Raw genomic sequence first — 47,580 nt, forward strand, 5'->3', positions numbered from 1 at the left:
TGAACTGTTTAAGGAAATCATCATCAAATAGATCTTCTTTTTTCATAAAGTGCAAAAAATTAAAATTAAACAAAAAAATAACGGGGGCCGGCCCCCGTTATTTTTTTGTTTACACACTTTATGAGATAGTCCCTTTAAAATAACAGGGGTTGGACTTTTATCTAAAGTCTGACTCTTTTTTCATAGATCGTCAGGAACTGATTTAGGATGATTCCCCTGTTACAATATCAATCATAAAATAGATCCAGTTTAAATTTAAAATCACCTATTGACAATTGCTGACTTGGAATCTGCGTTTTTTTCTTTCTTTTTTCTGAATTTAATTTTTCTAATTGTTAATAACTATGAATTCTTGGGCTAAACCGGTATTTTTCTATAATTAAATCTACCGTTATTTGATATCTCATAATTTCAAATAAATTTTGGATCATTATTCTTGATACCATTTGACTACATTTAACACAAACAACTCATTATTAGATATTTGTGAACAACTTGTAATAATAAATTTCGCTTTAAAGCATCCATTTCCTTACTTTTATTTTAACAAACCTATAAAAGGTAAACAAAAGCGCTTTTGTTCATTTCTTAATCTTAAAAGAGAAACAAATGGACACTATTTTAATTTTTGATCGCTTAGATCGTTTGGAAAAACTGTTAACCGCCCATAAAGAGGTGTTAACTTTTGAGGAAACCTGTGACTACACCGGAATATCGAGAAGCTATCTTTACAAACTGACTTCCTCCAGGGCTATCCCCCACTCCAAGCCCAACGGAAAAATGATATTCTTTGAAAAGAAGAAACTAAACAGTTGGCTACTCCAAAATAGCCGAAAATCCAAGGCCGATATTGAGAACGAGGCGCTGAGACACACCCTAAAAAAAAGACGGCCATGATAGTCGGCGACCATCGGGGTCAACCCTACAAGGTAGAGGATGCCAGGAAAAAGACGATCTACGATTATACCATTGAATACTTGGAAGAAAAGTATGATATAATGTACAATGAAATATCCCTCCGAACCTATCTGGGGCTAAAGTACTTACCAACAACCTCTATCAAAGATTGAAGTATAGCTATTGCGTACCCTGAAATACTCGATTTCTTCATGCTATGTATAGCTTCTTCTGAATTGGACAAAAATCCAAGTTCCAAAAGAACAGCTGGGCATGTAAATTGGGTATCCCTGAGAACTTGAAAATTGGCATACTTCCTACCCCTGATTTTAAAGCCCAAGGAGTTGTCGAACTCCAATAAAATTGTTCTCGCCAAGTTTTCCGATTGTAATAGATGCTTCGTATCCATTTTAATGTGGGGATGCTGTATAAAAACTTCAATACCTTGTGCCTTTTTCCTTGGTGCCTGGTTACAATGGATAGATACAAAAAGGTTTGCCCGTAAAGCTTTTGCTAATTTGGCCCGATGGCCTAACGAAATTAAGGTGTCAGAATACCTAGTTAAATATATATTCAGTTGATTGCCATATAGCTCCTTGTTCAAGCGTAGAACTTCCTTCCCTACTGCAAGGACAACATCCTTTTCCCTTATCCCATTCACCCCTACCGCCCCAGAATCTACTCCCCCATGTCCAAGGTCCAAGATTATTATTGGAGCCTTTTTTTCTTGTCCCATAGCAAAGCTCAAACCAAGGAATAATCCAAAACAAATCGTCAAAAATCGCTTCATAACTCAGTGATTATTTAATGCGTGTTGCACAATATTCATCGATTTCCTCAATTCACTTCCAATACATTAATTTTTAACACTTTAGAATGTTAAAATTTATTCTATTCCCATCATTCTTGCCAATCCTTTAGAAATTCAATAAACAATAATCCATAAGTCGTCCTTCCCCCTACTATCGGGACGGCTTCAAAAACCACATCGTCATGAAAAAAATTTGTAAATCACTTGTACTGTCGCTTTTGGCAACGGCACCGTCTTTTGCTCAGATTGGGGGCATAGAAGATTCTGTAAACGATGTTTCCGATACCATCAGGACCATCTTTCCAATTATCCTTGGAGTCATTTTCCTTATAGGGTTTTTGTTTAACGCCGGGCATTTCTTTGGAGAAAATGCAGATTTAAAAAAGGGTATTACCCGAGTATTGGTCTTTGTTCTTATTGCAGGCGCAGTTGTTGGCATCTTTAGCTACTTAATAGGAATCGTAGTCTAAGAAATTTTGATTACTACCGAGATGTCTAAAGCCAATTGCATTTGGACCATAAAAAACAACTAAACACTTAGGGATGAAAAAATTTGAGGTATACAGGCACATTAGAAAAAGAGCGCTGATCTTCGGGCTGCCTATATCCTTTTTTGCCCTACAGATACTATTCATTGTTGGTTCATTAATGGTTGTCATTTTCTCCTTCAGCCTCACTATAATCCTAAGTTTATGCGCTCTCAATACAATCCTTTATATAGCCTTGACCAGGATTACAAATACCCCACTACCCTTCCTATTTAAGAGTCTATTTCCTAAAATCATCAGTAATAAAAAATCAACATCCCTTACCTATGGAAAAGATTGAACTATTTGCCTGCCATCCCATTGTGGACATCCAATCTAATATTGTTTTTGCCAACAATGGCAATGTGGTGCTTTGTTATGAGGGAATATTGCCAGAAATCTATTCCCTTTCCGAAAAGGATTTTGAGGACATCCATGGAATCTGGTTTCAGGCCTTAAAATCATTGCCCACAGGAACGGTTATCCATAAACAGGACATTTATACTAAAAGAATATACTCCTCTGAAAAGTTGCCAAAAACTACCTTTTTAGAAAAAGCTACTCATCAACATTTCAAAGGCCGTGAGTATATGGAACACCGCTGCCTGCTATTCTTCATCCTTACCAAAAACAAAACGCTGAACAATCCAAAATATGTAAACCCTTTTCGAAAGGCCACAAAAGAAATCCATATCGAAGCGGATAACCAGATCATAGGCTTTAAAGCTTCTGTAAACGATGCAGTTTCCTTTCTCAACAATAGCCGTAAATTGATGTTTACACCATTGGATTCCAACGATGTCTTAAAGGTGACCGATAATTACTTCAATGGTTTCAATGTGGGTTTAGATACCGACATCCTTTTAGAAAAATCAAAGGTTAGTATCGGGGAGAACTACTTTGATGTATTGGCTGTCAATAGCGAGCTATGTTTTGGGGATAGTGTCCAAAGCAGTAAGACCAACGCACAGTTTACCTCGGACGATTTTGTATTCCATCAGGGATTTATAGATGGCATAGGTCTTACCCTGAAAGAAAACCATATCGTAAATCAGATCATTTATCTAGATGACAAACATAAATGGCGGAAAATTCTAGATAAAAAAATCGAGGAACTGAGCAAAAGCTCAAATTTTGGTTCCCAAAACAAAGTAACTCTTGCCAAGGTCCAGGATATCCTACAGCGGATCAATAATGATGACAGTTCTCGAATTATCAGGGGACATTTAAATATTATCTACTGGGATCGAGATAAAAAACAATTGGAAAAAATAGGTTCAAAAATAAGGACTGAATTTAAGGAGCTCGATATTACCCCTTACTACCCTAGAGGCGAGGAACGTAAAAATTATATTCTAAACAGTTATTTCTGCTTTTCCTCCAATTTTTCCAACCAAGACCTTTACGTGACCGACCTGAAGCATGCCTTATGCCTCACCATTAATAACAGTAACTACAAATCTGATCGTACTGGTATTATTTTCAATGACAGGGTCCACAATATCCCCGTCATAAAGGATGTCTGGGATGAAAAGAAAAAGCGTATCAAGGCCCGTAACTTTGCCATTTTCGCCCCAACCGGTGAAGGCAAGTCTTTTCTGGCCAATAATATACTTCGTCAATATTTTGAAAGCGGGGTGCGCCTGGTCATTATCGACCTTGGCGGATCCTACACCAAATTTGCACGGTTATATCCTGGGCAATATACCGTACTGAGGTATGAAAACGGTAAAAGTTTGGGCATCAACCCTTTTTATATTAATTCTCAAGAAGACCTGAGTCCAGAACGCTTAGAAGACCTTGCTGTATTCCTTTTCGAACTTTTAGCTTCATACCAAAAGGCCAGTAAAGAACAGTCCGTGTCCATTAAAAAAATACTTCGGCACTACTATCAAAATGTGGATAATGAGCATTCCTTGGACAGCTTTTACCATTTTATAGAACTGCACCAAAACACACTATTAACCAAACTTAAAATACAAGCAGAATATTTCAACATACCTGCCTTTCTGCACATCATGTCCGAATATGTAGGGAATGGACTCTACAGTTTTCTATTCGAGGTCAGTGAGGACCAAACCTATAAAATTGAGGACAAAAGATTGATTGTTTTTGAATTGGATGAAGTACGGGATAAAAAGGAAATCCTCTCGGTGATGTTGAAGCTTATAAAATCTGCCATCCAACGCACCATTTGGAAAAATCGTGCAGAAAAAGGTATTATTCTTTTCGATGAGTTTGCCAAACAGCTGAAGTTTGACAATGTCCTTGAGAGTGTGGAATTCTACTATCAAGCGATCCGAAAACAGAACGGGTCCATAGGGATCATCCTTCAATCTATTAATCAATTGCCGGATAATGCTACCTCGGCAAGCATATTAGAAAATACCCAGGTCATCTATAGTTTAAATAATGAAAAAGGATACCAGGAATTAAAAAACCGATTAAACCTGTCCTCCCATGACTTGAACCAGTTAAAATCTATAAGAAACAATCTCATGGGTTCCCGAAAGTACACCGAGATGTTCATCAAGATCGGAAAGGAAAGCAACATTTTCAGGTTGGAAGTGCCAAAAGAAGTTTATGCTGCTTTTTTAACCGATGGCGCTGAAAACGAATCCATCATGGCGCTATACCAAGAACATAAAGACATGGAAAAAGCCATAAAACTTTTTACGCAAGAGTCTTAGTCCGAATTAATTAATAACAATTTAAACTAGTTTAAAATGAAACATAAAATCGAGAAACTCATTTTATTCGCCGTCTTGTTCCTACTGGTACATGTGAATTCTAGCGCACAGGGCCTTCCTGTTTATGACAATACCAATTTTATCTCATTTGCAAAATCTTTGTTGGAATCGGGAAAGCAGACCTCACAATTATTAAAGACCGTAAAATTTCTACAACAACAGAAAGAGAACGTGGATAAGGTCAATAATGTTATCAAACAACTAAGGGCTGTAAAAGAACTAGCGATCAGCCATCAACGTCTGTTCGATATAGTTCAGGTTGATCTAAGGGACATTTTTCAATCAACCTATATACAACCTGATGAAGTCATCCGGATTTCAGATTCATTCAATGACATATTAGAAAACTCTTTATCGGGAATGGAATATATCGAAGAAGTGTTATCCAGTGACAATCTTAGGATGACCGATGCTGAACGCGCATCAATCCTTAAGAAAAAAGAACTTGAAACCAAAGAAATGGTAGCGGAGATAGAGGCCAAGACACGACGATACCGAGAAATCATCGCTTTTAGGGAGATGCAGGACAAGATGAACAATAGAGAAACCAAATACTAATGTCGTATACTGTTTTAGCAATAGGGCTCGAATATGTGGATACTGTTTTTCAAATGATAAAAAACAGTGAATTCTCGCAATATACTATTACGGGAATGAAGACTTTAGCTTTGCTATTTTTTCTCATCAATATCCTAAAAAAATACAATGAAGGGGTTGCGAACAAAGACGGTTATACTTGGGGACTGACCCCTACTGAACTTGCTAAGAATTTTACCGTTGTGATTTTGGTCATTTTTTCCACACAGGTATTAGGAGTGTTCGACAACATTTTGGTGGCCATTGAGGCCCAATATAGGGACACGGCTCCGGCACTCCTCCCGTTACAGTTGCAGGATATCGACATTGAACAGGATGTGGGTGCTTTGGTAGCCGCCAAAAAAGCCATGGCGCTTTTATATGAGTCCTTAGCGACTCCCTTATACGTATTAAGGTTCGTGTCCTTCATCCTTGGGTTGTTCCTATGGCTATTGGATCTTTTTATTTATCCGCTGTTTTTGGCAGAACGATTTTTTCTATTGGGCATTATGCAGGCCTTTTTCCCATTGGTTATCAGCTTGGCCGTTTTTGAAAAGTTTAGGTCATTGGCCTACAACTTTTTTAAACTCTATGCAGGAGTCTATATGTTGGTGCCGGCCTTTTTCTTGGTAAATGTTTTTATAAATAATCTCTATACGGAAGTGAACACCAATTTCTGGTCGAGCTTGTTCGGTCCGGATTGGGGAACTCGCTATTATGCACCAATGGTACAATTGGCATCGATTGGGTTTATCGTACTCCTTAAGTTCAAATTATACCGCAGGGCTATCTCTTTTACATTTAGACTTTTTATCGGAGGCTAGATCCTTCTACAGGAAAACATCACTGATAAGCAGGTAGGTTAAAATAAATATGGTTGCAGATAATTATCAAAAAAAACGAACAGATGAAAACACCTTATAAAAACATTTATAGTCTCCTGAACCAAAACCGATTTATTGTATGGTCTCTGGTTATTGGTTCTACTGTAACCTGTATCGTTGCCATTTTATCTGTTGTAAAACTGCACCGGGAAACTCTTAATAATGTACTTATGGTCAATACCGACGGAAGTGTAATTCCCTTAAAATTAGTTTCACAAAAAGAAAACTTAGCGGTGGAATCATTATCGCATTTAGACCTGTTCCATACCTATTTCTACAACATAGATGCGAGCAATTATAAAAAGAATTTGGAAAAGGCCTTGTGGCTTGGAAACAGCTCTGTAGATGGACTGTACAGACAAAAGAAATTCGACGGAGTCTATAACAGGCTATTGCAATACTCGTTGGTCCAGAAGGTCCTCAAAGTCCATTCCGAAATAAATCTATCAAAAGAGCCTTATCCTTTTAAAACCGTTACCAGATTTGAGATTAATAGGGGGACCGTCGTGGACACCTATGAATTAGTAACTACGGGGAATATGATCCATGTAGACCGCAACTTCCCAAAAAACACACACGGTCTTTTGATCACGAACTTTTTTGAGAAGTCCTTAAAAAAATTGAACCATGAGAATTGAGAAAAACAAAATTGTCTTTAGCTCTGTATTGCTGATCATTTTACTGTTCATATTTGGTTATGCGCTCTTAATCATGGAAAACGGGAATACTGATAATGAATCATTGGAAGATACCGAGGTACCGAAATTGGAACAGCAACAAAAAGAGTATAATACCAAATTGGAAGCTATCGATAACATCCAGGAAGAACAAGTACAAAACGCACCTAGTGTATATGATGACAAGTTATTGGATGCCACAGGCGTATATGATCCCAATTTCTTGGATAAGGATAAGCAACGTATAGTAGACAGCATTTACAACCAGGGCCGGATCAATTATTCAGAAAGTAGCTACCGATATTCGGATCCTCCTAAAGAACCACTATTGAAGGCTATTCCTCCTATTCCCCAGGAAAAGGAAGTTCAAGAACCCATTACTGCAAAAGAATTGGCCTTAGAGCATCAGCTATTTTTTGCCTCTGCCCCACAATCGGCCCCTTTATCCTTCTCACTTCAAGTTCCGGATGTTTTTGTGGAAGTAGATGGTGACCAAGTGGTGAAGGCCAACAGCCGATTGCGGATGAGATTACTTAATAAAATAACATTGGGAACAATGACAATTCCGAAAAACACCTTAATCTATGGGGTTATCAGTTTTCAACCGAACCGTACTAATATAAAAATCGATAATATCAACCATCAACCTGTAAAATTAAGAGCCTTTGACCTACAGGATGGATTGGAGGGAATTTATGTAGAAAATAGTTTCCGTGGTGAAGTAACGAACGAAGTGACAGGTGATTTATTGAATGACATCAATATTGCCGGTGTTCCTCAATTAAGCGGAATCAAAAAGGTGTTCCAGCGCAATAACAGAAACGTAAAAGTGGCTGTAACCAATAAATACAAGCTTATTCTAAAAGCCAATTAACGCTCATTAAATCTATTAAACATGAAAAACTCAATAGCCTTGATCAGTTTTCTTTGTGTTCTGGCATTTGCAGAAGCACAAAACAGCCATGTCACTGACACTATTTTGGCCAGTGATAAAAAAGTCGTTTCCTTGTTCTTCCCAAACCCTATTCGCCAAGGAATCACAGGTTCCCCAAAGTACGCCTTTAGTTTCAACCGAGATAAAGAACAGTCCTTTGGATTGCTACAGGCCACCCCTGGAGAAGAAAGCAATCTGTTGGTGGTTACTTCCGACGGCAAAGTGTATTCCTATTTGTTACACTATTCCCAAGAACTTGACAAGCTTAGTTATTTTATTGCCGCCTCCGAAAGTATCGGAAATGAAAAATCTGGTAGTGCCCATAAACACAAACCAAAAAAAGTTCTGGTATCCCACAAAACTTTACAGGATACTATTAAAACCACGGACTATTCCAAACTCAGCTCCCAATTACTCAAAAACCCTTTACCCTTTAACCAATTAAAAAACAAGAAAGGGATTTCTATCCGCATGACCAAAAGCTTCTATTATGACCATGAGGTCTTTATCCTTTTCGAAATAGCCAATAACTCTTCTATTGATTTTGAAATTAACAGCTTAAATCTCTTTAAGGTAACAGGAAACAAAAGACGAAAGGCTTCCTATCAAGAACTACTCCTCTCCCCTGTCTACCTATTTAAAATACCACGAGTAGTTTTAAAAGGCCAAAAAGTCCAATTTATTTGTGTATACCCAAAATTTACTTTGGGTACCAATGAAAAACTTATTGTAAAACTGGATGAGTTGAATGGCTCTAGGGATGTGGTTTGGAGGTTGAGACTTTAATAGAAGATTACGGTAGTTGATGCTACTATAATAGCCCCATATCTATTAATACTCCTCAAAATGACACTAATTTTCGATCAAAATAATATCATTCTCCCCCAATTCGCCAGTTCCATATACAGTTCCCTGCCCTATTTTGCTAGGCTCTTTTCCTGGTAATCTTCATTATGGAACAGGGTTTTAAAATCACTTTCTTTGGAGTGAAGATTGTATTCCTAAGTCGAGTACTTAAAGGGAAAGCCTAGATTTACATCTCGGCTGTTGTATTTCAGGTACAACAATAAATAAATATTCTTAGAGGGTATTACTTGTACTTTATGATTTGGTACAGGATACTAGATTACAGTAAACTGAGTTTAACCGACTAAATTATATCTTGTAAATATTTTTACATGAGTTCTCAACAGCCACGGTCGTTTTATGGGACTAAGATATTCCTCCTTTTGCAATACAGTTGCACTCATTAATCCGTAAATTTGTCAAACTTTATGAAAATATTCTTTTCCATATCAATGTCATTTTTATTCTTTTTTCAGGGAATTAGCATTGATATGGACTTTTGTGGCCCAATTAAAGAAATTTCAAGCATTATTACCCATTATCAAGACCATAAAGTTTATGGAGACTCTTTCCTTGAATATGTAGTTGAAGATTACATTGACAATGATGCAAAAAATGAAGGGCATCATAATAACCCAGATAAGGAGAATACACCAGTCCATTCCCATCATCAATGTTGTCACCCTTTAGTATTAATTATTGCGAACAACAATTCGGCTTTAACCAATCGACTAAAGTTTGAAGAGAAAAAACAGTTTAACTTACATAAAGTAAACTTCACTTCCAGATATCTGGAATCGCTTTTCCAACCCCCTAAAGTATAATTCAGTTTTTTTAGGATAGCTATATCCTACCGTGATGCTTTTAAAAGTAAGTATCGCATCATAAACGCATTGCATCTCTTTGCATTGCGATGTTTAAACTGAATTAATACATTTTCTATGATTAATAAAATCATTTCATTTTCCATTAATAATAAATTTATTATTGGGCTATTTATAGTGGCACTTGTAGGTACGGGCATTTGGTCTATGGCCACTATAAATTTGGGTTCTGTACCCGATATTACCAACAACCAAGTACAGGTTATAACCGTTGCCCCAAATTTGGGCACTGAAGATATTGAGCAATTTGTAACCTATCCCGTAGAGTTAGCAATGGCAAACCTTCCTGACGTTATCGAGCTGCGTTCCGTATCTCGTTTTGGGCTGTCTGTGGTTACCATTGTCTTTAAGGACGAGGCAGGTACTTATCTTCCCCGGCAATTAGTGCAGGAGAAATTAACGGAAGTTGCTGGCGAAATCCCCGAAGGCTTCGGCACACCATTTATGGCACCAATAACTACGGGTCTGGGCGAAATCTACCAATACACCCTAAAAGTAAAAGAAGGCTACGAAGATAAATACGATGCTATGGAGCTTCGTACCATACAGGATTGGATTGTAAAACGACAAATGGCATTAGTCCCAGGAGTTGTCGAGGTCAATGCTTTTGGAGGCTATGTGAAACAATATGAAGTTGCCATAAATCCTGATAAACTAAAAAGTTTTGGCATTACAATGAATCAGGTTTTTGAAGCCCTTAAAGTGAACAATGCCAATACTGGTGGTGCTTATATTGAAAAAAACCATCAGGCCAATTTTATCCGTGGCGAAGGTTTGGCGCGTAGCATTGAAGATTTGGAAAACACAGTTGTAACCACACAAAACGGAAGCCCTGTTTTAGTGCGGGATGTCGCTGAAAAAGTGGGCTATGGGAATCAGGTGCGATATGGTGCATTTACCCAAGATGGCCACGAATCTGTTGGTGGACAAATACTGATGCTGAAAGGCGAAAGTCCAAGTATCGTTATAGAAAATGTTGAAAAGCGTATAACCGAAATCCAAAAATCTTTACCTGAAGGCGTTTATATCGATACCTTTTTAAGTAGAAGTGAACTTATTGAGGCAACCACAAGTACCGTTAAAACAAATCTAATAGAAGGTGCCCTTATTGTCATATTTGTTTTGGTCTTGCTTTTAGGAAGCTTCCGTGGTGGCTTGATAGCAGCGTCGATAATCCCTTTATGCCTATTATTTGCATTTATTTTGATGAAACAATTTGGCATTTGGGCAAATTTAATGTCCTTGGGTGCGATCGATTTTGGGATTATTGTAGATGGTGCGGTGATTATCGTGGAAGGAGCGGTTTTCCACATTCATCAACGGATGAAAAAATCCACAACCGCTATTATCCAAGCTGAAATGGATGAAATCGTCTATGACTCTTCAAGTAAAATGATGAATTCTGCCTTCTTCGGTCAACTAATTGTTCTTATAGTTTTTACACCTATTCTGTTTTTGACCGGTGTGGAAGGGAAAATGTTCCGGCCAATGGCATTTACCTTCGGATTTGCAGTTTTAGGAGCGATTATACTTTGTCTTACCTATGTCCCAATGATGTCATCATTATTTTTAAAACCTGCTAAAAATCAAAATAGTTGGTTTGCCAAATTTGAAAACAAGATGGATAGGTTCAGTGATAAAATTATGGGGGTTCTGAATCGTATCTATCTGCCTATATTAAATTTTGCACTTCGCTTTCGGGCAGGTGTGGTTATAGGCGCGGTTGCCTTGCTTTTGATTGCAGGATTTGTATTTAGCAATATGGGAGCAGAATTTGTCCCTAAATTTGATGAAGGCGATATTGCATTTCAAGCATTGATAAAACCAGGGAGCAGTCTTACAGAATCCATTGAGGCTTCAAAAAAACTTCAGAATTTAATCAATGAATTTCCAGAAGTAACAACGGTAGTTTCAAGGATTGGTGTGGCCGAAATACCTACAGACCCAATGCCTATGGATATTGCGGATAGTTACATTATTCTTGAAAAGGACAAGAGTAAATGGACATCCGCAGATAGTAAAGAAGAACTCATAGAAAAGATTCAAGAAAAAATTTCAGTAGTTCCCGGCGTAAATTTTGTGTTTACACAACCTGTAGAACTTCGTTTTAATGAATTGCTTACAGGTGTCCGTGAAGACGTGGCCATCAAATTGTACGGAGAAGATTTGGACGTTTTGGCAGACAAGATACAGGAAATCGCGGCAGTAATTAGGACCGTTCCCGGAGCGGCTGACATTAATGTGGAGGCTACAAGTGGTTTACCACAAATGACGGTGGTATATAACCGTGCGAAAATGGCACAATATGGTGTAACCGTTGACAAGCTGAATGATTATGTGAGTGCATCGTTTTCAGGAGAAGCCGCAGGTGTGATTTTTGAGGGCGAAAAACGCTTTGATGTGGTCATTCGTTTGGCGGAGGACTTTAGACAAGACATAAACAGTCTTAAAAACCTTTATATCGATTTACCAAGTGGTGCTCAAGTGCCTTTAAAGGAAGTTGCAGATATCAGTTACAAACCCGGACCGATGCAGATTTCAAGGGATAATACCTCGCGTCGCATTTCGGTAGGGGTCAATGTTCGTATGCGTGATGTAAAATCGATGGTTGAGGAAATTCAGCAAAAACTGGAAACGGAAGTAAAACTGCCACCAGGTTATTTTGTAACCTACGGAGGTTCGTTCGAAAACTTGCAACGTGCATCAGAACGATTGACGATTGTAGTGCCAATCGTTCTAATCACAATATTTGTTCTGCTTTATTTTGCTTTGAATTCATTTTCACAGGCCTTAATGATCTATATGGCGGTTCCTTTGGCAGCCATTGGCGGGGTTTTCGTTTTGTTGATTCGTGGAATGCCTTTCAGTATTTCGGCTGGAGTCGGGTTTATCGTTCTCTTTGGAGTTGCGGTATTGAACGGACTCATACTCATAAACAAATTCAATGAACTAAAAGACAGTGGAATGGCAGATTTAAAAAAGCGTATATACGAAGCTACGCACGAACGTTTACGTCCAATTTTATTAACAGCCATTACAACAATTATGGGCTTTATCCCAATGGCGATTTCTACCTCTGGTGGTGCAGAAGTACAGCGGCCTTTGGCGACAGTAGTCATTGGAGGAATGCTTACGGCAACATTTCTGACCTTGGTGGTTATTCCTATTCTTTATTATTGGCTTGAATCGAGAAAGGAACGAAACAATAACGATGGAGGTGTAAGCTATGTCAACAAATCAACGAACATTGTAACCGTATTGTTGATGGTTGGCGGTTTGATGGCTTCTGGAACCGCGGTGGCCCAAGATATCAATCAAGATGGAACAATTCCAAAAACCTTGACTGTAGATGAGGCCATTGCTATGGCAAAACAGAATTATCCATCACTTAAGGAAAGTCAGGCATTTATTGAACGGGAAAAGGCACTAAAGGGAACGAGTTTTGACCTTGGTAGCACACAAGTTTTCACGGGCAAAGAAGAATATGGCAATAATCTTCCTGGAGTGCAGACAACAGTTGGCGTGCAACAGGGCAATATTGACTTCCTTTCCGGATTTTCGAAATCCAAGTTTTACAAAGAGCGCATTGCCTTGGGAGAAAAGTTTTATGTGGCCAGTGAACAACAATTGGTGCGCAATGTGATGCAAGCCTATGACCTAATTAATTACTACAAGGCACAGTTGCGTTTTGCAGACCAATTGGACAGTATTTATGCCAATTTTAAGTCCGCTGCCCAACTTCGGTATGACACGGGAGAAACAGGCAAGTTGGAATTTATTTCAGCCTCTTCCGAGTTTCAACAGATTCAGGTCTTAAGACAACAAGCTTTTGATGATATTGAAATTGCCAAACGTGCTTTAAAACAATATTTGGGAACTGATGAAACCATCGAAACAGTTGATGGTTTTTACGAGCCATTGGATTTTATAGCAACGTTGGATTCAACTTCGGTAGCAAATAACCCAATGTTGCAATATGCCTTGCAAAATGCTGAAGTAAGTAAAGCAAATGTGGGCGTTGAAAAATCGCAATTCCTACCGAAATTCAGTTTATCGTTTGGCAGGCAGGTTGTGGATGATGTTTCAGGCTTTAATACCTATCAGGCAGGTATTAGTATTCCGTTATGGTTTTTTCCACAGAAGTCGAGAGTCAAGGCAGCCAAGGCAGATGCAATGGTAGCAGAGAATCAATATTTGGAGCAAAAAGCGGTTACCGAGAGCAAGGTTTCCCAATTGTTAAAATCATTGGAAAAAACAAAAAAAATCCTTGCATACTATGAAGAAGGCGCATTGCTTTTGGCGGAAGAACAAATAACAACCGCAGAACTGGCATCAAAAGAGGGCGAAATAGATTACGTCAATTACATCACGATTCTCAACAGTGCCATCCGCATTAAACAGACCCATTTACAATACATCAATCAGTATAACCAGCAAACCATTGATATGCAATATCAATTGGGCAATTTATAACCTTAAAAAAAGAGAAATGAAAAATATACTATTAGTAAGTACCGTATTATTTACACTTATGTTTATGAGTTGTAACGATGGCCAAAAATCTGAATTTGGGCATAACGAAGCTGAAGGCGTATCAAAAACCGAGGCTGGGGGCGAAGATACACACGGAGAAGAAGGCCACGATGAAGGAGAAGAAGAAGGTGGTCACAGCGAGGAAGAAGGCGTCGTCGAACTTACAAAGCAACAGGCTGAAACCATCGGTTTGGAAACGAAGCCTCTGGAGGAACGGAATTTAGGGAACAACATTAAGGTAACAGGTATGCTGGAACTTTTCCCACAGGATAAGGCGAACATCAGTCCGTTTGTTGGTGGAAATGTGAGTTCCATAAAAGTAATACCTGGAGATAACGTAAGCAAAGGACAGGTGTTGGCATATATAGAACACCCAGATATCATTGCAATGCAACAGGAATATCAGGAAAAAAATGATGAACTGGTCTTTTTGAAACAGGATTTTGAGCGCAAGCAGACCCTTTATGATAAAGGTGTTTCTTCTGGAAAGGAATTTCAGATGGCGCAGTCAAAATTTCGTTCCACAACATCCAGCGTCAATGGTTTGCGGTCCCAATTGAGACTGTTGGGCATCAATCCTGACAAAGTGGCTGAAGGCCAGATATATTCCGCTGTTCCCATTACCACACCCATAAGTGGCTATGTGGATGAAGTAATGATTAGCCTTGGCGATTACGTGGCGCAACAATCCAAAATGTTCTCAATAAGCGATAATTCAAAGATTTATGTCAACTTCAAAGTATATGAGAAGGACATAAAGCAAATCAAGAAAGGGCAACAGATATATTTTTCAACAGCTTCTCGTCCAGATGAACTGCTTAAAGCAACCGTTAGGTCTGTGGGCAAAACCTTCAATACTGACCCAAAAGCTTTGGAAGTTCTGGTAGATATAGAAAACAAGGATAAAAACCTATTGCCGGGTATGTACGTGGAAGGACGCATAGTTCAGGGCGAGAAAAAAGGTTTTGCCGTACCTGAAACTGCCATTATAAAAGAAGGCGAGCAATCCTTTATTTTTATTTTGGATGAAGATAAAGAAATGAAAGCGAACAAAATGAAATTTAAAATGATACCCGTAACGGTTGGTATTACTGATTTGGGCTTTGTTGAAGTCAATCTACCTGCCGAAGTTTCAAAGGATGCCAAAGTCGTGATAAACGGAGCTTATAACCTCTCTTCGGAAATGGTTAAAGGCGAACTGGAACACGGACATTAATTCAATAATAATCAAAGATTTTGATTCCGAGTTTGTTTATCGTCTTAATTAGTTAGTTAAAAATTAGAAAACAGGCTCGGTTCAAAATCGATTAACATTTTAAAGATTCATAATTATGAAAGAAATAAAAGCATTTGTAAAACCAAACAGGATACAAAAAATTATTGAGGCCCTAACAGATAATGGGTTTAAAAGTATGACCCTTTCACAAGCAGAAGGCACTGGGGCTTTTAAGGCTAAAGGAGCAAGACCATCCTTAGATTTTTATATTACCAATAGTCCAGTAATAAAAATTGAGTTGGTATGTCAAAATGAAGAAGCCCAATCGGCAATTGATATTATTGTAACAAATGGCAATACCGAAGAACCTGCTGACGGCATTATTTATTTGTCGGATATTGAAGACGCCTTTCAGATTAAAACGGGAGATTCTTTAAAACGCTTTGATTTATAACAAAATGTCTGATTTAGAGCAAATACTGGAGAATAATAACGTAAGACCCACTGCAATGCGTTTGTTGGTCCTACAATATCTCCTAAGCAAAAAAGTAACGGTCAGTTTGATCGATATTGAAGCGAACTTTCATAATTCGGATAGGACAACATTGTACCGCACCCTAAAAACCTTTGTTGAAAATGGTGTCGCCCATCAAATAGATGATGGTACCGGTAGTACCAAATATGCTATTTGTGAAGAGAATTGCAATTGTGAAGTGGATACTGATCTACACCTGCATTTTCATTGTGCAAATTGTAATGAAACAGTTTGTTTAACAGAGCATAAAATACCACATATCAATTTGCCCGAAGGTTTTAAGGCAGAGAATGTGAATTTGGTGGTAAAGGGCATTTGCGATAAATGCAATGGACGATAAATGCACTTCCATTGCACTAACTATTAAACTATTTTCTCCAAAATTAATGGATATGAAGTTTTATATAAAAACACCTAAACATCTTAAACAGGCATATAGTAAAGAATTGGGGCACTACCGCTATTATTTAAGTAAAAAGCAGTATAGCGATGCTTGGTATCATTTAGAAAGAAGCCATATTATAGGTCAATCTTACCCAATCAAGCACACCTGTTCGCATTGGTTAATGCTAAAGTTTGGTTTAATGCAAAAAGACAACAAAGAGGTATTTGGACTAATAATAAGGTTAGTTGATGGTGGTTGGAAATCTTTTATAAATCACATCCCGCTTGGCAATACTGGAGGTGCAAATGTACCACCATTAAAAGCGATACCTATTCCAATTGATATTAAAAATTTATTCAAGTAAAATGAAAAAAAAGAAAGTCAATTTAAGGGATCTAAAACCAAATTCCAAAGAGCAACAGAGTCAGGATGGTGCTCAAGATCATAGTGCCAATTCAAGTCAAATCAAAGCCTATATTCCAGCAATCATAAGTTTTACAATGCTAATTATTGGTATTGGGTTAGACTATTTTGATGTTACCTTTTTCAAGGATTGGATTCGCATTACTTGGTATGGAATTGCTTATTTGCCAGTTGGTCTTCCAGTAGTAAAAGCAGGATGGGAAAGCATCAAAAAAGGAGATGTGTTTACTGAGTTTTTATTGATGTCCATTGCCACCTTAGGTGCATTCGCCATTGGCGAATATCCTGAAGGTGTGGCAGTAATGCTTTTTTATGCGGTTGGCGAGCTCTTCCAAAATGCCGCGGTCAATCGTGCCAAAGGCAATATAAAAGCATTGCTCGATGTACGACCCAATGAAGCTCGGGTATATCGGAATAACGACTATATTTCAGTAAGTCCGGAGACCGTTGCTATTGGCGAAAAAGTACAGGTACGCGTTGGCGAAAAAATCCCTTTGGACGGTATTTTACTATCTGAAAAAGGTTCATTTAATACTGCAGCATTAACAGGGGAAAGCAAACCCGATACGATTGTGAAGGGCGAAAAAGTATTTTCAGGAACCATCAACCTGGATGGCGTAATTGAAATCGAGACCACCAAAGAATTTAAGGATAGTTCGATTGCCCGAATTCTGGATATGGTCCAAAACGCCACCGCGCGTAAATCAAAAACCGAATTGTTTATCAGAAAGTTTGCAAGGATCTATACCCCCATCGTAGTATTCTTGGCAATTGCATTGACTATTTTGCCCTACTTTTTTGTATCCGATTATGTTTTTCGCGAATGGTTGTACAGAGCATTGATCTTCTTGGTCATTTCCTGTCCCTGTGCTCTAGTAATCTCAATCCCGTTGGGCTATTTTGGCGGTTTGGGGGCAGCTTCAAAAAATGGGATCCTTTTTAAAGGGGCGTCCTTTTTAGATGAAATGACAAGGGTAACCACCGTAGTGATGGACAAGACCGGCACCGTGACCAAAGGTGTTTTTAAAATTAAAAATGTCGTTATAAGCAGTGGGTCATTGAGCGAACCCGAAATGATGAAATACTTAATGGCTATGGAAGAACAATCCACCCATCCCATTGCCAGGGCCATTATGGAATATAAAGCCGATGGCGACAGTTTTCAAGCTTCCGAAGTAAGTGAAATAGCAGGAAAAGGATTGAAAGGAACAGTAAACGGCAAAACAGTTTTGGTCGGGAATAAGGCATTGATGACCTCAAACAATTTGGAAGTGCCAGTTGAGACCGACAACATCGTAGAGTCGATCGTAATGATTTCCATTGAAGGGAAATTGGCCGGATATGTAACCATTGCGGACGAGTTGAAGGACGATGCGCAACAGGCCATTAAGCAAATTAGAGAGTCGGGAATTTCAAAAATCATAATGCTTTCAGGGGACAAGGATCCCATTACCCAACAAGTTGCCAAAGAATTGGGCATGGATTGGGCGAAAGGTGGTCTGCTTCCGGAAGATAAATTGAACGAAGTCGAAAAATTGATGTCTGCAAAAAACAATAAGTTGGCCTTTATGGGTGATGGTATAAATGATGCGCCGGTGTTAGCTGTAAGTGATGTAGGTGTTGCAATGGGCGGATTGGGCAGCGATGTAGCTATTGAAACAGCAGACGTTATTATTCAAACGGACCAACCCAGTAAATTTGCAAAAGCTGTTAAAATTGGCCGTTCCACACGGCGCATCGTTTGGCAAAACATTGGTTTGGCATTTGGGGTGAAAGCAGTAGTTCTGATTTTGGGTGCTGGCGGTGTTGCAACAATGTGGGAGGCAGTTTTTGCGGATGTGGGAGTGGCTCTATTGGCAATTTTGAATGCTGTTAGGCTACAGAATATGAAGTGGAAATAAAAATGATGTCGCAAAATCGTAGAAATAGAAGAATAAACATGGAAAACTGCTGAAAATACCAACTCTAAAAAAAAGATAAAATAGTAGGTATTCTACCTATTGTAACGATCTTCATCGCTGTTCTTGCTACATTCTTTTTGAGGCTGTTTTTTTTATTTTTTTACCTTCTTTTCAAGTAATAAAACACTGTATAGTAAAGATTACGTAGACCCTGCTTTTTTTTAGACTTCATAAAATTCCAATGGTTTACTTCATGGGATTTTTAAACGTACTTGTCGATTCATTCCTTTAGTCGTCTTTTTTCTCCTTATAATTGTAATAATATTGGATCTAACATTTATATGCAGATGACCATATAGTCTTAGTAAAGTAGTTGCCCAAAATGCAGTTTGTGTTATTTGGATATAACTAGCCATCGTTCTATTAAGATCAATCAAAATAATTTAGCTGTTAAAACTATATAAACATTAACATCGTCACAAAACAATGAAAAATTTAGTAATCAAGACAAGGGCAATTCCAATCCTATTGCTAATTGGAATACACTTATTGGGTTCTTGTAGAAACGAAAGAAAAAATACCCCCGAAAGCGAAATCACCTTTGAAATACAAAACGAAGACAAACAGAGTTCTACTATAGATAAAGATCTTCTTGTCGGATCTTGGAAAGACTATTCTGAATTTGCATTACATTTCACGCTTTTTAAAGATGGCTCCGCTAGTTCTGACAATATGAAAACTTTACTCTATAAAACTTGGGAAGTACAAGGAAACCAAATCACCTTCACTGTTGAAAGTATTGGAAATGGTACATCCTTTATTGATGATGAAACCTACATTATTGATAAACTAACTAAAGATAGTTTGATTTTGAAAAATGGGGAATATCGATTTGAATACACCAAAGAATAAAAAAAGTAGCGCCAATAACTAAGGTTGGCCCTCCGACAAGCTAGGGTTGAGTTATCTGGTTGACAGATCCGGTTTTTTTCTATGGGGAATGTTTTGAATAGGTATAAGAATGCCTCTTTCTTACACAGTCCACAGAAAAATGAAATTCCCTGGAAAACGGACCGCCTGAAGAAGTTAAAAGAAAATCCGTATTTTTTCCTTCGAAAAAAGCAAACGCAAGTTTGAATCGAAAAGCGGAATTACTGTAAGGGTATTTCCGCTTTTTTATAGGATCTTTGTGTTAGGTTCGATCTTTTCCCCTTTGAAAACTATTCAAAAGTACCCCCAACTCACTTTTTTATATTCATTAATATTGAACCATATGCAGTTTGGAAATGCCCTGGTGGTAAACTGGCCCGGCAAAGGTCAAAAGTATTTTACGTTTTGATATTTCTCTGGGGTTTGTAATGGATTGTTTCCATTTCTAAATTTGCCAAGGTTTAGTCCTCTTGAGTGTCCTCCCATATCAAATATTCCCGGTACCATTCCCAGGCTCGGTCCAAAACCTCCATTTCGTTTTGACCAGAAGCAGCGGTATTGTTGGTCTGATAGAATAAGGTAAAATCCTCCCCGAAATAGGAATATTGCTTGCCCGTTTTATCGTCAAAAACTACATTGGTAAATTCATCCTGCGCTAGTACCTCGATAAGGGATGTTCCCTTATGGATAATAAACTGGCGCTGATCGTTAAAGCTGTCGTCCTTTATGGGGAACTCTCCGAAAATAAATTCTGGCAAGATAAGATCTTCTATTGTCATCATGGTTTTTTTAAAAATTCGAAAATAAGGGGTTTATTTCTGATAATACCCATACTTGACCAACTCTTTCACAGTGATGGGTACAATTTTTCCTAAAGCCTCCTGCGCTTGTTTAATAAGTGTCCTGGGGGTTATTTGCCATAATGATAACGACAAGCCGCTATCAATAATTGTTCATTTTCATATTTGTAGACCAATGATGTTCTGTGGTAATTCGCCAGGACCAATATCCTTGTAAATCTCCCTTCAAGGCTTCGGGTTTCCCTATCCCTTCAAAAGGTGTCCGCATACAACTTTTAATAAGTTCGTTGATTCGTTTTACTATTTTCTTACCGACTTTTTGCCAAATCAAATAATCTTCCCAAGAAGAACTAGACCAAGTTAATTTCATCTATTCGATCAAGTCTTTTTCCATTCCTTTACCTGTTTCCAGTTCTTTGATAGAATTTAATAAAACATCCCTGTTTTTCCCAGTCAAAAGATAGGTAGTCTCCTTTAATGAATTGTATTCATCCAATGAAATCAAAACAAGGTCCTTACCGTTTTTACGCTTGATAATGACATCGCTTACATCATTGATTACTTTATCGAACCAATACTTCAGGTTAGAACGAAAGTCTGAGTAATTTACCGTTTCCATACTATAAAGATAATTAATGTACATAAATCCATAGGTATAAAATAATCGGCAAAAAAAAGGGCTTATAAAACCCCTTGGTCCGGGAAGGAATAATATCCCTCCCTAGATATTATGATACTGTCAAAAGTCGCCATGTCCACCAAATTCGAGACTTCGCTCAACTGAATAGAAATTTACCCGTCAATTCTTAAGTATTAGTTATTATGAAAAGTCAGGGTTAAGCTATTCACAGAATCATTTTTACGCAGATAACTCAAACAGGGTTTAAGAAATTCTATTTCTTTATACTGCTGGTAGTCATTAAATATTCTCAAAACCTCAGTCAATTGTTCGGCACCAACTGTTTTTATGTGGGTTACGATTCTATTTCTTTGAGTATTCAAAGTAATATCAAATAGCTCGTGTAAAAACCCAGCTAGCGGATCATTAAAATCTCTATTAGTAATACTAACTACAGTATTGCATTCAGTGGCAATTATGCTATGAGACCAACCGGATAGATTTTTTCTTTTTTCATCCTTGATCTTTTGGTATTCCTTCCAAAACTCCAAAAAAATGTCATTGGTCCCTCCTAACAAGGTTTTAGAATCTAAATATTTCCAAATCTCATTTTCGTGTTTTTTAAATGGGAAGTCGTTGTCCCTTAAAATATCATTAGCTAAATCTCCGATATGGCTATCTTTCTTAGAACATTCTTGTATGTATTTCCTTAAAGTCATAATATAGTGTTTATTAGATTGTTTTTATAAAAAAAATATTCATTATGCTACTTCTCCTCTTTTGCGGATGATAATTCACCAACCGATTCACCTAGAGTCTTAAAAGATTTATCAAATTTTTCTATATAAAATGAAACAGAAAGCAGGATTTATTAAATCCTAGAAATATTGTTGAGCTACTCATGGGTTTCTAAAATAAAAGATCAGACAGAGTTTAATTTACAGGCCCAATTATAATATTTCTGTTTAAACGCATGTATAGGAAGCCTCTATGGGTAACCTCCCTATCCCCTCAATTCGCCGGCTCCAAATACAGTTCCCTTCCCCATTCGGTTAGGCACTTTTCCTGGTAATCTTCATTGTAGAACAGGGTTTTAAATTCAGTGACCAGTTCCTTGATTGCTTTCCCATCGGCAATCCGGATTCGGGTTTCATAATTTTTTTGGGTTCCACCTCCCGTAAAATTCAAGGATCCCAAATAGGCGATTTCATCATCTATCAGATACATTTTTCCATGGATAAAACGATGGGGATAAGAGTTACTGGTAGGCGTTGTGAATACCTTGAACGGAAATAACTGCCGATAGGTATACTGATAGATTTTGGCATTCTTTATTTTCGAAGTGTAACTCCGCACCAATGTCCATACTGGGACCAATGGCATAATCCCCAATAAAATTAATCGGTCTTGATACATAAATGCTATGGCACATGTCACAAGGATCCCTACGATTACCAAATAGAGCAACAGTCGTTTTCTTTTCCTCCACTTTAAACGCAGCTCTTCTGCCTCTTTATCTATTGTCCTGTCCTGAATAATAAGTTGGTGAATGTTCCTTTGTCTGTCACCATAAAAATCCTCTATCGTATCCATGGTAATCAACTGCACATTGATATTATTGTAGTGGAGGTTGATCAACTTTTTTACTAAAAAAGGAGATAGAAAAGGAGATACTACTTTAACGGATCGTTTAGCATTCTCGATTTCTTCCATCAGTTTTTTTCCGGCTCCGGTACCGATATACACATCACAAATTGCCTTATTATAATACATGATTTTCAGATTTATGGATAGCTAATAATTTACAAAATTCGCGGCAGAATTCAAAGCGTATTTCGCTTACAACCAATTAGTTATTAACCAATTATTTTATTTATTTTGAAGCCGAAGAAACTGCCTCACCTCCAAATGAATTCGATCAAAGTTTTCCTTTATCGCACCATCCCCATGTTGAAACTTGGGCATGGGCAGGGCTTTAGCAATGGAAGGTTTCGGGAAACGAACTTTTTTATCCTTACCGTCGGCAAAAGCAATGAACTCGCCTTCCTTCAACTTAAAAAATTCCTCTGCCCGGATTTTACTGACCTCCCTCTCCCCTTTTGTTATCCTAGTGTCAAACCCTAGCGTATTCTCTCCCGTACTAACACTTTTGGTAGGCCGTTTCACGATTTCAAAAAAACGTTCGTAATATCTAGCCGTATCCGGATCGTTCGCCTTGCCAAAGAACTGATAGGAAAGGTTACTAAGGATTGCTCTACTGGCCTTGTCTCCATACATCATATCGTTTTGGATTTTATCTTGTAACACATATATGGTGGCAATATCATAACTTCTCAAGGTTGCCGGAATCCTGTGCATATTCAGCAACCGAATAGTTGGCGCCTCTTCCATGAGCACAAAGGAGGGCCGACGTCCACGGATACTCAATTGTTTTGTGATGGTATGTATTAGCGTTGCTATCACAGGAGAATATGCCGTCTCAAATTTTGGATTGTTAATTATAGAAACTACGGAGGGATGTTCGGGATTATTGAGATCCAATGGCACCTCGTCCGCAGAAAGGGTCATAAATATGCGTTGGGTACTAATTTTCTTAAGGGCATTGGCCAACGTACTCATTACCCCCGCCGTTTGACGTTCGGAATCCTTGCCAGAAATAAATGCATTTGCCATGGCCTTGGAGGTATAATCAGAGCTCAAAAACTCTATCAGATTATCGGTATCCAAGTATTGAAAGGTGGCTATCAAATGTGGCAGGGTACAATATTCCTCATGGCTCGTCTTAAGCTTCCAGATAAGCCCCCCAAGGAGCCCTTCCACAGCGTCGTTAAAGAACTTTGACGAACCCATGGCAATAGATTCCCGCTGCTCCAAAAGGTTCTCTAAAAGCACCCGGGAAACCTCGTTGACGCTTTCCTCGTCTTCCATATATCTAGGCGCTATGGGGTTTACCCTGCAATGGATATCATCAAAGGAAATAATATGAAATGGAATTTTGGAATCGATAAACAATGGGTAGGCCATCTCGGTGATCTCAAAATTTTTATAGTCATGGATTACACCCGAGAACTGTTGTTGACTAAAGTGTTTTAGAAAATTGTAGACCACACTTTCTGTTTTACCACTTCCTGCCGATCCTATAATGGAAGCCCCTCTCCGAATATTCTTTAGCACCAGGCTACCGTTTAATAAACTGAACTTTACACGATATGTTTTAGATGCCTTAGGAGCTTTCAGATCATAATTGAAGTATATAAAAAGCCCCAAATTTATTACTTGGAAGGGCAATAACCAGACTAACATCATCGAGGCAAAAACCTGCCAACCATGCATCGATTGCAAAACAATCCCTAGCAGTGATATAATCAGCAGATTAACAGCAAACGGCTGCTCATAGCATTTGAAAGACAGGTATTCCAAAGCTATGGCAAAGCCATAGATACTTACAGGTATTAAAATTGAAATTGTCATCATCCTATCTTAGATTTATTTTATTGAAAACACAGGCTTCATGTATTCGCTAGATACCGATGGAGCTCGAGGATTTGGCTATATCTACAGCCTTTTTAAACTGCTTGATTACCTTAAGTGCGGCCTCAACTTTGTTGGTGGGAATGTTTATTTTGGGAACCGGTAAGCCAGCCGATCCCATCATTTTAAAAGCGGCACTCCGTTCGTTGGTCGGTAGCCCAAGAAGATGAGCGAAATAGAATTTTGGATCTTGAATAAAGGCCTTATAGGCCGCATAGCTTTCCACATAATTACGATTGTAATTAAAGGTGGCGTCGAACTTTTTCTCGGCCCGTTCAATGAAGTAATCACGTTTAAATCCGCGCTTCACCACTTGCCCATTAAGCACCGCTTCTGACTCCTTATATTTGCTGCCCGGAGAAAGACTGTATTTGTTGGTGACATCCTTTCTACTGACGATGATATGGATATGGGTCTGTAGCCCTGGCTTTTTCATCCCCTGGGTAATTACTTTTCCATTCAAGCGATGGGGAATTTGTGCCGAAAGCTTTTTAATCTGCTTTTTCAAAGTTTTGACATTTCCTTTAAGCTCCCCTTTTAATACCATGCGGATATCATTTTCCAATTTGACGATCTTAGCCTTGTACACCTGATTCTCCTTTATCTGTTTATCATACCCTTTAAAGGTGCGTTCATATTCCAACTTTGCATAATATTTAATACTGTCTACGGATACTAGTTTTTCCCGATAAAACGACGCAGCATAATCCTTCATCACCTCTCGGACATATTGTTTCAACAACTTGGGATCATTGTTGATATGCCTTAATTCTCGCCTGCTTGGATTGATGGTAAGGGAATAAAACTTAGGTTCCCTTTTTTTCAATTTGGCAGTATTTTTATCTATTTCCTTGACCACTTGTTCCGGAGCAATCCGATCGTTGTTCTGATCAAAGAAATGCTCCTGAAGTTCTGGTTCTTTTCCTTCATTTTCCTTTTCCAGGTAGGCCACATAATCCGCGGAACTCTGGGAAAATGTTTCCGTTAAATGTTGTTTGGTTATGCTGATATACATATCGTTATTGCTTTTTGGTGCGCTGTTTCAATTGTTCAAAATCTTCAGGGGTCATATCCAATTGTAGTCTTGGTTTTCCAAAGCCACTTTTTACCAATTGTACTTTGTCGAGCAGTGCAACAAACTCCGTTTTCTGTTGGTTTAAGGCTCGCTTCAGATTGGTATGTTCTCTTTCCAGAACGATCGCTTCTTCTATCTTTTGAAAAAAGGCATCCCCTTCCGGATCGTTCTTTGGAGTATCGATTTGTAAGGGGGCCTGCCGAGATTTCTTTTGTGGCGAGTGTTCAAAAAGAAGCTCGAGCATTGCCGTTGTGGGTCGAGTCTGACTCTTCTCAATATCACGGATAATGGAGATCAGGGCTTCCGTCCGTTTTCTGTTCTTGAAAATTTCCTTGCCCACACTTTTTTCAAATTTTTCCGACGGCAAAAAACCATGCCATTCAAAAAAATTTAAAATCATCTCCATGGAATCTGAATAGGTACTGCTAATTTTCTTTGAAAACTGTTTGAACCGCTGGGCGGTATTTCGTCTAAACCGTATCGTAAAAAAATTATCCATGCTGAAATTTTACTATTGGGTCAAATATTATCAATGTTTTAGGGGGCTGACAAGGGATTTGACCCATTTGACCGAATCTACCCAAACACCAAAACCTCTCCGAACCCCTATAAACAAAGGCTTTGCGCAGCAAAATAGAATCGTAACACCGCAACGCGTGTTACCCTCTTGCTATCCCTTTTTTTTCGCCCTCAGCGAAAAATTTTCATCCAATACCTGAAAATAGCCCCAACGCCCAGGGATCTATCATTGAAAGAAAAAATTAAGATTTCCAAAGGGTCATTTTTAGTGAATTCACAACGAATTCTAAAAAGCAATGCGAATACTGAAATTTGGTTTGGGATAATTCTTAGAGCTAAAAACTATAAATTTTACTACGATCCCAGGAGAACCATCCGGGAAGATCTAAAGGTTTTTCCCGGTCAATTCTCCATCCTGGTTCGCCCTCTCTATCGCTTAATATTCCCCGGGCAACATCAAGGTATTTTCAACAAAGAACAGTCGGAGTCGGTCTAATGGAAAATCGGTTGAGTGGTAACTATGGGTTTCAAAAATAATCCCATTGCCATCGCTGTAATCAATGGTAGCTTCGTACCCCAATGCTTCCTTCTCCTCCCCTGAATATTTTCTAAAATCGATGGTAATAAATCGGCTTCTGTTCATCAGGCTATTAGCGATTACGGAAACATCCGTCACCAGCCAATAACATTCTCCGGCCTTGGCAAGGTATTTTATGCCCTCCGTAAATTTTGTTTTTAAAAGTGGGATTTGATACAACATTTCAGAACCCGAAAATTGTGCTAAACCCTCCTTTAATCCTTTCATATCTGTGTCCATTTTTGATAAATTTTAAGTAGTTAATGATAAAATATAGAGGGTGCTACATTTTGGGCAACGCCCTCTTTTTCTTTTCTGGTACCATTGGTTGCTGTTCTTTTAGGGCTTGCTTCCAAGCAGAAGGATCTCCTCTGCAATCACTTCAGTTATATAGCGGGCATTGCCATCGGCAGCCTCATAACTACGGGTCTTTAACTTCCCTACTACTCCAACCTCCCTGCCCTTTCTAGCATAATTTTCTACGACCTCGGCGGTTTTACCCCAAGCAATAACAGTGTGCCAATCAGTGTTCTTGACCTTCTCGCCGTTCGAGTTTTTGTAATAGTCATTAGTGGCTAAATGAAAACGGGCTACTTTTTTACCGCTTTCAAGGTTCGTAATCGAGGGAACATCCCCGATGTTCCCGATCAACTGTACATGATTTCTTAATCTGCTCATAATTGAAAAATTTATATCCGCATCCATGCAGACGGTTCATACTGTATTGAAAATGATTTACTTATTATATCTCGAGCGTTTTCCCTTTTTTGATTTTTTTGTGGCGTTTTATTCTTAGGATTTGGATACGCTTTCATGATTTCTTGTTTTTGATTTACTTCCTATAGCGCTTTCGCTGTTACCTTTTTTGATGCACTAGCCTTTACAATATTCGAGCTTGGAAAGACGTATAAATAAGAGCGGGGCTTAGCCTGGTTTATGCCGTCGCTCTAGGTCGAATATTGTTATTTCGACATCGAAAAAAGGTCATAGCGGATATCCAGCAGTAGCACTAAAACAATCTATGAAAGGATCCCAACACCGATGGAACGGCACAAAATGCACCAATGGAAATCCTTTAAAGTTTTACTGTTGAATTTTTATTAAGATTAATTTAGGAGTACGAAAGGCAAAGCGGACTTGAGCAGTGGGTTTAAGGGCACCCGGTACGGTGCTCTTACACCCATTGTTCGTGTCCAAGACTTTGTTCCGAGGCTTATTGCCCGAAATGGAATGTAGTGGCAATATGCCGCAGGGAACACACCTTAGGTGGTATTACTCCATATCCAGTTTCGCCCAGATCAAGGGATGGGAACTGGCCGCATGCCCTCTAGTTTTCACTGTTGGATATACTTCCCATTTCATGTTACGCTCTGGCCACATCGCTTTACGGTTGAGTCCACAAGAGATGACTCTCCGGTTCATTTCATAGGAAAGCAGCATATAATCCTTCTGTTTGATATTTACCCCCATCCGATAGCCTCCCAAACTAAAATATCCGGCTCCTCTGCCCTTGTCCTTGTCGATCTTACATTTTACATGTTTGGAGACATCTTCAAGATCGGTTTCCCGAAGTATTGGGTAAAGGCAGTTGCTATAGGATAGATCGTTTAAAGTGCCACAGATCAAGATCAATTCTTTTCCTTCGATCAACATTTTATCATAAATAGCAGCAACTTTCCTAGCCTGTAGCCTTCTCTTAGATTCGTCCTCTGGGGAAAAATGGTTGCAAAGGATATAGACCCTTTCGCCTTTTGGGGTTACAACAACATATTCCTGACAGTCGATATCAAATAGATAATCAGGCAGGGCGGTATTGTTTATGGCATGGCTTTTTACGGTATCCAAGCGGAATCCGTTTTTCGTCATTACCCCCATACTCAGGCCACGGCCATCGTTCCCTTCCATGACCATGACCTGGTCAAAAGGAGTTATCTTAAACTCTTGAAACAATTCCCGATTAAACTCCATTAACGAAGCCTTGTCCTCTACCTCTTGCAGAATTAATATATCCGGATCTATTTCCGAAATAAGGCGTGCTTTATTCAATGTGGATTTATGGTCTATGGCTATAGTATGAAGGGCTATCCAGCCGTTCCAATCCGTAAGTTTAGAGGCTTTCATTTCCTGGGCAAAGCCCCGTTGTTTTAGAAACAATTCCCCTTGTCTTTTTCTAAGCACCCCGTACGGATGGATGTTGATTTTCTCAAAACCCAACAAAAAAGTAAGTTCTCGGATTCTGCTAATTTCATTTTCGCTTTTTTGCATTCTTGGCAATAGGCTGTCCAATTCCACGATCCAATCGGATACGCATTTGCTCAATGTAGCCCTAATCAGGCCCTTGTCCCTGTGATAAAGGTTTTCAATGTTCCATGTTGCTATTTTCATCTTTTTGATTTTTAAGTTCGTTTATCCCTGGTGCTTTTATCAAAGCCTATGAGGTTGAATATTTGACGCATCCGGCTACGGACTCTTTTTCCGTAACGTTCCTCCAATTCCTCTGCGTTCAGATTGGTAGTACCATGGGTGATTATTTTGGTTTGCTGGTACAGTTCGTGTCTAGAAATCAACACCTCTCCCATGACATTGCAGTCCATTCCAAAGTGCCTTCCCAGGGGTTCTACCCCTAGATCATCAAAGCAATAGAAGCGTCCATTGCCGTACTCTTCGATGATCTTGTAGCCGATATGGTTAAAGGCAAAAGTGATGTTCCGCGCCGGTATGATTTCATAGGGTCTTTGGTGTGGGACGATGTGGCGTATCAACCGCATCAGACTGGTTTTTCCGCAGCCCACAGGACCTGATAGCAATATCCCCTTATCGGGGTCGATATCGAACTTTTTGCAGTTGTCGAAATCCCGAACCATGTAATTGCACAGTTTCAGTAAAATCTCCTTGTCCTCGTCGTAGATCTGAAAGTGTCTACCAAAAAGCAACTTGCCTTTGGCTTCGAGATAGACGAGTACCTTTGAAAAATCGTAGTCGATATGCTTGCCGTCAAAATCTCCCAAGGAATATTCCGTGGCTCCTTCAATGATGATATGTGGGCGTGATTTTTCCATTTGCTCAAAGGGGTTCCCCGTAGTTTTTTTTAGTGGTGGTCTGGAGGTAATCTACCTTTCCTTTTTTTCGGGGCTTTCTAGCAGGTTCTTTGTCGGCATTTAATTCATTTGCCTTGAGCATCCATTTCTTGGCAAAAGCTCTCCAGTCTTCTATGGAGCTATTACCTCCTACCTTCCATCCTATCCCTTGGTAATGATTATAAAACCTTGTTGCCTCCACTGCTTCCCAATGGTTGTTTTTAAAAAAATTTAAGACAACTTGTTCATTTTTTGGTATGCTCTCTCTAGAGAGTTTATTATTTGTTTTAATATGTTTATTAATGTTTATATATGATACCACCGCTAGTTCATCTGTAGTATCATTCATGTCCGCTACTTGTCCAGGACTTATCTCAAAAATGGGCATCCTGACACGGCTTCCTTTAAAACGATTTTGAGAGGGTTCATAAACGATATATTCCCATTGGTGCAGATTGGAAATACAGCGGTGATACGTTGTTCTCGATCCTATTTTGGAGAGTAGCATGGTTGAATTCCTATCCACTAAAAAACTGTTAGGAAAACGATTTTCGTTCCACATTTGAAAGAGGGCGAAATACAGACTGATATGGGTGGGATTTAGCCTCGTATCCGACGCAAAAACTTCAAATATGGCATTGAGGTGTTTTATATAATTCATCTCCTTTTGTTTGAAGTTTTCACAGTATTCTCAATAAGGACTTTCTCTATCTCTTCGGCGTCATAAAAAATAAGTCCTCCTATTTTGACAAAGGGTATGGTTCCATTCGCCCGTAGGCTTAACAGGGTAGTCGGGCTTATCTGTAGCATCTCCAAGACATGGGTGCTTTTTAACCATTCTTTTTTAAGGCGACCTGGTCGTTTTTCCCTAATCAATTCATTAATCTCTTGGAGAAGTTCCAACTTGAATTCTCGTAGATCGTCCGTAGTAATAATTTTTGCTGGCATAACTTTGAATTTTATACAAGACCCATACAAATGAATAGATCTTTGGTTCTTTACAAAGTTGAAGAGGTCTTTTGGAATAAATCGTCAATTGACACCCTACTGACAAAACGATTTGTCAAGTGATTTCGAAAGAAAAAACTAGGAAAACAACCCCAAAAAAGGGTGTTTTAAAGAAACGTGTTCGCGATTTTTTCGGGATGACCAAAACAGTCAATTGACAGTGACCTGACATTTTTCATTCATCCAGTTCAATCGTCCAGTTCTGTAAAGTTCTTCTAAGTTTATCCATGAATTTAGTGGGATTGGAGCGGTTTCTTATTCGGATAGAAGTATGGTGGTAATCCCCAAGATCCATACCGGTTACCCGCTCCAAAAACTCCATAACAGATTTTAAACTCGTGTTCCCATGATCAATGGCCCCACTATAAAAAAGGGCGAACCCTAATTCGGTAAGTGCGATTTTGGCCTCGGTCCACTTAATTTTAGCTATCGGTGTTTTTAATTCTGATACTAAAGTATTAGGTGTTCGGAGTTTATTGTGAAGAAATTCCAAGTAGCCTTTTAAGCCTTTTATATGGGCCAGTAGACCATCATGGGCAGTACTGAATTCAGGGTCAAAACTTACTCCAATGGAACTGGGGCTAGCATATAACTGCCTATTTTTACGCAAAAAATACTGTGCATCCAATCTTTGGTTCTCCAATTCAAGATATAATATAATGTCCTTATGATTGGATAGAAAAGTGTTTACTTCCAACATTTTTCCTTTGATAATATCATTTTGCAAATCACCCGGAATATTGGCAAATTCAAGCTCAAAAGATAGCTGGTGTCTACATCGTAAAAGGTGGCCTAATAGAAAAGGTTTGTGATTCTTAAAAAACTGAATTTCCGACGCTTCATCCGGGAAACCCCGAGAGATTACCGCGACACGGTATTCCTCTAAAATAGTTTGGCAATAATTGATGGATTTGTCATACGACACTAGGGTATTACTATGCGATTGCGTGATAAGCTGCAATTCAGCTTCAATTTCTTTTTGAGAGCGTATCCATTCCATATTCCTTTCCTTTTGTAGTCCTTAAATCTTTAATCTACTAGTGGTCCTTGAAGTGTTTTCCAACAAGGTCTAATATTATTGAACACTTAAATTTCATTATAAAACGCAGAAATAAAAAGTCGGATTAAAGGCGATTTATAAAGGAAATGGAGGCATTTATAAATCAAGGGGAATTTTGGTGGAAAAATATAATTCTAGGTTAGATGAGATACCCGAATGTTAAAGCAATCATCCTTATTTGAAAATCAAGGAAGGTATGTTGAGAACAGCTTAGATTATCCATACCTCAACCTAGGGAAAAGATAGTATTAAAACGAAAAAAAGGTAGATATTTAAGAGGACAACACTAATATTCCATATGCGTTTTGGCAAAGCTAAAAATACGAGCATAGAGTTCAATATAGGCTTCTTGCCCCCCTATATTCTCATGTCCTGAGGTATAATCGATATCCATTAATACAGGAGCCTTGGAAGTGTTATATTTTTGAAGTTGAGCGATGTATTTGCCACTATCCCATAAGGGAATCCGGTCATCATTACTACTTGGCATGAGTAAGGTTGCTGGATAATTCGTTTCGGGTTTAAGATTTAAATAGGGATCCATTCTAATAAGTCCTAGAAATTCTAGGCTATCTTTTACAGTCCCATATTCTAAATAACTAGTACTACTGGTCGTAGTTGCAGATTCGAGCCCGAAGGGATGCATTCTAGGAACTTCCGCTATAAAGGATGAAAATAAGTCAGGAGAATCATTAACAGCCATTCCTGCTGTAATTCCTCCAGCACTACTGGTATATAATGAAACTAATCCTTTTCGTGAATATCCGTTATCGAACAAAAATTCTGTACATGCAATTAAATCTTTCCATGAATTCGACTTTAAGTTTTTCATGCCTTGAATGTGCCATTCCTTGCCTTTTTCGCCACCTCCTCGAACATGGGGAAAAGCTAATATTCCTCCTTGCCTTGCCCAATCGAGATAAATAGGAGAGAAAAAAGGTCTCATACTCTCACCATTTGCTCCATAAACGTATACAAAAACTTCATTGTTGTTGTCTTGTTTCATATCTTTTCGATAAACGAGAGAGAAAGGAACTTCTACTCCATCGTGAGAAACGACCATAACCTGCTTGGCAACAAGGTCTTTAAACTCTGGGAATAAGGTGTTTTCTACTAATCCTTCGTCGGTAAATTTCCCCTCTCGATCGATTCGATATCTGACGTAGTTAGACGTCCAACCATTCATTCCTATTCCAATATTATTATGAACAACAGATTCCCCAAAAAAGGAGGCGTAACCTGGAACAAAGGGTGTTGCAATTTGAATCTCATTACCTTGACCATCTATTTTAAATAATGAAACTTCGACCCCAAATTTTTCTCGGATAAAATAAATGTGATCCTTCGTAACCTCAAACTTAGTAATAGGATTTTCTTGGCTTCCTCTCGCAAGGATTAAAGGATCATCAAAACTTGGATTCTCAATTATTACCTGACAAATTTCATTCCCATTAGAAGTTGCTCTTCGATAGATAAAATACTGTCCTCTTATTTCTCCTTGATTATAATATATCGCATCCCCCGTTTTAAAGAAAGGTTTCCATTTTGGAGCTCCAGTAATTACATCCTTTGTGCTAGCGATAAAACTGTCATAGTAATCTCCTGATTTTGCAGCATAGGCAACTATATATGAATCCTTACTAGAACCTATTTTCACTTTGGGATAATAATCTGAAGGTATTTTTAAAGACTTTTCTTTTCCAAAGATTGGGGTTCTTTTCCCTGGATCTTCCCCTAGAAAATGGATTACGGAATAAGACTCTTTTTTATATTTCTTTTTAGATAATTCCACCTCTGGAAAATAGAGATAAATAAACCCCGAACTATCGGGTAACCACTCAATACCTCCGAAGTCAGGATTGATTTGTGTAATTTTTTCTTTTAGGATTCTTTTGTTTACCAGATCATAAATAATCACAGTAGACGAAAAATCTTCCATGGGATCAAAACCTATAGCAACTTTGGTCCCGTCATGAGAAGGCTTTAGGTAACTTATGTTAGTGTTTTTATTGTTATAAGCACTAGCATTAAAAACTTCCGTTTCAAAATCTGACAATTTTTCTCGGTAATACAGGTTTTCAATATCATTTTGGTAATCATAACGCGAATACAGGTAACTTCCTTTTTCAGTGATGCTTATTTTCCCTATATCTCCCAAAGATTTATTTTCTAAAGTGTGAAATCTATCTTTAAATTCACCTAAAAATCTATTAGTAGAAAAATAGTTTTCCGCTAAGGAATCCTGACCTCTAAACCAAATTTGCGAGCTGGTGTCTTTTAAATTTGATAGACTATGGTAGTTATCCAATACCTTTATTCCAAATAATTGTTCAGTTTTAGGACTAGGTTTCAGTTCAGGGTAATTTAAGACAACACTGATCTTCCTTTGATTACATGAAAGAAAAACACCTAAAAGACTTAAGAACAATAGAAGGCTCCTGACCCTTATTTTACAATAAAACCAAATCATATTAATAATTTTTAAGACCCACATTAGTATCTATCCTTCCTTGTAGGTCTCCTAATTTTATCCTTATCAATAGGGCCGTCTATATCTCCTCCTCCTTTTATTTTAGTAAGATTCTTTAATGCTCTCTTTTTGTAATCTTCTATTTTTTTTCTCATGATTTAAATGTGTTAAAATTAATTAATAGAACAATTTAGTTTGATTCCTTAAAATCTCCTAGATACACCAACCGTCATTTATAAATGACGACCAATCCCCCTGACTTTTAGTTCTTTTAAAAATTTGGAAGGGTATACTCCAGTTTTTTTATAAAATGCTTTTGAAAAGGACTCCCCTGTTTTAAACCCGAAGGTTTCCGCCAATCCATGATAGTTATATTTTAATAGTTCCGGTTTCTTTGTAAGCTCCTCTATAGCAGTCGAAATTTTAAGGCCATTTATATATCTCGGGAAACTCATTTGTTTGTAATGATTTATGATTGTTGACAAATAAGAGGTATTGGTGTCCATTTCTTGAGCCAATAGGGTCATATCCAAATCCTTTCGCAAATAGAGATCTGACTTTTCAAAGGCTTCTAATTTGGCTAAAAGTTCATTTCGTATCTCTTCGGGTACAGATGCTGGATGTTCCTCTACCTTCCTAGTGTTTGACTTTAACTTCTTCGGATCTTCCATCAGTATTCTTAACTTTATTTTCGTCCTATGTGCCTTGACATAAAAGTATGGACCGCCAAGCAAACCAAGTGCCGCTATTGTCCCTAATATAAGGACCCAATTACTTTTGACCTTTAGAAGTTCCTCGGCTTTCTTTTTCTGAAATTTCAAATATGGAATATCATACGCCAAAGTAGCCTGTTGAATAATTCCTTTTTGATCGGTGGTCATTAAACTATCATAAAAGATCAATTTTTCGATCGACTCAATTTCCCGTTGCTGATCATCTTTTAAACCGTAGTGCATTACTAATTGCTGGTATACATCCTTGATGTTATCAAAGGGCGCCTTGGTTTCTTCCACTATAGAATCAATTTGTTTAAAATAGGTTATGGCCAGATTGTTGTTTCCTGAATCTTGGGCTATCTTACCGAGATAATATAATTTCATGGCCTTGCTATTCCCTTCCAATTGATATGTATATTTTAAAAGAGTATCCTTTGCCTTTTCAAAATTCTTTTCATAGTAATCTAATTGCGCTCCCACTAAAACCATATCGCGATGTTCCATAGTGTCATTAACCAAAATTGCCCTTTGGATACCTTCGTTTAAATAAAGTCGGGAAGAGTCTAATTGTGATATTCTTAAATGCGCCAGAGATAGGTTATACAACAAAATCATATAATCCTTATAATATCTATTTTTATAATCTTCTTCCCCTTTCAATAATATCAAAGATTTAGTGTAAATATCCGCTGCGGCGTGGGATTGTCCGTTAAGATTTCTTATGGCAGCTATTGCCATGGAGCTTGTAAGTTGATGCTTAAAGTTCTTTTTTTCTACAGCAAGATTGTAAGCTGTTAAGTAATTATGTAATGCTAGCTGATAAACTGCCTTGTCATAGTAAATTATGGCTTTAAGAATATAGCCCAAGGTGGGGTATTTAGGATGTTCGCTATCTACGGTTACAAAAATGATAGAGTCGCAATACTTTACTGCCAATTCTGGCTCTTCTATAATTGTCCGATAGTAATAACCACTGGCTATTTCCAAAGGATTGGACTCACTTTTAGCTTTTTGCACATGGATATCTGTCAATTTCCGAAGACGATTTAGTTCGTTTTTATCATACGCCTCATCCTCTAGTTCCATGAATTGCTCATAGGTCAGATGAATCAAAGAGTCGGTACTTAGATCAACAGTTACCATAGGTGACGCCTTATCTTGAGAAATGCCACCTATCCCAAAAAAACAAGAAAACACTAATCCCATTAGAAGATTTAAGTCACGCCTACAATATGTAATAATTTCCATTTTCATCATTACTAATTTGACCAAAGATTTCTGAATTGATAAAAAACACGTTGTAGCAGGGTAACTTCCGCCAAAATAATTTCGGCGGCACCTGTCATTTCTTGCTTAAATTCCAAGGTTTTCCCATAGGATGTATTAAGATCGTTGACCTCAACATAAACTACATACTCCTGATTACCTCCTGTTTTGGGTACTTCAGAAATTGTTTTAATTTTCCCATCAAGGGTTCCCCATTCTCGATAGGGATAATTTTCAAGTTTGATAATGACGCGCTGTCCCTTCTTAATCTTTCCCGAATTACGAATGGGTACCTGGCATCTGGCAACCAGTTCTTGTTTACCAATGGGAACGATAGTAAAAACAACTTGCCCTTCCTGTATATTTTGATATTTACCCCAAACATCAAAAAACGACACTCTTCCAGAAATAGGACTTCTTAATAGATTCTTGTCTTCCCAATCCATGAGCGCAGCTAAAAGCTCTTGCTTCGAAAACTCTAGATTTGAAACATAAACATCTCTATTTTTGATCAATGAATTTTCAAACAGCATTTTGCTGATTTTAATCCGAGATTGCTCTAATTGCAAATGATTTAATTCTTGTTTGAGAATATTATATTGACGTTTTACCTTTAAATAACCTCTTTCATTCTTTTCAAATTCCTGCAACGATATAACCTCCTTTTCGAATAATATCCGATAACGTTCATAGTTAATTTTCGAAATTTCCAAATCGCGTTCCAACACAAGTATTTCGTCTTTCTTATTCTGGATAGTCTCATTGTTTGTTAAAGCGTGCTGCTCTAATTCTATGGTTTTCAATTCCTCGTTATTGAGATTTTGATACAACAATAAGTTTTGATACGCATCAAGAAAACTATTATAAAAAGGACGAATTTGATGACCAAGCTTTAACTCGCTAGAAAATTGATTAGCTAAGTTTCCTAAATCTGAATTCAAAAGATTCTTAGAAGAAAGTTGTTCCTTAAGCTCGGTAATTTCATTTACATTTCCTGGGCTTTCCAATACACCTAAAATATCTCCTTTGAAAACAATATCATTAGGACTTTTATAAATCTCAACTATTCTGCCGGTGTGTTTAGCTATTATATGAGCTGGAGGTTCAAGGGAGGTTAACACTAATGATGCATTAATTTGCTCATTAAAGGAAAAAACGGATGCAAACGCAATAACGATAACAAAAAAAACAAATATCAAAACTATACCCCAACGAATCATCCAAATAGGCTTCCTTTTTATATAGGAGGATTCATCATAAAAATGAATGTCTTGCTCTTCCATAGCCCTACAGTTGATTTTGGATTAGATTATAATACTTCCCTTTACCTTCAATTAATTCCTGATGGTTTCCTTGTTCTACAATCTTCCCTTTATCCATGACTAAAATCTGATCGGCATTACGGACTGTAGACAATCTATGCGCAACGATAATTACAGTTTTCCGTTTATAAAATGATTTTAAATTCTCTGTAATAACCGACTCATTTTTAGCATCCAATGCACTTGTTGCCTCATCAAATAAAAGAACGTCCGGATTTTTATAGATAACTCTTGCAATTAACAATCGTTGTTTTTCTCCACCACTTAGAATACTGCCATTCTCACCTATTTTTGTATCTAAACCTAAAGGAAGGTTCTCGACTAAATCGTTGAGATTGGTCTTAATTATGGCTTCTCGCAACCGTTTCCTATCTGTTGGCCCATTAGCCTTTGATTCTGTAATATTTCGCTCCAAGGTATCGTTGAATAACATACTATCTTGAAGAACCGCACCACAATACTCCCGCCACCTTTTGGTGTTTATGTATTTTAAATTCTCCTGACCTATGGTTACTTTTCCATTTCTAGGCTCGTATAGTTTTAGAAGAATTTTCAAAAGAGTGGTTTTCCCAGAACCGCTGGCACCAACAATTGCAGTTACCTTATCTTTAGGAATTGTTACATTGATATTATCTAACACCCTATGGGTGCCTTTTTCTCCATAGCCAAAAGCTAAGCCTGCAAAAACGATATCCCCCCTTTCTAGAACATTCTCTTTATTTCTCGGAATGCTCTCCAATTCCTGAGAATGAATTTCGGATAAGCGCTTCAATGAAAGGGTTGCTCTTTGTAATCCGATTATAAAATCCAAAGTGTTTGAAATGGGAATTGAAAGACTCCCTACAATGAATTGAATAGCTAACATGGTACCTAAGGTAATTTCCCCAAGCACCACCGCCTTTGCCGACCAAAATATTATAAAAATACTGGTCATTTCATTAAGGAATAATCCTCCCTTTAACTGTGCTTGATCTACTTTTAGAAAATTGGTTTTTAATCTATATAACCTTATTTGTATATTTTTCCATTCCAATTTCCGGCGTCTTTCAGATCCATTGAGCTTTATTTCTCGTATAGCTGTTATCAATTGAATCAATAACGATTGTTCCTTCCTGTTTAAGTTAAATAGCTTATGATCCAATAGAGCTTTTTGTTTTAAAAAAAGAAAGGTCCACCCCATAAAGAATAAGTTGCCCAAGAGGAAAATTATTAATATTTCCATATTGAAATAACCCAATACCATTGCAAAAACAAGGATGCTAAATAAATCGAAAGCAATGGACAAGGAACGTCCACCCAAAAACTCCTCTATTCGATGATGGTCATTGATTCGCTGCATAAAATCCCCAGTAGATTTGGAATCAAAATATGCAATAGGCATCAGCATCAATCTGTCCAAGAAATCCGAAATCATCGATATATTAATCTGGGTTGACATATGGTGTAAAAGCCAGTCTCTTATAACCTCAGATACTAGCCGGGTTATAAAAAGAAATACTTGAGCGATGACAATCAATTGTATAAAGCTGATGTTTTCAAAGTCAATACCATAATCTACAAGACTCTGCGTTAATAAAGGAAGTGACAATTGAATTATTGCGGCTAGGAAAAGACCAAGACATAGTTGTCCGATGTAATCTTTAAAAGGCAATAAATACTGGTACAAGAAGCTTAGACTATTATCGGACTTAGCTTCATCTTGAAGATAGTTAAACTTAAGGTTAGGTTCCGCCAATAAAAGGATGCCCTTTCCATTTTTCTTAGCCGCCCATCTTTCCGAAAATTCAGAATGACTATACTTGGAGAGACCAATAGCTGGATCCGAAACATAAATGGTCTTTTTTGTTGTCTTATAAACCACTAAAAAGTGATTATTCTCCCAGTGGGCAACAGCAGGTAATGGAATATCATTCACTAACTCTTTAATATCCGATCGTATCCCTATGGCTTCCATACCGATCATATCTAAGGCTTGAGATAGCCCTGCCATGGACACTCCCCCATTTTGTAAGCTAGATATTCTTCTGAGATAATCTAGGTTAAAATCTTTACCGTAATGTTTGGCTATGATTTTTAAGCATGTAGGACCGCAATCCATTTGATCGAGCTGACGATAATTAGGAAATGTCACGGTTCCAAGCATTTTTTAATTCCAGTTATACTATCTTAAGGTAATTTAAATACTCCCATTAAATCACTGATTATCATAATGGTTTATAAATGAAATCCAGTTGATGATGAATAAAATATATTCTCAAGTCCCTTGCGAGAGAATATTAGTTCTAAACGGATAAATTTTATTTTTGGCTACTTTACACTCTAAAAAAAAATGTAGAAAAAGCTTTGTTGAACCTCTGAAAAGCACTTGCTAATATGACTAAGTCACATTGAAAATGTAAGACAAAATTATAAGCTGTAAACTTTAATTAAAATCCTGACAGTTAATTTAAAATAATTTTAACCATATTTTTCTTTGTAAAAAGATATAGTATTATAAATAACTTATTCTGATAAATAAGTTAGTCTGCACAAAATACTCGCTGTAAATCAAATTGTTTTATAAAACAATTTGAAAAATTGTAATCTTCTTAGTAGATAAAAGATTGTAGGGTGGGTTTATTTAATTCCTAGCAATACGAGACTGATACCTTACATGGGAATGCTTATGTATGTGTTTTCTTAGGAGACGACACCCGTCCCCTTTTCCCAGCGGTAATTGTTTTGAATGTTCCCACCTTCCCCGGGTAATAGCCCTATTATAACCTAATTTTTTTGAAGTAAAAAAGTATTAATGAAGAGCACATTATGGATACAATCCCTTGTAAAAATCAGTTTTTAAAATAATTCTAAGGTTTCTATCCAATGTTTTCCTTCAGGAGTAATGATCAGTTGTGGGGGTGATATAAAGGATATATGTCCGTTGCCTCCCATAAACCTACGTTGTTTATAATCTATCAGGCCTTCCTCCTTCATTTTCTTGGCAATACGGGTGGCTTCATTTGGGTCTAAGCAAATATGGGTTATTCGCACAAAGCCTCTTTCCTGGTTTTTGTAAAGAAATTCTAGTATGGAACGATATAGATTCATAACTGAATAATTTTATAATCCTGTAGGTAGTTCATTTTTTGCAAAAGAAGCAATTTAACCCACAAAAGCACCAAAATATTAGTTAAAATTCCTACATATTTAATTTCATACAACTAATGTTCTATTTTTTTGAGCTTATCCATAGCCATTCTTGTGGTTAATATTTTTTCCGGATAAAGATACATGGCACGGACATTATTGCAAGAGCAGACGGAAATTATAAAGTTCTTGATGCGAACAGTCTTCCTACAAAAGCACTATTTAAGATCCCATCTTAACCAGTGATAAATAAAAGACCTTTCTTTTATACTATAACAGTATTATCTTACAATTTTAGTGAAAACTTAAAAAAGGATAAACCTACTACAGAGGGAAGAGCTTAGAAGAATTAATATGCCTTGCAAGACGTGGTTCGTGGGACGGATACCACGTAATTACGGAGACCTCCCCAAGTAAGATCATCTTCTTTCCCTCGATTACTGTCAGATCTACTGCTTCGGCATTCACTTAAAAGTGTTTCGGACTTCACAATAATGTGCCTGCTCATTCATCCTCATAGCCTCATATCTGGTTCCTGTTCGTCAGTACCGAGTTTTGTAGTCTCGCTTCCTTCAGATGTAACCTCGCAATTCCCACCCTTGCGACTTACTAATGGTTCAAGGCGTTACCCCTGCCCATAAGGGACTTGCACCCTCTAGATTAATCATCTACTTTGCAGTAAATAAAAGATGCCCATGCTGGGCACACACAGAACCTATGAAGTAATGCGGGGTTTGGTGTTCAATTCAAAGTTTTGTCTATATTTATGAAGGCGCAAAATATTTCCGATTTTGCTTTTAGAACAATAAGAAAAAAGAAACCGCAAAGCTTTTGCTAAGTGTGAGTAGAAAAGGCAATTGTAGGCCCACTCCCGCACTACTCATAGCTAGGAAGTTGTAAAAAATTATAAAAATGAAAGAAGGAATTGAAAAATTATATGAAAATCGTAATGAATTTTTATTACTTGGATTAACTGGTAGAACAGGATCTGGTTGTTCAACGGTATCAAAGCAACTTTCCTATGATATTGAAAATTTTAACATTCCTCCTTTTAATTCTTTTGACTTCTCAAAAAATAAAAATGAAGGAAGAAAATATAAAATAACTTCAAACTTTACTAAAAATAATTGGAATAAATTTTATACAATAAGAATTAAAGATATTATAACTGCTTTTATCTTAGAGAATACATATCTCGAATTTTGTGAATATCTTAAAAGTATTATTATAGATGTAGACATAATAACTAATCTAAAACCTCTTAAAAAAGAATATAATTTACTTCATAAAACACGAATTGAATTACTAGAAGAAGAAGAGCCTAAAAATAAAACAGAAAAACAACAAAAAGCATATAAATTTCATTTTGAACAATTACATGATTTTACTGAAAAACTTAAATCAACACTATCTAAATTAGATAATTCTTATACAGGTGTATACCAAAAAATAGGAAATAATATTAGAACATGTGGTAAGGCATTTTCAAATGATTGTAATATAGATTTTGAAAACACTAATTCATTAGTTAAAAAAGCAAACAAGCTAATAAAACTTATTAGAAAAATTTCTGAGACACATGGTAGGAAAGCTTTTATAGTTATTGATGCTTTAAGGAATCCTTTTGAGATTTCATACTTAAAAGAAAGGTATTCTGCATTTTACTTACTTTCAATTAATACTAAAGACTCTGAAAGAATTAAGAGATTACAAAAAGACAATTATACAAAAGAGCAAATTACTAATCTTGACAAACAAGAATACCCTGATAAACTTACAGGTAATGATTTGTATATATCTCAAAATATTCAAAAATGCATTGAATTAGCTGATATTCATATTTACAATTCTAGTACTAATAATGAAAACTTTGTTACATTAAAAAAACAAATAATACAATACTATTCTTTGCTTTTGAAACCAGGAATTATACCTCCAAAAGCAATTGAAAGAGTAATGCAACTTGCATATACAGCTAAACTAAATTCTGGATGTCTTTCACGACAAGTTGGAGCAGCAGTAACAGATAAAGATTTTTCAATTAAATCAATTGGTTGGAATAATAGTCCACAAGGTCAAGTACCATGCATACTAAGAAATTCACAAGATGTAATAGAATCTGCCGATAATGATGCTTACAGTGAATATGAAAGAACTGATTCAGAATTCAGAAATTACTTTAAAGAAACATACAATACAAAAAAAATAAAAGACCTTAACTCTTGTGGTCATAATACTTCATATTGCTTTAAAGAAATACAAAATAATTTAGATAATGAAAAAAATCAAGTTCATACAAGATCTCTTCATGCTGAAGAAAATGCTTTTTTGCAATTAACTAAATATGGTAGCCAAGGTGTCAACAATGGTATCCTTTTTACAACAGCAAGTCCCTGCGAACTTTGCTCAAAGAAAGCATATCAATTAGGTATTAGAGAAATATATTATATAGACCCATATCCAGGAATTGCTACTAATCATATTTTAAAAGGAGGAGACAGTAATCCTAATTTAATATTATTTACAGGTGTAATAGGTCAAGCTTATTTTAAACTTTATAATCCTCTTTTACCTTACAAAGACGAAATAAAGCAAAGGGTTGGTTTAAAATTTAAAAAGAAAAGTTCTGAATTAGATGAAGCCAAAAAGAAAATCAACAAATTAGAAGAAAGAATAAAAGAGCTTGAAAAATAAACTTTTTACAGTCGAGTAGGTAAAGGGGAGTCTCACCCCTTAACCTTCTATGTTGTAATCCAAAGGGACTATTAATTCACTAAAAGCTATTTTTATTAAATTAATTACGGCCAATTCACTTCAAGGCTTAATCAATTTTTTAAATTTAGCTCATAATGCACTCCGCGTCCAGCCCCCATTGGGAGTAAACATTGTTTTTCAACCAGTTCCTGTAAATCTCGGGTAGCAGTTGCCTTGGAAGTTTTAGCTATGGACATATATTTCTTAGCCGTCATTCCCCCTTTAAATCCTTCGATGCCAAAGGCAAGCATTTTCATAATTACCTTTAATTGACGATCGTTTAATCTCGATTTATATTTATCTAGAAACTTGGCCTTTTCCAGAGTAAACCTTATAAGGGTCTTGGCCTGTTTTTGGGCATTCAAAATAGCTTGAGAAAAATAACAGATCCACTCAGTAATATCCAATGTTCTTTGGGCTTGTTTAAGCGCATCGTAATAGGCCATTTTATCTTTCTCTATTGAGGTGGAGATACTCAAAATCAGTGGTCTCCCTAATGATTCCGAAAGACATTTTTCTGCTATGGCACGACCTATGCGACCATTTCCGTCTTCAAAAGGGTGTATAGATTCAAAGTACAAATGGGCAATAGCTGTTTTGATCAAGCTCTCTTTGATGTTCTTGGAGTCTACACTATATGCGTTGTACCAATTGACAAAGTCAACCATTTCTTTTTTAAGTATATCTGATGGGGGAGCTTCGTAATGAACAACCTCCCTACCAATACTACCCGAAATAATAACCATAGGATCCGTTCCAGTTCTATACGTTCCTACTTTTATAGTACGAGCGTTTGAAAATAAAATCTGGTGCCAGTTTATAATTAGGCTTTCTGATAACTTCGTTGCATAATTTTCACGAACTTCAACCATCAGTTCAGCAATACCTTTCGCCTTAATATCTCTGACGTTGGATGATATAGCATGAAACCCCAAACGGTTTTGGATGGAGGACATCACATCTTGCCGACTATGATACTCCCCCTCTATCTCCGAAGTTTTTATGGCTTCATTGATCATAAATTGAAGAATGGCTTCTTGTTGTTCTTCTTTGGTTAAACCATCAATCAAACCTTTAACTTCACCAGTTTCCATAGCAAATTCTAAAACGAGTTCATCAATTATTGATGCATCATATGTGAAATTAGGCCAGTTTTTATGTTGCCAATTGTATTGCATGAGCCAATTTAAAGTTGTTATCGGCTCAAATATAGAAAAAATATGAGCCGATTAATGTTGTTAATCGGCTCATAAGGTTATATCCTGTGTTTTTATCGCTGAAATATCCTGTAATTAACCCTATAAATAACCCTATAAATAACCCTGTTGGTGACATGAAAATTGAACCTAGTTATTCCCGATAACCAAACAATTAGGCGCGGTTTAGACAACTGCTGTATTTATATTTGTCAATTAGTTGACTTTCATTCTACTTTTAATCTGACTGAACAGTCTATGGATGAGACGGAAGTTACCGTTCGTAATTCTGGCAACTTCCTCATTATCCGTAAAATTCTTTTTGTCCAGCTCCAACCCCAAACTGCCCCAATGATGCTCCAGAATAAACAACACTTCCTCCTTCCCGTTTGGACGATACTCGTGGGCAAAACCTATCCTCGAATATAATTGTGAGTACCTGGCTTTTATAGGAGTGTCCATTGATTTCAAATACAGAACAAAATTTACCGTACAAAAACTATTTCCGTAAAATTAATATTCGAAATTTAAAAGATTACCCTTTAATTTAAAAGGGTCGAACCAATGGAGCTTGGGCTACTTCTTACAAATCCTCCTCGTTTAACACCAATAATAAGTCAACATTCAACTGGCCATTCGTATGTTCTTTATTAGTTCCGAAATAAGGTCAATTACCGGAACTATTAAAAAGAATGACAAATGGAACTGAAAACGGAAAATTTCAATATGAGATCAACAAGTTCTTTAAAACGGCCGTTTTATGGGAATGAAAAGACCTACTTGAGAAGTTGAAGGAGAAAAACAAAGTTTTGCACTTTACAAATTTCTGAACATGAATTCATGTTGATTAAATTACAATATCCTAATAAGAAAATATAAAATTCGCTATGTTCGCATAATCACGAGATGTTAAGTTAATTAGAACCAAATGACGGCTACAATATGAAACAACCATTTCTTATCTTATTCACCCTAGTTTTCGGGTTTAATATAATCTACTCTCAAAAGAAGTTGACCGAAAATGAAAAACTTTTTGCAACAGCTAAGGTGTGGGGGTTTCTGAAATATTATCATCCAAGTGTCTCAGAAGGAAACTTTGATTGGGATAATGAATTGTTTAAAATTCTACCGAAGGTTAAGGAATCAACAAATGCTGAACAGTTGTCCGAAATTTATATTAATTGGATAGAAAGCTTGGGCGAAGTAGAAACATGTAAAAAATGTTCTAGAGAAAATAAATCTTTGCTATTCGAGAACAATTTTGATTTAGGTTGGATTGATGGTAATCTTCTAATTTCTGACAAACTATCTCAGAAACTAAAATTTATTGAACAAAATAGGCACTTAGGAGAAAAACATTACATAACTTATAGCAACACTGGTAGTATTAAAGTTATAAATGAGATTGACTACGCAGACTTTGACTGGAATAATAAAAATTTAAGGATACTTACATTGTTTCGATACTGGAATATTGTAGAGTATTTTTTCCCGTACAAATATCAGATGGATTCGCCATGGAATGAAGTTTTATACAAAATGATCCCAAAATTTTTGAATCCCAGATCAGCAGTAGATTTTCATCTAGCACTAATGGAATTGGTTGCTCATCTTGATGATGGTCATGCAAATATTTCGACAGATTTAATTATGTCGTTTTTTGGAGACTATTGGATGCCACAAAAGATAGAATTAGTAGAAGATAAAGCTGTAGTAACTGAATATTACAATGAGAAATTGGCCAAACCTTTTGATTTAAGAATTGGAGATGTAATTACTAAACTAGACAATAAAACTTTAGACGAGTTATTACTAGAAAAGGAAAAATACATTAGTGGGTCAAACATTTCAAAAAAGAAACAAAAGGCATCCTATACTATTTTTAGAGGCTCAAACGATTCTGTTAGAGTAGAGTATATCCGTGAAGGGAAAAGACTCAATACAATGATTAAGCGGTTTCCGTTAGATAATTTAAATTATAACTGGGCGGAGGAAAGAAAGGGAATAAAAGAAACATATAAAATTTTTGATGGAAATATTGGCTATGTCAATCTGGGAAGGCTTACGATAAAAGAAGTCCCAAAAGTGATGAAAGCTTTAGAAAGTATGAAAGCTATTATTTTCGACATTAGAAACTATCCCCAAGCGACTCTATTCTCCATATCGAATTATATAACGAGTAATAAGAGTGATTTTTATAAACTTTTATTACCCAATTTAGATTACCCAGGTCAATTTATCTGGGGGCATACTGGGAAGGCGGGAAATAATAAATTGAAATATACAGGTACAGTGGTTCTTTTGGTTAGTGAAAAAACCCAAAGCCATGCTGAATTTACAACCATGTGCTTACAAACTGGCGATAATGTTACTACAATCGGAAGTCAGACAGCTGGAGCTGATGGAAATATAAGTAGATTTGATACAGTGGGTGGATTCAAAACTCAAATGAGCGGCCTTGGAATTTTTTATCCGGATGGAACAGAAACACAAAGAGTAGGAATTAGGATTGATATTGAGGTAAAGCCAACCATCGATGGAATTAAACAAGGACGTGACGAAGTGTTGGAAAAGGCAATGGAGTTCATTAAGCAGAATTAAGTATATGTTTTAGGAGGGTGTATTTTCTGTACCCACTCGGATAAATCGACACTATCCCGTAAACTGTGTAAGTTTAAAATAACAGGGGTTGGACTTTTATCTAAAGTCTGACCCTTTTTTCATAGATCGTCAGGAACTGATTTAGGATGATTCC

Annotated in this window: 41 protein-coding genes and 1 pseudogene; 18 read left to right on the top strand and 24 right to left on the bottom strand. The window is 37.1% G+C overall.

Annotated features, from left to right (window positions below; all coding sequences use genetic code 11):
* The first annotated feature begins 609 nt into the window (after positions 1–609).
* Complete coding sequence (locus HCG49_RS17145) at positions 610–897, top strand: helix-turn-helix domain-containing protein (protein WP_168470743.1); 288 nt, start codon at positions 610–612, stop codon at positions 895–897.
* Between the two features lie 127 nt (positions 898–1,024).
* Here HCG49_RS17145 and HCG49_RS17150 read toward each other — a convergent pair whose 3' ends face one another.
* Positions 1,025–1,687, bottom strand: coding sequence for an N-acetylmuramoyl-L-alanine amidase (locus HCG49_RS17150; protein ID WP_168470744.1), 663 nt, complete (start codon positions 1,685–1,687; stop codon positions 1,025–1,027).
* 203 nt (positions 1,688–1,890) lie between these two features.
* Here HCG49_RS17150 and HCG49_RS17155 point away from each other — a divergent pair, with 203 nt between their 5' ends.
* The 15 genes from HCG49_RS17155 to HCG49_RS17225 all read left to right on the top strand — a co-directional run bounded on the left by HCG49_RS17155 (position 1,891) and on the right by HCG49_RS17225 (position 19,691).
* The gene (locus HCG49_RS17155; protein ID WP_072766043.1) at positions 1,891–2,178 is read left to right on the top strand and encodes a hypothetical protein; all 288 of its coding nucleotides are present in this window, start codon (positions 1,891–1,893) and stop codon (positions 2,176–2,178) included.
* Between the two features lie 344 nt (positions 2,179–2,522).
* Positions 2,523–4,925, top strand: a complete 2,403-nt coding sequence (locus HCG49_RS17160) for a TraG family conjugative transposon ATPase (protein WP_168470745.1) — start codon at positions 2,523–2,525, stop codon at positions 4,923–4,925.
* Positions 4,926–4,961: 36 nt separating this feature from the next.
* Positions 4,962–5,543 (top strand): conjugal transfer protein, encoded by a 582-nt coding sequence (locus HCG49_RS17165; protein ID WP_168470746.1) that lies wholly within the window; start codon positions 4,962–4,964, stop codon positions 5,541–5,543.
* Positions 5,543–6,385, top strand: coding sequence for a hypothetical protein (locus HCG49_RS17170; RefSeq protein ID WP_168470747.1), 843 nt, complete (start codon positions 5,543–5,545; stop codon positions 6,383–6,385). The genes HCG49_RS17165 and HCG49_RS17170 overlap by 1 nt, the downstream gene beginning before the upstream one ends.
* An 83-nt stretch (positions 6,386–6,468) precedes the next feature.
* Positions 6,469–7,083: a conjugal transfer protein TraK gene (locus HCG49_RS17175; RefSeq protein WP_168470748.1), complete on the top strand. Its 615-nt coding sequence runs from the start codon at positions 6,469–6,471 to the stop codon at positions 7,081–7,083.
* A complete protein-coding gene (traM, locus tag HCG49_RS17180) occupies positions 7,073–7,996 on the top strand; it encodes a conjugative transposon protein TraM (RefSeq protein ID WP_168470749.1) in 924 nt (307 codons plus the stop codon). Before HCG49_RS17175 ends, traM begins: the two co-directional genes overlap by 11 nt.
* A gap of 21 nt (positions 7,997–8,017) precedes the next feature.
* Positions 8,018–8,842 (top strand): DUF4138 domain-containing protein, encoded by an 825-nt coding sequence (locus HCG49_RS17185; protein WP_168470750.1) that lies wholly within the window; start codon positions 8,018–8,020, stop codon positions 8,840–8,842.
* A 488-nt stretch (positions 8,843–9,330) separates the two neighbouring features.
* Positions 9,331–9,726 carry a hypothetical protein gene (locus HCG49_RS17190; RefSeq protein WP_240938727.1) on the top strand — a complete coding sequence of 132 codons (396 nt, stop codon included), beginning with the start codon at positions 9,331–9,333 and terminating at the stop codon, positions 9,724–9,726.
* Positions 9,727–9,843: 117 nt separating this feature from the next.
* Positions 9,844–14,259: a CusA/CzcA family heavy metal efflux RND transporter gene (locus HCG49_RS17195; RefSeq protein ID WP_168470751.1), complete on the top strand. Its 4,416-nt coding sequence runs from the start codon at positions 9,844–9,846 to the stop codon at positions 14,257–14,259.
* 16 nt (positions 14,260–14,275) lie between these two features.
* Positions 14,276–15,535: an efflux RND transporter periplasmic adaptor subunit gene (locus tag HCG49_RS17200; protein WP_168470752.1), complete on the top strand. Its 1,260-nt coding sequence runs from the start codon at positions 14,276–14,278 to the stop codon at positions 15,533–15,535.
* 115 nt (positions 15,536–15,650) lie between these two features.
* Entirely contained in the window at positions 15,651–15,989 is a 339-nt protein-coding gene (locus HCG49_RS17205; RefSeq protein ID WP_168470753.1) for a P-II family nitrogen regulator, read from the top strand.
* Positions 15,990–15,993: 4 nt separating this feature from the next.
* The gene (locus tag HCG49_RS17210) at positions 15,994–16,410 is read left to right on the top strand and encodes a Fur family transcriptional regulator (RefSeq protein ID WP_072765462.1); all 417 of its coding nucleotides are present in this window, start codon (positions 15,994–15,996) and stop codon (positions 16,408–16,410) included.
* Between the two features lie 52 nt (positions 16,411–16,462).
* Complete coding sequence (locus HCG49_RS17215; protein WP_168470754.1) at positions 16,463–16,819, top strand: DUF3703 domain-containing protein; 357 nt, start codon at positions 16,463–16,465, stop codon at positions 16,817–16,819.
* A 1-nt stretch (position 16,820) separates the two neighbouring features.
* Entirely contained in the window at positions 16,821–18,779 is a 1,959-nt protein-coding gene (locus HCG49_RS17220; protein WP_168470755.1) for a heavy metal translocating P-type ATPase, read from the top strand.
* A gap of 486 nt (positions 18,780–19,265) precedes the next feature.
* Positions 19,266–19,691, top strand: coding sequence for a lipocalin family protein (locus tag HCG49_RS17225; protein WP_084668515.1), 426 nt, complete (start codon positions 19,266–19,268; stop codon positions 19,689–19,691).
* Positions 19,692–20,170: 479 nt separating this feature from the next.
* Here the strand turns inward: HCG49_RS17225 and HCG49_RS17230 are convergent, their stop codons facing one another.
* The 21 genes and pseudogenes from HCG49_RS17230 to HCG49_RS17325 form a co-directional block, all read right to left on the bottom strand.
* The gene (locus HCG49_RS17230) at positions 20,171–20,491 is read right to left on the bottom strand and encodes a hypothetical protein (RefSeq protein ID WP_143150525.1); all 321 of its coding nucleotides are present in this window, start codon (positions 20,489–20,491) and stop codon (positions 20,171–20,173) included.
* A gap of 128 nt (positions 20,492–20,619) precedes the next feature.
* Positions 20,620–20,879: pseudogene (locus HCG49_RS17235) on the bottom strand (Txe/YoeB family addiction module toxin).
* On the bottom strand, positions 20,880–21,128 hold the full coding sequence (locus HCG49_RS17240; protein ID WP_072765465.1) for a type II toxin-antitoxin system Phd/YefM family antitoxin: 249 nt from the start codon (positions 21,126–21,128) through the stop codon (positions 20,880–20,882).
* A gap of 194 nt (positions 21,129–21,322) precedes the next feature.
* Positions 21,323–21,847 (bottom strand): YozE family protein, encoded by a 525-nt coding sequence (locus HCG49_RS17245; protein ID WP_072765466.1) that lies wholly within the window; start codon positions 21,845–21,847, stop codon positions 21,323–21,325.
* Positions 21,848–22,139: 292 nt separating this feature from the next.
* Positions 22,140–22,901 carry a phospholipase D family protein gene (locus HCG49_RS17250; protein WP_084668516.1) on the bottom strand — a complete coding sequence of 254 codons (762 nt, stop codon included), beginning with the start codon at positions 22,899–22,901 and terminating at the stop codon, positions 22,140–22,142.
* Between the two features lie 96 nt (positions 22,902–22,997).
* Positions 22,998–24,602: a type IV secretory system conjugative DNA transfer family protein gene (locus tag HCG49_RS17255; RefSeq protein WP_168470756.1), complete on the bottom strand. Its 1,605-nt coding sequence runs from the start codon at positions 24,600–24,602 to the stop codon at positions 22,998–23,000.
* Positions 24,603–24,648: 46 nt separating this feature from the next.
* Positions 24,649–25,674 carry a MobB family relaxase gene (gene mobB / locus HCG49_RS17260; RefSeq protein WP_072765468.1) on the bottom strand — a complete coding sequence of 342 codons (1,026 nt, stop codon included), beginning with the start codon at positions 25,672–25,674 and terminating at the stop codon, positions 24,649–24,651.
* A gap of 4 nt (positions 25,675–25,678) precedes the next feature.
* Positions 25,679–26,233: a BfmA/BtgA family mobilization protein gene (locus tag HCG49_RS17265; protein WP_072765469.1), complete on the bottom strand. Its 555-nt coding sequence runs from the start codon at positions 26,231–26,233 to the stop codon at positions 25,679–25,681.
* 456 nt (positions 26,234–26,689) lie between these two features.
* Positions 26,690–27,070 carry a DUF6876 family protein gene (locus HCG49_RS17270; RefSeq protein ID WP_072765471.1) on the bottom strand — a complete coding sequence of 127 codons (381 nt, stop codon included), beginning with the start codon at positions 27,068–27,070 and terminating at the stop codon, positions 26,690–26,692.
* Positions 27,071–27,169: 99 nt separating this feature from the next.
* Complete coding sequence (locus HCG49_RS17275) at positions 27,170–27,508, bottom strand: single-stranded DNA-binding protein (protein ID WP_072765497.1); 339 nt, start codon at positions 27,506–27,508, stop codon at positions 27,170–27,172.
* 594 nt (positions 27,509–28,102) lie between these two features.
* Positions 28,103–29,215, bottom strand: coding sequence for a hypothetical protein (locus HCG49_RS17280; RefSeq protein ID WP_072765472.1), 1,113 nt, complete (start codon positions 29,213–29,215; stop codon positions 28,103–28,105).
* An 11-nt stretch (positions 29,216–29,226) separates the two neighbouring features.
* Positions 29,227–29,889 carry an ATPase gene (locus HCG49_RS17285; protein ID WP_168470757.1) on the bottom strand — a complete coding sequence of 221 codons (663 nt, stop codon included), beginning with the start codon at positions 29,887–29,889 and terminating at the stop codon, positions 29,227–29,229.
* Positions 29,890–29,893: 4 nt separating this feature from the next.
* Entirely contained in the window at positions 29,894–30,568 is a 675-nt protein-coding gene (locus HCG49_RS17290) for a hypothetical protein (RefSeq protein WP_205764432.1), read from the bottom strand.
* On the bottom strand, positions 30,565–30,855 hold the full coding sequence (locus HCG49_RS17295) for a helix-turn-helix domain-containing protein (RefSeq protein ID WP_168470758.1): 291 nt from the start codon (positions 30,853–30,855) through the stop codon (positions 30,565–30,567). The genes HCG49_RS17290 and HCG49_RS17295 overlap by 4 nt, the downstream gene beginning before the upstream one ends.
* Positions 30,856–31,090: 235 nt before the next feature.
* Positions 31,091–31,915 (bottom strand): RteC domain-containing protein, encoded by an 825-nt coding sequence (locus HCG49_RS17300; protein WP_168470759.1) that lies wholly within the window; start codon positions 31,913–31,915, stop codon positions 31,091–31,093.
* A gap of 346 nt (positions 31,916–32,261) precedes the next feature.
* A complete protein-coding gene (locus tag HCG49_RS17305; RefSeq protein ID WP_168470760.1) occupies positions 32,262–34,445 on the bottom strand; it encodes a prolyl oligopeptidase family serine peptidase in 2,184 nt (727 codons plus the stop codon).
* A gap of 23 nt (positions 34,446–34,468) precedes the next feature.
* Positions 34,469–34,600 (bottom strand): hypothetical protein, encoded by a 132-nt coding sequence (locus HCG49_RS18705; protein ID WP_262888045.1) that lies wholly within the window; start codon positions 34,598–34,600, stop codon positions 34,469–34,471.
* Between the two features lie 78 nt (positions 34,601–34,678).
* On the bottom strand, positions 34,679–36,367 hold the full coding sequence (locus HCG49_RS17310) for a helix-turn-helix domain-containing protein (protein ID WP_168470761.1): 1,689 nt from the start codon (positions 36,365–36,367) through the stop codon (positions 34,679–34,681).
* Between the two features lie 53 nt (positions 36,368–36,420).
* Positions 36,421–37,710 carry an HlyD family secretion protein gene (locus HCG49_RS17315; protein WP_168470762.1) on the bottom strand — a complete coding sequence of 430 codons (1,290 nt, stop codon included), beginning with the start codon at positions 37,708–37,710 and terminating at the stop codon, positions 36,421–36,423.
* A 4-nt stretch (positions 37,711–37,714) separates the two neighbouring features.
* Positions 37,715–39,892 (bottom strand): peptidase domain-containing ABC transporter, encoded by a 2,178-nt coding sequence (locus HCG49_RS17320; protein WP_168470763.1) that lies wholly within the window; start codon positions 39,890–39,892, stop codon positions 37,715–37,717.
* A gap of 692 nt (positions 39,893–40,584) precedes the next feature.
* Positions 40,585–40,836, bottom strand: coding sequence for a hypothetical protein (locus HCG49_RS17325; protein WP_072765480.1), 252 nt, complete (start codon positions 40,834–40,836; stop codon positions 40,585–40,587).
* A gap of 951 nt (positions 40,837–41,787) precedes the next feature.
* Here HCG49_RS17325 and HCG49_RS18660 point away from each other — a divergent pair.
* Positions 41,788–43,569 (top strand): hypothetical protein, encoded by a 1,782-nt coding sequence (locus HCG49_RS18660; protein ID WP_168470764.1) that lies wholly within the window; start codon positions 41,788–41,790, stop codon positions 43,567–43,569.
* Positions 43,570–43,700: 131 nt separating this feature from the next.
* Here HCG49_RS18660 and HCG49_RS17335 read toward each other — a convergent pair whose 3' ends face one another.
* Positions 43,701–44,807 (bottom strand): Fic family protein, encoded by a 1,107-nt coding sequence (locus HCG49_RS17335; protein ID WP_168470765.1) that lies wholly within the window; start codon positions 44,805–44,807, stop codon positions 43,701–43,703.
* A 234-nt stretch (positions 44,808–45,041) separates the two neighbouring features.
* On the bottom strand, positions 45,042–45,296 hold the full coding sequence (locus HCG49_RS17340) for an ATP-binding protein (RefSeq protein WP_168470766.1): 255 nt from the start codon (positions 45,294–45,296) through the stop codon (positions 45,042–45,044).
* Between the two features lie 471 nt (positions 45,297–45,767).
* Between HCG49_RS17340 and HCG49_RS17345 the strand changes: the two genes are divergently transcribed.
* Entirely contained in the window at positions 45,768–47,426 is a 1,659-nt protein-coding gene (locus HCG49_RS17345; protein WP_168470767.1) for a S41 family peptidase, read from the top strand.
* Positions 47,427–47,580 lie beyond the last annotated feature (154 nt).

This window comes from Arenibacter sp. 6A1 (assembly GCF_012272855.1).
Taxonomy (GTDB): domain Bacteria; phylum Bacteroidota; class Bacteroidia; order Flavobacteriales; family Flavobacteriaceae; genus Arenibacter.

Bases quoted from the DNA above. Each gene is read 5' to 3' on its own strand.
- HCG49_RS17145 (WP_168470743.1), top strand. From the start codon at position 610: ATGGACACTATTTTAATTTTTGATCGCTTAGATCGTTTGGAAAAACTG.
- HCG49_RS17150 (WP_168470744.1), bottom strand. From the start codon at position 1,687: ATGAAGCGATTTTTGACGATTTGTTTTGGATTATTCCTTGGTTTGAGC.
- HCG49_RS17155 (WP_072766043.1), top strand. From the start codon at position 1,891: ATGAAAAAAATTTGTAAATCACTTGTACTGTCGCTTTTGGCAACGGCA.
- HCG49_RS17160 (WP_168470745.1), top strand. From the start codon at position 2,523: ATGGAAAAGATTGAACTATTTGCCTGCCATCCCATTGTGGACATCCAA.
- HCG49_RS17165 (WP_168470746.1), top strand. From the start codon at position 4,962: ATGAAACATAAAATCGAGAAACTCATTTTATTCGCCGTCTTGTTCCTA.
- HCG49_RS17170 (WP_168470747.1), top strand. From the start codon at position 5,543: ATGTCGTATACTGTTTTAGCAATAGGGCTCGAATATGTGGATACTGTT.
- HCG49_RS17175 (WP_168470748.1), top strand. From the start codon at position 6,469: ATGAAAACACCTTATAAAAACATTTATAGTCTCCTGAACCAAAACCGA.
- traM (WP_168470749.1), top strand. From the start codon at position 7,073: ATGAGAATTGAGAAAAACAAAATTGTCTTTAGCTCTGTATTGCTGATC.
- HCG49_RS17185 (WP_168470750.1), top strand. From the start codon at position 8,018: ATGAAAAACTCAATAGCCTTGATCAGTTTTCTTTGTGTTCTGGCATTT.
- HCG49_RS17190 (WP_240938727.1), top strand. From the start codon at position 9,331: ATGAAAATATTCTTTTCCATATCAATGTCATTTTTATTCTTTTTTCAG.
- HCG49_RS17195 (WP_168470751.1), top strand. From the start codon at position 9,844: ATGATTAATAAAATCATTTCATTTTCCATTAATAATAAATTTATTATT.
- HCG49_RS17200 (WP_168470752.1), top strand. From the start codon at position 14,276: ATGAAAAATATACTATTAGTAAGTACCGTATTATTTACACTTATGTTT.
- HCG49_RS17205 (WP_168470753.1), top strand. From the start codon at position 15,651: ATGAAAGAAATAAAAGCATTTGTAAAACCAAACAGGATACAAAAAATT.
- HCG49_RS17210 (WP_072765462.1), top strand. From the start codon at position 15,994: ATGTCTGATTTAGAGCAAATACTGGAGAATAATAACGTAAGACCCACT.
- HCG49_RS17215 (WP_168470754.1), top strand. From the start codon at position 16,463: ATGAAGTTTTATATAAAAACACCTAAACATCTTAAACAGGCATATAGT.
- HCG49_RS17220 (WP_168470755.1), top strand. From the start codon at position 16,821: ATGAAAAAAAAGAAAGTCAATTTAAGGGATCTAAAACCAAATTCCAAA.
- HCG49_RS17225 (WP_084668515.1), top strand. From the start codon at position 19,266: ATGAAAAATTTAGTAATCAAGACAAGGGCAATTCCAATCCTATTGCTA.
- HCG49_RS17230 (WP_143150525.1), bottom strand. From the start codon at position 20,491: ATGATGACAATAGAAGATCTTATCTTGCCAGAATTTATTTTCGGAGAG.
- HCG49_RS17240 (WP_072765465.1), bottom strand. From the start codon at position 21,128: ATGGAAACGGTAAATTACTCAGACTTTCGTTCTAACCTGAAGTATTGG.
- HCG49_RS17245 (WP_072765466.1), bottom strand. From the start codon at position 21,847: ATGACTTTAAGGAAATACATACAAGAATGTTCTAAGAAAGATAGCCAT.
- HCG49_RS17250 (WP_084668516.1), bottom strand. From the start codon at position 22,901: ATGTATTATAATAAGGCAATTTGTGATGTGTATATCGGTACCGGAGCC.
- HCG49_RS17255 (WP_168470756.1), bottom strand. From the start codon at position 24,602: ATGATGACAATTTCAATTTTAATACCTGTAAGTATCTATGGCTTTGCC.
- mobB (WP_072765468.1), bottom strand. From the start codon at position 25,674: ATGTATATCAGCATAACCAAACAACATTTAACGGAAACATTTTCCCAG.
- HCG49_RS17265 (WP_072765469.1), bottom strand. From the start codon at position 26,233: ATGGATAATTTTTTTACGATACGGTTTAGACGAAATACCGCCCAGCGG.
- HCG49_RS17270 (WP_072765471.1), bottom strand. From the start codon at position 27,070: ATGGACACAGATATGAAAGGATTAAAGGAGGGTTTAGCACAATTTTCG.
- HCG49_RS17275 (WP_072765497.1), bottom strand. From the start codon at position 27,508: ATGAGCAGATTAAGAAATCATGTACAGTTGATCGGGAACATCGGGGAT.
- HCG49_RS17280 (WP_072765472.1), bottom strand. From the start codon at position 29,215: ATGAAAATAGCAACATGGAACATTGAAAACCTTTATCACAGGGACAAG.
- HCG49_RS17285 (WP_168470757.1), bottom strand. From the start codon at position 29,889: ATGGAAAAATCACGCCCACATATCATCATTGAAGGAGCCACGGAATAT.
- HCG49_RS17290 (WP_205764432.1), bottom strand. From the start codon at position 30,568: ATGAATTATATAAAACACCTCAATGCCATATTTGAAGTTTTTGCGTCG.
- HCG49_RS17295 (WP_168470758.1), bottom strand. From the start codon at position 30,855: ATGCCAGCAAAAATTATTACTACGGACGATCTACGAGAATTCAAGTTG.
- HCG49_RS17300 (WP_168470759.1), bottom strand. From the start codon at position 31,915: ATGGAATGGATACGCTCTCAAAAAGAAATTGAAGCTGAATTGCAGCTT.
- HCG49_RS17305 (WP_168470760.1), bottom strand. From the start codon at position 34,445: ATGATTTGGTTTTATTGTAAAATAAGGGTCAGGAGCCTTCTATTGTTC.
- HCG49_RS18705 (WP_262888045.1), bottom strand. From the start codon at position 34,600: ATGAGAAAAAAAATAGAAGATTACAAAAAGAGAGCATTAAAGAATCTT.
- HCG49_RS17310 (WP_168470761.1), bottom strand. From the start codon at position 36,367: ATGGGATTAGTGTTTTCTTGTTTTTTTGGGATAGGTGGCATTTCTCAA.
- HCG49_RS17315 (WP_168470762.1), bottom strand. From the start codon at position 37,710: ATGGAAGAGCAAGACATTCATTTTTATGATGAATCCTCCTATATAAAA.
- HCG49_RS17320 (WP_168470763.1), bottom strand. From the start codon at position 39,892: ATGCTTGGAACCGTGACATTTCCTAATTATCGTCAGCTCGATCAAATG.
- HCG49_RS17325 (WP_072765480.1), bottom strand. From the start codon at position 40,836: ATGAATCTATATCGTTCCATACTAGAATTTCTTTACAAAAACCAGGAA.
- HCG49_RS18660 (WP_168470764.1), top strand. From the start codon at position 41,788: ATGAAAGAAGGAATTGAAAAATTATATGAAAATCGTAATGAATTTTTA.
- HCG49_RS17335 (WP_168470765.1), bottom strand. From the start codon at position 44,807: ATGCAATACAATTGGCAACATAAAAACTGGCCTAATTTCACATATGAT.
- HCG49_RS17345 (WP_168470767.1), top strand. From the start codon at position 45,768: ATGAAACAACCATTTCTTATCTTATTCACCCTAGTTTTCGGGTTTAAT.